49 protein-coding genes, 1 tRNA gene, 1 riboswitch and 1 other annotated feature (2 of these 52 cut by a window edge) are annotated in these 57,671 nt (G+C 41.8%); of the genes, 2 read left to right on the forward strand and 48 right to left on the reverse strand.

Translation table 11 applies throughout. The annotated features are described in order from the left end of the window. The 26 genes from lon to IQ19_RS16720 all read right to left on the reverse strand — a co-directional run. Positions 1-995: the start of an endopeptidase La gene (gene lon, locus IQ19_RS16595; RefSeq protein ID WP_144543494.1), read on the reverse strand. 1,333 nt of this gene lie to the left of the window's left edge; only the first 995 of its 2,328 coding nucleotides appear in the window; the start codon lies at positions 993-995; its stop codon lies beyond the left edge, outside the window. A gap of 276 nt (positions 996-1,271) precedes the next feature. Continuing rightward, a complete protein-coding gene (gene lonB / locus IQ19_RS16600) occupies positions 1,272-2,939 on the reverse strand; it encodes an ATP-dependent protease LonB (protein ID WP_144543495.1) in 1,668 nt (555 codons plus the stop codon). 183 nt (positions 2,940-3,122) lie between these two features. Next, positions 3,123-4,388, reverse strand: a complete 1,266-nt coding sequence (clpX, locus tag IQ19_RS16605; protein ID WP_144543496.1) for an ATP-dependent protease ATP-binding subunit ClpX — start codon at positions 4,386-4,388, stop codon at positions 3,123-3,125. Between the two features lie 591 nt (positions 4,389-4,979). Beyond that, complete coding sequence (gene tig / locus IQ19_RS16610) at positions 4,980-6,266, reverse strand: trigger factor (RefSeq protein WP_144543497.1); 1,287 nt, start codon at positions 6,264-6,266, stop codon at positions 4,980-4,982. A 159-nt stretch (positions 6,267-6,425) separates the two neighbouring features. Then, entirely contained in the window at positions 6,426-7,457 is a 1,032-nt protein-coding gene (locus IQ19_RS16615) for a tetratricopeptide repeat protein (RefSeq protein ID WP_144543498.1), read from the reverse strand. Positions 7,458-7,554: 97 nt separating this feature from the next. Next, a complete protein-coding gene (leuD, locus tag IQ19_RS16620) occupies positions 7,555-8,148 on the reverse strand; it encodes a 3-isopropylmalate dehydratase small subunit (protein WP_144543499.1) in 594 nt (197 codons plus the stop codon). A gap of 16 nt (positions 8,149-8,164) precedes the next feature. Next, complete coding sequence (gene leuC, locus IQ19_RS16625; RefSeq protein ID WP_144543500.1) at positions 8,165-9,580, reverse strand: 3-isopropylmalate dehydratase large subunit; 1,416 nt, start codon at positions 9,578-9,580, stop codon at positions 8,165-8,167. Between the two features lie 71 nt (positions 9,581-9,651). Then, a complete protein-coding gene (leuB, locus tag IQ19_RS16630; protein ID WP_144543501.1) occupies positions 9,652-10,764 on the reverse strand; it encodes a 3-isopropylmalate dehydrogenase in 1,113 nt (370 codons plus the stop codon). A 68-nt stretch (positions 10,765-10,832) separates the two neighbouring features. Then, positions 10,833-12,377: a 2-isopropylmalate synthase gene (locus IQ19_RS16635; RefSeq protein ID WP_144543502.1), complete on the reverse strand. Its 1,545-nt coding sequence runs from the start codon at positions 12,375-12,377 to the stop codon at positions 10,833-10,835. Next, complete coding sequence (gene ilvC / locus IQ19_RS16640; RefSeq protein WP_144543503.1) at positions 12,364-13,386, reverse strand: ketol-acid reductoisomerase; 1,023 nt, start codon at positions 13,384-13,386, stop codon at positions 12,364-12,366. The genes IQ19_RS16635 and ilvC overlap by 14 nt, the downstream gene beginning before the upstream one ends. Before the next feature lie 59 nt (positions 13,387-13,445). Next, positions 13,446-13,964, reverse strand: coding sequence for an acetolactate synthase small subunit (gene ilvN / locus IQ19_RS16645; RefSeq protein WP_110067439.1), 519 nt, complete (start codon positions 13,962-13,964; stop codon positions 13,446-13,448). Further along, positions 13,961-15,679 (reverse strand): acetolactate synthase large subunit, encoded by a 1,719-nt coding sequence (gene ilvB / locus IQ19_RS16650; protein ID WP_144543504.1) that lies wholly within the window; start codon positions 15,677-15,679, stop codon positions 13,961-13,963. Before ilvB ends, ilvN begins: the two co-directional genes overlap by 4 nt. 78 nt (positions 15,680-15,757) lie before the next feature. Then, positions 15,758-16,017, reverse strand: a binding site (T-box leader). Positions 16,018-16,036: 19 nt separating this feature from the next. Next, entirely contained in the window at positions 16,037-16,939 is a 903-nt protein-coding gene (gene ilvE / locus IQ19_RS16655) for a branched-chain-amino-acid transaminase (protein WP_144543505.1), read from the reverse strand. 410 nt (positions 16,940-17,349) lie between these two features. Beyond that, positions 17,350-17,426: transfer RNA gene (locus IQ19_RS16660), tRNA-Arg, on the reverse strand. Between the two features lie 144 nt (positions 17,427-17,570). Then, a complete protein-coding gene (locus IQ19_RS16665) occupies positions 17,571-18,089 on the reverse strand; it encodes a metallophosphoesterase (RefSeq protein WP_144543506.1) in 519 nt (172 codons plus the stop codon). After that, entirely contained in the window at positions 18,086-18,697 is a 612-nt protein-coding gene (locus IQ19_RS16670; protein ID WP_144543507.1) for an XTP/dITP diphosphatase, read from the reverse strand. The genes IQ19_RS16665 and IQ19_RS16670 overlap by 4 nt, the downstream gene beginning before the upstream one ends. 1 nt (position 18,698) lies before the next feature. Next, complete coding sequence (gene rph / locus IQ19_RS16675) at positions 18,699-19,469, reverse strand: ribonuclease PH (RefSeq protein WP_144543508.1); 771 nt, start codon at positions 19,467-19,469, stop codon at positions 18,699-18,701. A 207-nt stretch (positions 19,470-19,676) separates the two neighbouring features. Further along, entirely contained in the window at positions 19,677-20,750 is a 1,074-nt protein-coding gene (locus IQ19_RS16680) for a GerMN domain-containing protein (RefSeq protein ID WP_144543509.1), read from the reverse strand. A gap of 326 nt (positions 20,751-21,076) precedes the next feature. Beyond that, on the reverse strand, positions 21,077-23,221 hold the full coding sequence (gene recQ / locus IQ19_RS16685) for a DNA helicase RecQ (protein WP_144543510.1): 2,145 nt from the start codon (positions 23,219-23,221) through the stop codon (positions 21,077-21,079). A gap of 143 nt (positions 23,222-23,364) precedes the next feature. Next, entirely contained in the window at positions 23,365-24,159 is a 795-nt protein-coding gene (racE, locus tag IQ19_RS16690; RefSeq protein ID WP_144543511.1) for a glutamate racemase, read from the reverse strand. Between the two features lie 10 nt (positions 24,160-24,169). After that, positions 24,170-24,628, reverse strand: a complete 459-nt coding sequence (locus tag IQ19_RS16695) for a MarR family winged helix-turn-helix transcriptional regulator (protein WP_144543512.1) — start codon at positions 24,626-24,628, stop codon at positions 24,170-24,172. Positions 24,629-24,807: 179 nt separating this feature from the next. Then, on the reverse strand, positions 24,808-25,032 hold the full coding sequence (locus IQ19_RS16700) for a helix-turn-helix domain-containing protein (protein WP_009333184.1): 225 nt from the start codon (positions 25,030-25,032) through the stop codon (positions 24,808-24,810). Between the two features lie 146 nt (positions 25,033-25,178). Beyond that, positions 25,179-25,643, reverse strand: coding sequence for an acyl-CoA thioesterase (locus tag IQ19_RS16705; protein ID WP_144543513.1), 465 nt, complete (start codon positions 25,641-25,643; stop codon positions 25,179-25,181). Between the two features lie 422 nt (positions 25,644-26,065). Further along, positions 26,066-26,833, reverse strand: coding sequence for a succinate dehydrogenase iron-sulfur subunit (sdhB, locus tag IQ19_RS16710; protein WP_110067898.1), 768 nt, complete (start codon positions 26,831-26,833; stop codon positions 26,066-26,068). Between the two features lie 3 nt (positions 26,834-26,836). After that, positions 26,837-28,597, reverse strand: a complete 1,761-nt coding sequence (gene sdhA, locus IQ19_RS16715; RefSeq protein WP_110067897.1) for a succinate dehydrogenase flavoprotein subunit — start codon at positions 28,595-28,597, stop codon at positions 26,837-26,839. A gap of 227 nt (positions 28,598-28,824) precedes the next feature. Further along, the gene (locus IQ19_RS16720; RefSeq protein ID WP_144543514.1) at positions 28,825-29,433 is read right to left on the reverse strand and encodes a succinate dehydrogenase cytochrome b558 subunit; all 609 of its coding nucleotides are present in this window, start codon (positions 29,431-29,433) and stop codon (positions 28,825-28,827) included. A 348-nt stretch (positions 29,434-29,781) separates the two neighbouring features. On the opposite strand from IQ19_RS16720, the gene IQ19_RS16725 reads away from it, so the two are divergent. Beyond that, positions 29,782-30,234, forward strand: a complete 453-nt coding sequence (locus IQ19_RS16725) for a YslB family protein (protein ID WP_144543515.1) — start codon at positions 29,782-29,784, stop codon at positions 30,232-30,234. 96 nt (positions 30,235-30,330) lie between these two features. Here the strand turns inward: IQ19_RS16725 and IQ19_RS16730 are convergent, their stop codons facing one another. From IQ19_RS16730 to zapA, 21 genes are all read right to left on the reverse strand, one after another. After that, positions 30,331-31,560: an aspartate kinase gene (locus tag IQ19_RS16730; protein ID WP_144543516.1), complete on the reverse strand. Its 1,230-nt coding sequence runs from the start codon at positions 31,558-31,560 to the stop codon at positions 30,331-30,333. Between the two features lie 161 nt (positions 31,561-31,721). Further along, positions 31,722-31,901, reverse strand: a riboswitch (Lysine riboswitch). 140 nt (positions 31,902-32,041) lie between these two features. Next, positions 32,042-33,835, reverse strand: coding sequence for an excinuclease ABC subunit UvrC (gene uvrC / locus IQ19_RS16735; RefSeq protein WP_144543517.1), 1,794 nt, complete (start codon positions 33,833-33,835; stop codon positions 32,042-32,044). Continuing rightward, a complete protein-coding gene (locus IQ19_RS16740; RefSeq protein ID WP_158638844.1) occupies positions 33,828-35,300 on the reverse strand; it encodes a glycosyltransferase family 39 protein in 1,473 nt (490 codons plus the stop codon). The genes uvrC and IQ19_RS16740 overlap by 8 nt, the downstream gene beginning before the upstream one ends. Before the next feature lie 115 nt (positions 35,301-35,415). Continuing rightward, positions 35,416-36,360 (reverse strand): FTR1 family iron permease, encoded by a 945-nt coding sequence (locus IQ19_RS16745; protein ID WP_144543519.1) that lies wholly within the window; start codon positions 36,358-36,360, stop codon positions 35,416-35,418. A gap of 26 nt (positions 36,361-36,386) precedes the next feature. Then, positions 36,387-37,133, reverse strand: a complete 747-nt coding sequence (locus IQ19_RS16750) for a hypothetical protein (RefSeq protein ID WP_144543520.1) — start codon at positions 37,131-37,133, stop codon at positions 36,387-36,389. Between the two features lie 53 nt (positions 37,134-37,186). After that, positions 37,187-37,981, reverse strand: a complete 795-nt coding sequence (locus IQ19_RS16755) for a glycosyltransferase family 2 protein (protein ID WP_144543521.1) — start codon at positions 37,979-37,981, stop codon at positions 37,187-37,189. Then, positions 37,938-39,440, reverse strand: a complete 1,503-nt coding sequence (locus IQ19_RS16760; protein WP_144543522.1) for an alkaline phosphatase family protein — start codon at positions 39,438-39,440, stop codon at positions 37,938-37,940. Before IQ19_RS16760 ends, IQ19_RS16755 begins: the two co-directional genes overlap by 44 nt. Beyond that, positions 39,424-40,377 (reverse strand): lysylphosphatidylglycerol synthase transmembrane domain-containing protein, encoded by a 954-nt coding sequence (locus IQ19_RS16765; protein ID WP_144543523.1) that lies wholly within the window; start codon positions 40,375-40,377, stop codon positions 39,424-39,426. The genes IQ19_RS16760 and IQ19_RS16765 overlap by 17 nt, the downstream gene beginning before the upstream one ends. After that, entirely contained in the window at positions 40,361-41,308 is a 948-nt protein-coding gene (locus IQ19_RS16770) for an SDR family NAD(P)-dependent oxidoreductase (protein WP_144543524.1), read from the reverse strand. The genes IQ19_RS16765 and IQ19_RS16770 overlap by 17 nt, the downstream gene beginning before the upstream one ends. Before the next feature lie 147 nt (positions 41,309-41,455). After that, positions 41,456-42,664: a hypothetical protein gene (locus IQ19_RS16775; protein WP_144543525.1), complete on the reverse strand. Its 1,209-nt coding sequence runs from the start codon at positions 42,662-42,664 to the stop codon at positions 41,456-41,458. A 213-nt stretch (positions 42,665-42,877) separates the two neighbouring features. Then, the gene (trxA, locus tag IQ19_RS16780; RefSeq protein WP_110067892.1) at positions 42,878-43,192 is read right to left on the reverse strand and encodes a thioredoxin; all 315 of its coding nucleotides are present in this window, start codon (positions 43,190-43,192) and stop codon (positions 42,878-42,880) included. 206 nt (positions 43,193-43,398) lie between these two features. Next, positions 43,399-44,376 carry an electron transfer flavoprotein subunit alpha/FixB family protein gene (locus tag IQ19_RS16785; protein WP_144543526.1) on the reverse strand — a complete coding sequence of 326 codons (978 nt, stop codon included), beginning with the start codon at positions 44,374-44,376 and terminating at the stop codon, positions 43,399-43,401. 40 nt (positions 44,377-44,416) lie between these two features. Then, complete coding sequence (locus IQ19_RS16790; RefSeq protein WP_144543527.1) at positions 44,417-45,190, reverse strand: electron transfer flavoprotein subunit beta/FixA family protein; 774 nt, start codon at positions 45,188-45,190, stop codon at positions 44,417-44,419. 427 nt (positions 45,191-45,617) lie between these two features. Next, positions 45,618-46,391: an enoyl-CoA hydratase gene (locus tag IQ19_RS16795; RefSeq protein WP_144543528.1), complete on the reverse strand. Its 774-nt coding sequence runs from the start codon at positions 46,389-46,391 to the stop codon at positions 45,618-45,620. Between the two features lie 41 nt (positions 46,392-46,432). Then, complete coding sequence (locus IQ19_RS16800) at positions 46,433-47,017, reverse strand: TetR/AcrR family transcriptional regulator (protein ID WP_110067888.1); 585 nt, start codon at positions 47,015-47,017, stop codon at positions 46,433-46,435. A 360-nt stretch (positions 47,018-47,377) separates the two neighbouring features. Further along, on the reverse strand, positions 47,378-49,081 hold the full coding sequence (locus tag IQ19_RS16805; RefSeq protein WP_144543529.1) for an AMP-binding protein: 1,704 nt from the start codon (positions 49,079-49,081) through the stop codon (positions 47,378-47,380). Between the two features lie 364 nt (positions 49,082-49,445). Beyond that, entirely contained in the window at positions 49,446-49,853 is a 408-nt protein-coding gene (locus IQ19_RS16810; RefSeq protein WP_144543530.1) for a DUF350 domain-containing protein, read from the reverse strand. A gap of 140 nt (positions 49,854-49,993) precedes the next feature. Then, a complete protein-coding gene (locus IQ19_RS16815; protein ID WP_144543531.1) occupies positions 49,994-52,351 on the reverse strand; it encodes an endonuclease MutS2 in 2,358 nt (785 codons plus the stop codon). 29 nt (positions 52,352-52,380) lie between these two features. Continuing rightward, on the reverse strand, positions 52,381-54,099 hold the full coding sequence (gene polX / locus IQ19_RS16820) for a DNA polymerase/3'-5' exonuclease PolX (protein ID WP_144543532.1): 1,719 nt from the start codon (positions 54,097-54,099) through the stop codon (positions 52,381-52,383). A 402-nt stretch (positions 54,100-54,501) separates the two neighbouring features. Further along, complete coding sequence (locus IQ19_RS16825) at positions 54,502-55,044, reverse strand: CvpA family protein (RefSeq protein WP_144543533.1); 543 nt, start codon at positions 55,042-55,044, stop codon at positions 54,502-54,504. 2 nt (positions 55,045-55,046) lie between these two features. Beyond that, positions 55,047-55,313 carry a cell division protein ZapA gene (gene zapA / locus IQ19_RS16830; protein ID WP_144543534.1) on the reverse strand — a complete coding sequence of 89 codons (267 nt, stop codon included), beginning with the start codon at positions 55,311-55,313 and terminating at the stop codon, positions 55,047-55,049. Between the two features lie 183 nt (positions 55,314-55,496). On the opposite strand from zapA, the gene rnhC reads away from it, so the two are divergent. After that, positions 55,497-56,435, forward strand: coding sequence for a ribonuclease HIII (rnhC, locus tag IQ19_RS16835; protein WP_144543535.1), 939 nt, complete (start codon positions 55,497-55,499; stop codon positions 56,433-56,435). A gap of 261 nt (positions 56,436-56,696) precedes the next feature. On the opposite strand, the gene pheT is transcribed toward rnhC, so the two are convergent. Beyond that, a protein-coding gene (gene pheT, locus IQ19_RS16840) for a phenylalanine--tRNA ligase subunit beta (RefSeq protein WP_144543536.1) crosses the window boundary here: on the reverse strand, positions 56,697-57,671 show its 3' portion. It continues 1,440 nt past the right edge of the window; the window shows 975 of its 2,415 coding nt (coding positions 1,441-2,415); the start codon falls outside the window, past its right edge — the gene reads right to left on this strand; its stop codon occupies positions 56,697-56,699.

Below are 57,671 nucleotides of genomic sequence, written 5' to 3' on the forward strand. Positions count from 1 at the left end.
ACCCGTTCCTTAACCTTTTCAAGGCCGTAATGGTCTTCATTGAGAATACGTTCCGCTTTACGGATGTCCAGATCATCCTCCGTTGCATTTGACCATGGCAATGTAACAAGCCATTCAATATAGTTTCGGATGACGGCACTTTCAGCAGAACTGGATGGAACCTTTTCATAACGATCGAGTTCCTTTAATGCTGTTAGCTGGACATGCTCCGGCATGCCTGCTTTCTCGATTTTATCAGTAAGATCGGCAATTTCTCCTGTCTTGCCTTCCTTGTCCCCTAGCTCCTTTTGGATTGCTTTCATCTGTTCCCGCAAATAGTATTCCTTTTGCGTTCTTTCCATTGACTTTTTAACGCGCTGGCCAATCTTCTTTTCCAGGTTCAGAACTTCCTTTTCATTATGGATGATTTCAATAACCTGGTTCATGCGTTCCTTTACATCAATTGTTTCAAGAATTTCCTGCTTCTCCTTGAGCTTCAAAGGCAAATGCGAAGAGATGATATCTGCCATACGGCCCGGCTCTTCTATATCTGCAACCGAAGAATACGTTTCTGCAGAAATTTTCTTCGAGACCTTTATGTATTGCTCAAAATACTCCAGCATTGTTCTCATTAAAGCCTGGTCTTCCACATCCTTAGTATCAGGATCCTCAAAGACCTTAACACTAACGGAATAATGTTCAGCTTCTTCTTGAAATTGGATGATTTCAGCCCTTTTCAGCCCTTCAACCAGCACACGGATCGTTCCGTTTGGGAGCTTGAGCATCTGCTTTACACGGGTAAGCGTACCCATGTGATACAAATCGTCCTCAGACGGTTCATCTATAGATATATCTTTTTGCGTTGTTAAGAAAATTAAATGGTCACCTACCATTGCTTTTTCAAGGGCCTGCACCGATCTCTCACGGCCTACATCCAAGTGAAGAACCATGGTCGGATAAACAAGCAAACCCCGAAGCGGCAGGAGGGGGACGATGATTTCTTTCTTTTTCGCCATTCCTTTGCACCTCCAAATGCATATCTTTTTAACCCCAAAATTGCTAATAATTTCTTTGTACAATTCTATCGTATTTATTAAACAGTGTCTATCAAAGAGAAAAGCGGATGACTGTATCGGAAAAACTAACTGATAATTACACTTTATCCTTCTTTACGCAAATAAAACTTCGGTTTGTAGCCTAAACTGCAAACCGAAGTTTTTTACCGCTATTAGCGGAAGGCGCTTGACCGGGAATTTAATCCTTAGATTCCCCGGTATGCCTGAGCTAGACCACTAGATGCTCTCTTTTTTCGATAATTCGATTGAAGCGGTTATAGCTTGCTCTTTGTGAAAATCTTTTAGTAGGGCCAATTCAAATACTTCATTTAAATGGCTTACAGGTACAATTTTTATGCCTGTGATTTCTTTTAGTATGGATTGCATATTTTCTTTCGGGATAATCACGGTTTGGGCTCCTGCTTTTTTGGCAGCTTTCACTTTTGGATATACTCCCCCAATTGGCTTTACGTAGCCATGAATGCTGATTTCTCCAGTCATGGCCAGAGTATGGTCAACCGGGCGCTTATAAATCGCAGAATAAATTCCCGTCGCCATGGCAATACCAGCCGAAGGCCCGTCTATCGGAACACCGCCCGGGAAGTTAACATGAATATCATACTCATCTGCCGGGACCCCCATTGACCTGAGAACAGTTATTACATTTTCAATTGACCCTTTGGCCATACTTTTTCTGCGGATTGATTTTCCTTGCCCGCCAATGCTTTCTTCTTCCACAATCCCTGTAATATTAATACTGCCCTTCTCTTTAGCCGGTATCACTGTAACTTCTATATCAAGCAGGGCACCTGAATTTGGCCCATAAACTGCCAGGCCGTTTACAAGGCCGACCGCTGAATTGGAATTGATTTTCCGTTCCATTCTCGGGGTAAGCTGGCTCGACTGTATTACCCACTCAATATCCTCATCTTTTATGTAACCTCTATCTTCTGTAATGGCAAGCCCAGCCGAAATTTGAACCATATTTACAGCTTCACGGCCATTTCTTGCATAATTCGCCAGGATTCCCAGTGCATTTTCACTTATTTTAAGATTGACTTTATCAGCAGCTTTTTTCCCGATAACCGCAATTTCTTCTTCGGCCAATTCCCTGAAAAATACCTCCATGCACCTAGAACGAATAGCTGGCGGGATTTCATTTGGCGTTCTGGTCGTTGCCCCAATTAACCGGAAATCAGCCGGAAGCCCATTCTTAAAAATATCATGAATATGATTTGGAATTTGTGTATTTTCTTCATTATAATATGCACTCTCAAGAAATACTTTACGATCTTCAAGCACCTTCAAAAGTTTGTTCATTTGAATAGGGTGGAGTTCTCCAATTTCATCAATAAACAGCACCCCTCCATGAGCATTTGTAACTGCTCCTTGTTTAGGCTGTGGTATACCCGCCTGTCCCATTGCACCCGCTCCCTGATAGATAGGATCGTGGACAGAGCCTATGAGAGGATCAGCAATTCCCCGTTCATCGAACCTGGCTGTTGTGGCATCCAATTCAATAAATACGGAGGATGGCTGAAATGGAGACTTCTCATTTTTCTTCGCTTCCTCTAAAACCAATCTGGCTGCAGCCGTTTTCCCCACACCGGGAGGCCCATAAATAATGACATGCTGAGGATTGGGTCCGCACAATGCTGCTTTCAGAGATTTAATTCCGTCTTCCTGCCCGACAATATCCGCGAAGCTGGTTGGACGCACTTTTTCAGCCAATGGCTCTGTTAAAGATATTGAGCGCATCTTTTTTAATACATCCATTTCTTTTCTTGATTCCCGGTCAATTGAAACCTTTTGTGTCCGCTGGCTTCTTAGCAAATTCCAAAAATAAAGCCCGATGACAATTCCAAAAAACAATTGGATAAATAAAGCAATCCCCGTCCAACTCATTGTGTTCCCTCCTGCATTATTAGTTCTCGCTGATAATGCTAGTATCTCCCTCACTGAGTTGGAATAAACAAGGAATTCACTTAAAAGTATGGAAAGAAGACGGCAAAGGGAAGGAAGCTAAAACTCCCTTTAAAGGCATAATTCATATAAAAATGGCCAGGCCCATAAGGGCTGGCCACATAATCATGCAGAAGTTTTGCGTTCTTCTTCAACAACTGTTCCATCCTCTAAAACAAGCTTCGGAGTACCGTTGTCGATAACTGTTTCTTTTGTGATAATACATTTTTTAATATCTTCACGTGAAGGAAGATCAAACATGACATCCAGCATAATTCCTTCAATAATGGAACGGAGTCCGCGTGCCCCTGTCTTTCTTTCAATTGCTTTTTTAGCAATCTCTTCAAGAGCACCTTCTTCAAATTCAAGTTCTACATCATCTAGCTCAAGCATTTTTTGATATTGTTTAACAAGTGCGTTTTTAGGCTTCGTTAAAATCTCAATCAATGCTGCTTCATCAAGCTGTGAGAGGCTTGCAATAACCGGAAGGCGTCCGATAAATTCCGGAATTAAACCAAACTTCAGCAAGTCTTCTGGAAGTACCTTTGCTAGGAGATCCTTTGGTTCGATTTCTTTTTGTTTTTGATCAGAGCCGAAGCCAATTACCTTCTGGCCAAGACGGCGTTTAATGATTTGCTCGATGCCATCGAATGCACCGCCGCAAATAAATAGGATATTGGTTGTATCGATTTGAATGAATTCCTGATGCGGGTGCTTACGGCCGCCTTGAGGCGGTACGCTGGCAACTGTACCTTCCAGGATTTTCAATAAGGCCTGCTGTACACCTTCACCTGAAACATCGCGAGTAATGGAAGGGTTTTCCGACTTTCGTGCTACTTTATCAATTTCATCGATATAAATAATCCCTTTTTCAGCCTTTTCAACATCATAGTCTGCTGCCTGGATCAGCTTTAAGAGAATATTTTCAACATCCTCTCCAACATACCCAGCCTCAGTCAATGAAGTTGCATCAGCGATGGCAAACGGAACATTAAGAATACGTGCCAGTGTCTGGGCAAGCAATGTCTTACCGCTTCCTGTCGGCCCGATCATGGCGATATTACTTTTTGATAGTTCTACTTCATCAATCTTACTGTTGGAATTGATGCGCTTATAGTGGTTATACACCGCGACAGATAAAGATTTCTTTGCCTGATCCTGGCCTATAACATATTCATCAAGAATATCACGGATTTCGGCCGGCTTCGGCACATCCTTGAATTCAACTTCTTCTTCTGTACCAAGCTCTTCCTCAACAATTTCTGTGCAGAGCTCAATGCATTCATCACATATATAAACCCCTGGTCCGGCAACTAGTTTGCGAACCTGGTCCTGTGTCTTTCCGCAGAAAGAACATTTTAATTGCCCTTTTTCATCATTAAATTTAAACAAATCCTTCACCCCTTGAAAGAAACTTCAAAACGATATATTAAGCTTGCGAAATCACATGCAATCAATTCATATTCAGCCAACAAGAAAAGCAAAGAGCACCTGCCTACCGGCTTAAGAACTTTAGCCGATGGCGCTCTGAGCTATACAGCATACAAAAAAGCGGAAATATCTGTTAAAGGCACCTGAAATCCTGTCAGTAGCCCATCTTTAATAATTCACACTTTCTTAAAAATCAAAACCTTCAGCAGTTATGTATTGCATTGTAACACATTTTTACAGTGGACAGGAAATGATAACTCTTAGAAACCGAGTAGATTATGTATGCAGGCATGTGATGGTAATCCGCAAAGAAAAACAGGCTGAATTTATATGTACTTCCATAAGCTTAACCAAAAATGGCTAAATTAAGTCGGCCCCTCAGACCGATAATTAAATTAACTATATATATGTATTTGTATTCCTGTCCATGTCAAATATGTCGTAAAACTTTTCACTTGGCAAAAGATACAAGGGCACTTTGTGCTGTTAAGTATAGTCTAGATTGTATAAAACAAGGCACGATAAACTCGCGCCTTGTTTCTATTACTTCTATTATGCAACAGTTTTACTATTTTCCACAAGGAAATCAACTGCTTTTTTAATTTGAAGATCTGCTTTTAGGCCTTCAAGGCTTCCAAGCGCTTGTTTGATCTGGTCAACAGACATGTTGTACATTTCTGCCATTTTGTTAAGTTCTTCTGTCACTTCTTCGTCCGCTACTTCAATGTTTTCTGCTTTTGCGATTGCTTCAAGAGTAAGGTTTACGCGTACACGCTTTTCAGCTTCCTCTTTCATTTGTTCGCGCAATGCAGCTTCATCTTGACCAGAGAACTGGAAGTATAATTCAAGGTTCATGCCTTGCATTTGAAGGCGCTGTTCGAATTCCTGCATCATGCGGTCAACTTCAGTGTCCACCATTGCAGAAGGAATTTCAACTTCCGCATTTGCAGCAGCCGCTTCTACTACAGTGTCACGAACATGATGCTCAGCTTCATGCTTCTTGCTTTCTTCTAAACGGGTTTTGATTTTCTCTTTTAATGCATCCAACGTTTCAACTTCTTCGTCGGCATCCTTAGCAAATTCATCATCCAGCTCAGGGAGCTGTTTCGTTTTGATTTCATGTACTGTTACTTTGAAAGTTGCAGGCTTGCCAGCTAACTCAGCAGCATGGTATTCCTCTGGGAAAGTCACTTCAACATCTTTTGATTCACCAGCAGCAGTTCCAAGCAATTTTTCTTCAAAACCTGGGATGAATTGGCCTGAACCAAGTTCAAGTGAGTAGTTTTCAGCTTTTCCGCCTTCGAAAGCTTCTCCATCAACGAATCCTTCAAAGTCCATAACAACTGTATCGCCGTTTTCTGCTTTGCCTTCTTCTTTAACAGCTAGTTCAGCTTGTCTTTCCTGAAGGGAAGTTAACTCATTGTTAACATCTTCATCAGTAACGTTTGTATCAAGCGGCTGAACTTCAAGGTCTTTGTATTCGCCAAGCTTTACTTCTGGCTTAACAGTTACTGTAGCTTTGAAGATTAGGCTCTTGCCTTGTTCAATTTGCTCTACATCAATTTCAGGACGGTCTACAGGTTCAATTCCTGTTTCGTCGATTGCATTTGCATAAGCTTCAGGAAGAAGATAATCTACTGCATCCTGGTATAAAGATTCAACTCCGAAACGCTTTTCAAACATTCCGCGAGGCATTTTACCTTTACGGAATCCTGGTACGTTTACTTGCTTAACTACTTTTTTAAATGCAGCGTCTAAACCTTCGTTTACTTTCTCTGCATCTACTTCAATTGTAAGAACCCCGCGGTTCCCTTCTAACTTTTCAAATTTAGCAGACATACAATCATTTCCCTCCAAAAATCTATTATCATTTCATTCACAGCAGAATGTTATGAATATCCCTTGTTTTGCAAGCCATATCCATGGATTAAATGTATATATACACATAATACAACCATTATATTATAACATACGTACCCGGTCTTTCAACATTGAAGGCTAAATATTGGGATAAGAAATTTCTTCTATCTTTCTTATGAAGGCTAAAGCTTGTTCAACTTCTTCTTCAGATGCCCCGTATATTTGTCCGAGCTTGTCATTAGAATCACCCAGGCCATGGTACTCGTTTGCAAGACTATGGTATGCCGCGGCCCAGGATGCTGCATTAGCCGGTTGGACCTCAAGTGGATAGAGCATAAAGAAATGCCTTTGAATGAGGCTTTTTGTATTTTCATATAGTATGGGGTCTTCCTGCTCCAGCTGGGCACCCAACCGGCTTATAAGCGTTAAAAGCTGCGGCTGCTGGTGTACCGGCGGAAGCTCCGAAGGCTTAATCTGAATGCTTTTATCAAATTTCCGCAGCAATACTTCTTTATCATACTCATGCTCTGACAGCACATTTAAAAGCATTGTTTTAAAAAAAGGATGACCCTCGCTGGATTCAAGGTATGCTTTAATGTCTTCTACATAAGGCCTTATATTATGCTCTGCCAGCTGTGCAGCCAGCTGCATTTGCTCATTTTGATCCTTATAAGAAAATAGATTAAGCTTTTTATTTTTAAATTCTTCTATAGGTAGAGCTTCTTTCTCCCGTTCTTCCGGTTTTGAACTAGCCATTTTTCTGCTGAATTCAAGCATTCTGCTAAAATGCTCAAATTTCTCCTTCGGAATTTCCCTCTCTTCCAGCAGAACCTCAATGGTTGCAACGATCTCACTATATTGATGAAGCTGAACAAGGATCATTAAATATAAATCCATTACCTGTATGTAATCTCCAATACCTGATTGAAGCATTTTATTAGCTAGGTCTTTTGCTTTATGAAGTCCGCCGGCTTCAAAATAAGCCAGAACGAGCCCTATATGGATATCGGTATTATCAGGTTCGATCTCCATCGCTTCCTCAAAGAAACGGATAGATTCTTGATACCTTCTTTGCTGAAAGCTCTCAAGCCCTTTTTCCAACAATCTTTTCTCAATTCCGGGAAATAGAATAATTTTACTGTTTGGTTTTTTCCGTTCCCGTTTGTCCATGCTAGTACCGCCTCAACTTATATTTTTGAAGTTAGTTTAGCATGAAATAGTAAAAAAACAAAAAGATTCACGGCATCAGCCATGAATCTTCTAATATTTAATGTTGCACAAGCTCATTTTTCTCGAAATCTGCAATGTTATCTTCTAATTGCAGAGTTATCTCGATCTCATCCCAGCCATTAATCAGCATCTTCTTCCAATAATCATCGATAGAGAATTGGGCGGTGAAGCCTTGCCCATCTTCAATATTTTCATTTTGAAGGTCAATCTTCAATTCATAAGGCTGGTTCTTTGCACGCTCAAGCAAATAATTCACCGTTTCAGCAGGCAGGCTGATAGGCAATAGACCATTCTTTAAACAGTTTTGATGAAAAATATCAGCAAAAGAAGGTGCGATTATCACTTTAAAACCAAAATCTCCCAGTGCCCAGGGAGCATGCTCACGTGAAGATCCGCAGCCAAAATTTTCATTCGCAATAAGAATAGGAGCACCCTGGTTTTCTTCCTTATTCAGTTCAAACTCCTGGTTGGGTTCTCCCTCTTTAGTAAATCTCCAGTCATAGAAAAGATATTGGCCAAATCCTGTCTTTTCAATTCTTTTTAGGAATTGCTTAGGGATAATTTGATCTGTATCTACATTCGCCCTGTCTAGAGCAACTGCTTTTCCTTGTAAAGTTTTAAATCCGCTCATTCTGCTCTCCTCCTTCTTATTGAACTGTTTCCGCTGCCAGCAAAGCGCCCACGTCCACAAAGTGTCCGTACAATGCAGCTGCAGCTGCCATCATTGGGCTGACAAGATGTGTTCTTGCTCCAGATCCTTGGCGTCCCTCAAAATTGCGGTTTGAGGTTGAAGCACAATGCTCGCCGCTCGGCACAATATCATTGTTCATGCTCAGACACATACTGCATCCTGATTCTCTCCATTCGAAGCCAGCTTGCTTGAAAATAACATCAAGGCCTTCAGCCTCCGCCTGCTTTTTCACTTGTTGCGAACCGGGAACAACAAGCGCTCTAACTTGCGGATGAACATTTTTGCCTCTGATGATTTCTGCTGCCTGTCTCAAGTCCTCTAATCGGGAATTCGTGCACGACCCAATGAAAACGTGCTGAATTTGAATGTCTTCAATTTTTTGTCCTTCCTGCAAGCCCATATAAGCTAAAGCTCTGGATAGCGATTTTTTTTCGAGCTCGGTTTCACAATCCTCAAGCTTTGGAATTTGTTCAGTCACTTTTGAGGTCATCGATGGGTTCGTCCCCCAGCTGACCATTGGTGCAATATCAGCTGCATTAATTTCGATGGTTTTATCGTAGGCTGCATCCGGGTCTGAAGCAAGTTCTTTCCAGCTTTCAACTGCTTGCGCGAAGTCTCCCCCTTTTGGAGCATACTTTCGTCCTTCGAGATAGGCAAACGTCGTTTCATCGGGACTAACCAGCCCTGCTCTGGCTCCACCTTCGATTGACATATTGCAAATTGTCATTCTTTCTTCCATCGTCATATTGGCAATGGCATTCCCGCAATACTCAATAATATGGCCGGTCCCAAAACCAATCCCATTTTTGGCAATCACATAAAGAATGACATCCTTTGCTGTAACACCCTTATTCAATTCACCATTAATTTCCAGCTTTAATGTTTTAGGCTTTGTTTGCCATAAGGTCTGGGTTGCCATCACATGCTCCACTTCACTTGTGCCTATTCCAAAGGCAATGGATCCAAAAGCGCCATGTGTAGAGGTATGGCTGTCACCGCATACAATAGTCATCCCCGGCTGTGTAAGCCCCAACTCCGGCCCGATGACGTGCACAATCCCCTGTTCAGGACTGTCCAGCCCGGCAAGCGGGATCCCAAATTCCAAGCAGTTTTGTTCAAGGGTGGTCATTTGGTTCAACGCCACCGGATCATTAATTACTTTTCGATTATCAGTAGGAATGTTATGGTCAACAGTGGCAAACGTTTTGTCTGGCCTTCTTACTTTTCTATTTTTCATTCTTAATCCGGAAAAAGCCTGAGGTGAGGTAACTTCATGCACTAAATGAAGGTCAATGTATATTAAATCCGGCTTTCCTTCTTCCCTGTGGACAACATGTTTTTCCCAAACCTTATCTACAATTGATTTTCCCATTATTTGCTCCACGCCCTTTTTAAAAGAAACACGGCCGATTAAGGCCGTGTTTCAGTTTTTAGTGATTAAATCTATGCATAAGCCCCCATGATATTTAAGATTGCTTCGTTATCCAGAAGAGTAGCCTTCACTTCTTCGATCATTTCCGATGTAGAAACCTGTTTTTTTCCGAATGACGCGATGTCTCTCGTACGGTAGCCTGCATCGAGTACTTGATTTACAGCATTTTCGATTGCTTCTGCTTCCTCTTCCATTCCAAAAGATAAGCGAAGCATCATAGCAGCCGATAAAATCATGGCAATTGGGTTGGCTGCATTCTTGCCTTCAATATCCGGTGCTGAACCATGGATTGGCTCGTATAAATATGGTCCATTCTCTGAAATGCTTGCAGATGGCAGCATCCCCAAAGAACCTGTCAATACGGATGCTTCATCGCTCAAAATATCTCCAAACATATTTTCCGTTACCACAACATCGAACTGCTTCGGATTTTTAATCATTTGCATAGCAGCATTATCCACAAGCATATGCTCTAAAACAACGTCCGGATATTGGTTTGAAATGTCCTCCGCTACCTCTCTCCACATTCTGCTTGATTCAAGGACATTCGCTTTATCGACGGATGTGACTTTTCCGCGCCGTTTTCTGGCAAGTTCGAAAGCCAGTTTAATTACACGGTGCATTTCTTCCTTTTGATAAAATAATGTATCAACTACTGCGTCTTCCCCGTTCTGCTGTGTACGTTCGCTTGGCTTCCCGAAATACAGGCCGCCGGTTAATTCCCTTACCATCAGCATATCAACGCCTTCTATAACTTCCTTCCTTAATGGCGAAGTATCTGAAAGGCTTGAATAATACTGGGTTGGCCGCAGATTCGCATATAAATTCAATTCTTTGCGAATCTTCAAAAGGCCCCTTTCAGGTCGAAGGTGGAGAGGCTGCTGATCCCATTTTGGACCTCCAACCGCTCCAAGCAATACCGCATCGCTTTCTTTGCAAAGCTCCATTGTTTCATCAGGCAGCGGAGTTCCTGCTGCATCAATTGCCGTTCCGCCGATTTTTCCGTATGAAAAATAAAATTGGTGCCCGAAACGTTCCCCCACAGCCTGCAGGACTTCAATTGCTCCCTTCACCACTTCTTTGCCGATTCCATCTCCAGGAAGTACCGCGATACGTTTTTTCATTTTAATCCCTCCGCCTAGTTTTTTAGTTTGAAAGGTGCCATAGAAGCGGCGCCTCTATCGTAATTTTTTTATCTTGCCTCAACTGCAGGAGCTGCTGTTTTCTTATTCATGTAAATCACTCTATTAACAGCATTCAAATAGGCTCTTGATGAAGCTTCCAGTACGTCCTGAGCTAATCCCCGGCCGCTGGTCTCCACTCCATCATACTTCAGTTTCACAAATACTTGGGCTAGAGCATCTCTGCCTGCCCCGACAGATTGAATCCGGTAATCAAGAAGGTTAACCGTTTCATTTACGCACTTTTCCAATGTGTTATAAAGTGCTTCTATGCTTCCTGCCCCCGTACCCGCTTCCTGGATAACCTCATTATTTGAACCTGAAAGGGTAACAGTCGCCGTTGGGACGGAATTGGTGCCATATTGGATTTGGATACCGATCAGCTCGTAGAAACGCTGTTCTTTGGAGAGCTTTTCTTCCAATACGATTGCAGCAAGGTCATCATCTGTCATCTCTTTTTTGCGGTCAGCCAAATCTTTAAATACCGTAAATAATGGTTTAACATCTTCATCTGAAACTTCAAGCCCCAGTTCCATCAGGCGATTTTTAAATGCATGCCGTCCTGAATGCTTTCCAAGCACCATAGAATTGGATTGGAAACCTACCAAATCTGGAGAAATGATTTCATAAGTTGTTTTCTCTTTCAACACGCCATCCTGGTGTATGCCTGATTCGTGGGCAAAAGCATTTCGTCCGACAATTGCTTTGTTGGCTGGCACCACCATGCCTGTAAGTTTGCTGACAAGGCTGCTTGTTCGGCTGATTTCCTCCAGGTTCAAGCGGGTTGATGCCTGATAGTGATCATTACGGATATATAGGGCAACCGCAAGTTCCTCCAACGCAGCATTTCCAGCTCTTTCACCTATGCCATTAATGGTTCCCTCGATCTGTGTTGCCCCATTTTCAATCGCTGACAAAGAATTGGCTATGGCCATCCCCAGATCATCATGGCAATGAGCTGAAAGGGAAACCTTATCTATAGAAGGAACATGATTTTTTAGGTATTGAAAAATCTCGCCATATTCCTTTGGAGTTGTATATCCAACAGTATCTGGTATATTGATAATCCTTGCTCCTGCCTTGATTACCTTCTCAATAATTTCAGCAAGGAATGGCAATTCAGTCCGTGTTGCGTCCTCTGCTGACCATTGAACAATCGGAAACTTGGCCGCAGCATATTTCACTGTTTCTACTGCTGTTTCAACTACTTCTTCTTTTGTTTTTTTCAATTTATATTGCCTATGGATGGGGGAGGTTGCCAGGAATGTATGTATTCTTGGCTCAGCTCCATCTTTTAGCGACTCCCAGGCAGCATCAATATCTGAAATAACTGCTCTGGCAAGCCCTGTTACCGAGCAGTTCCTGATTGATTGGGCAATTTTTTGCACGGAAGCGAAATCACCCTTTGAGGCAGCAGGGAAACCAGCTTCGATAATATCAACATTCAGGCGCTCTAGCTGTCTGGCAATTTCCAGCTTTTCCGAAAAATTAAGATTTACACCAGCTGACTGTTCGCCATCTCTTAAAGTTGTATCAAAAATTTTAATTGTTGGCACTGACAGCCACTTCTTTCTTTTTGCTGCTATTTACAAACGGCATCATTTTACGCAGCTCTCTTCCCACCTGCTCGATTGGATGCTCATTCTCTCTTTGGTTCACTGCGTTGAAAACTGGACGGTTTGCCTGGTTTTCCAAAATCCAGCCTTTTGCAAACTTTCCTTCCTGAATGTCCTTTAGAACTGCCTTCATTTCTTCTTTTACTCTTGCATCTACTACACGCGGTCCGCTTACAAAGTCTCCCCATTGAGCTGTATCAGAGATTGAATACCGCATTCCTTCCAAGCCGCCTTCATACATAAGGTCAACAATGAGTTTAAGCTCATGTAAACATTCAAAGTATGCTAATTCAGGCTGATAACCTGCCTCAGTAAGAGTTTCAAAGCCAGCTTTTACAAGTGAAGTCAGCCCTCCGCAAAGTACTGCCTGCTCCCCGAATAAATCTGTTTCAGTTTCTTCCTTAAATGTTGTTTCCAAAGCACCTGCACGAAGGGCTCCAATTGCTTTAGCATAAGCTAGCGCCAGTTCCTGCGCTTCCCCCGTTACATCCTGGTAGACTGCGAACAGTGCCGGTACACCTGCATCCTGTTCATAGGTTCTTCTAACAAGATGTCCTGGACCTTTAGGAGCAACAAGCAATACATCACATTCTTTAGGAGGTACGATTTGATTAAAGTGAATATTAAAGCCGTGGGCAAACATTAATGCCTGGCTGGTTAAATTCGGTTCGATTTCTTCCTTATACACCTTTGGCTGAAGTTCATCCGGCAATAGGATCATTACCACATCCGCCTGGGCAGTTGCTTCTCCTACTGTATATACTTGAAAGCCGTCTTCTGCTGCCTTTTCCCATGATTTCCCTTTACGAAGGCCAATTACAACATCAACACCGCTGTCCCTCATGTTTAAAGCATGTGCATGGCCCTGGGATCCGTAACCGATTACCGCTACTTTCTTTCCGTTTAAATATTCTGCATTTGCATCTCCGTTATAATACATTTTTGCCATTTTAAATCTCCCTCTCTTTTTTAAAGTTTTTTAGATTATTTATTTTCAATAAATTAACGTTAAACAATGGAATATGACTTCTGCTGCTGGGAAGAACGCTGTGTCCCCCTTGGAAATGCAGTCGTTCCGGTTCGGGCAAGCTCTTTAATGCCGTATGGTTTAATCAAGTCAATGAAAGCTTCCACTTTATCAGATTCTCCGGTTATTTGGATGGTCATGCTGTCTTTGCTTACATCTATAACCGAAGCCCTGAATGGCTCAATCAAAGAGTATATTTCATTTCTGGTGTAAGGAACTGCCTGAACTTTGATAAGAGCAAGTTCTCTTGCAACAATTGACTGATCAGTAATATCCGTAACTTTAATAACATCAATTTGCTTATTTAATTGTTTGGTAATTTGTTCGCTTGCCCTGTCATCCTCCACATGGACGACACAAGTTATGCGGGACATCCCTTCATGTTCGGAAAGGCCGACAGAGATGCTTTCAATATTAAAATTTCTTTTTGAAAATAGATTTGTAATTCTGTTCAGGACACCCGGCCGGTTCATAACAGTCAGGCAAATTACTCTTTTCATGGTTTAACACCTACCATTTCGTGAAGTCCTTTTCCAGGGGCAATCATTGGATATACATTTTCATCCGGATCGACTCTGAAATCCAAAAGCACCGGTTCACGGCTATGAAGCACATCATCCAAAATAGCCTCTGCCTCTTCTTCTGATTGGATTACATAGCCTTCAATGCCGTATGCTTCTGCCAGCTTAACAAACGATGGCTGTACAGGTATCTTGCTGTGTGAAAAGCGCGATTCATAAAAGATTTCCTGCCATTGGCGAACCATGCCAAGGGCCATATTATTTAAAATGACTATTTTCACAGGCAAATTCAGTTCTTTTATGACTGCCAGCTCCTGGGTGGACATTTGAAAACCGCCATCCCCACAAACAGCGAGGACACATGCATCAGGATCTGCCAGCTGTGCACCTATGCTTGCCGGAAAACCAAATCCCATAGTACCAAGACCGCCTGAGGTTACCCATCTGTCTGCTTTATTAAAGCGATAATACTGGGCTGCCCACATTTGATGCTGTCCTACGTCGGTTACCACAATCGCCTCTCCCCCAGTTTTGGAGTGGAGCATTTCCATCACTTTTTGAGGCTTTAAACCAGTTGTTTCTTTATCGTAGAAGTAAGGAAATTCCTTCTGCCATTGCTGGATGGTTTCGATCCATTCTTTGTGTGCAGGCGGTTTGCCGTCCTGCTGGATCAGCTGCTCAAGGGCTTCTTTTGCATCTGCCACAATCGGAATGGTTGTTGGAACGTTTTTGCCGATTTCTGCAGGATCAATATCAATATGGGCTACTGTTGCATTTGGTGCAAAATGATTTAAATTGCCTGTTAGCCTGTCATCAAAACGGGCACCAATATTAATAAGCAAATCACATTCTGTCAATCCCATATTGGCGGCATAGCAGCCGTGCATCCCTGCCATTCCAATGAATAACGGATGATTGGCCGGGAATCCTCCAAGCCCCAACAATGTATGGATAACCGGAATCTGCTGCTGCTCTGCGTACTCTTTTAATTCCTCGGAAGCTCTTGCATGCAGAACTCCAGCTCCTGCCAAAATGACAGGCTTTTTCGCTCTGCTTACTGCTTCTGTTAATTTGCGGATCTGCAAATAATTCGGCTTTAATGTTGGCTGATACCCCGGCAAATTAACTTCCTGTTCCTCTGGGGGCTCTGCTGCTAATGATGCGATATCTTTAGGAACATCAATGAGTACCGGTCCAGGTCTTCCAGTTGAAGCTATATAAAAAGCTTCCTTCACAACTCTTGGTATATCTTCGATACTGCGGATCTGATAGTTATATTTTGTGATAGGGGTTGTTATCCCAAGGATGTCAGCCTCCTGAAAGGCATCCGATCCAATAACGCCTGTTGCCACCTGGCCTGTAAAAACAATAAGAGGAAGTGAATCCATCATTGCATCCGCAAGTCCGGTTACAATATTTGTTGCTCCCGGTCCTGACGTGGCAATCACAACACCCGGCTTTCCTGAGATTCGGGCATATCCTTCGGCTGCATGAATTCCTCCCTGCTCATGGCGGGGCAAAACATGTAGAATCTTTGAGTCATACAGCTTGTCGTAAATTGGAAGAACAGCTCCTCCCGGATAACCAAAAATCACTTCAACATTTTCTTTCTCCAAGGCTCTTAATAACAGATCTGCACCGGTAACCGATTCGGTCTCCGTTTTTGTTTCTGTTAAGGCAGCTTCCTGCAACATTTGTTGATAACCTCCTCTTGTTTTTTACTCCAAAATAAAAAGCCCTTCCATCCCCATACACACCTATTGATACTAGGCTTAAGGGATGAAAAGGCTTTGTTAACCTGTTCCACGGTACCACCCTGATTCACGCTTAAATGCGTGCACTCATGAATAGCAAATCTGCTATCCGTTTTGATAACGGGTGAAGCACACCCGGCAGTCCCTACTTGATAATCATCTTTCAGGCCTGCGCTCCGAGGTGAGTTCATTTTATGAGGGCATTGCCGGTTTTCAGCAGCTCCGGCTCTCTGTGAACGCCTTGTCATAAAACTACTTATCCTCTTCCACGCTTTTCCTATTTGTTTAAATCCTTTGTCAGCTTACATGCGGAGCTGCTTGAGAGATTACCTTAACCCCTTCTGCCACAACCCGCTCCCTGAATTTCTCCAGGAGATGTTTGGTATAGCTTCCAGGGACGCCGTTGCCGATTGGCCGGCCATCCACTTTTACAACTGCGATGACTTCCGCGGCCGTGCCGGTTAAGAAAACTTCGTCAGCTGTGTAAACATCATGCCTTGTAAAGGGTTCTTCCTTCACTTCATATCCTTGCTCTCTCGCTATATCGATAACAGCGTTTCTTGTGATTCCTTCCAGCGCTCCAATATATCCAGGAGGAGTGTAGAATACCCCGTCCTTTATAATAAATACATTATCTGCTGAGCCTTCCGCCACATAGCCTTGATCATTTAGCATTAATGCTTCATTTACATTGGCCAATCGGGCTTCAATTTTGACAAGAATATTATTCAGATAGTTCAAGGATTTTACTTTTGGACTTAAAACATCGGGTCTGTTTCGCCGGGTTGCAACTGTTACAATTTCCAATCCTGTTTCGTAAAGGTGTTTAGGGAATATGGCCAAAGGCTCTACAATGATTACAACATTGGCCCCCCTGCAGTTGTTAGGGTCCAGCCCAAGATCGCCGACTCCTCTAGACACCACTATTCGAATATAAGCACTTTCATGCCGGTTTCGTTCAACCGTTTTTACCACCAGGTCAGTGAACTCTTCTTGTATATAGGGAATATTGAGCATAATTGACTTTGCTGATCGATACAGGCGATCCATATGCTCCTTCATTCTAAAAATATTTCCGCTATATACCCTGATACCTTCAAAAACACCATCGCCATATAGAAAACCATGGTCATAAACAGAAATTTTCGCGTTATCTTTTGTGACGAATTCTCCGTTTAAAAAGATCCACTGTTCAGGCACGAAAAACACCTCTCACTTAATACAAATAATTTAACACTTTAAACCATTGAATTTTTAGGTTAAAAAAATCTGCAAATTTTATTGCCGAAAATTTTATTTTTGCTTTTGCGATTCTGTTCAATTCAGGTTTTAATTTCTTATATTGAGGACTATCTTACGCCCATTTTTAACAGCCGTCAACACCCTTTTATGAATTATTTGATAATTTAGATTTGTTAGTTTTTTTGTATCCGCTTACATTGTTGATATATTCACATTCTTTGGGACAAAATTTTTTTGAAAATTTTCTTAGCAGAGGGGATTGCAGATACCTTTTCGGGAGTAAAGTGAAGGCTTTTCGCGGAACAAAAAAACTCACCTAAAAGGTGAGTAAAATTCGGTAAGATATGTAGTGTTGCTAGGTGTGTAAATGGCGTCCCAGGAGAGATTCGAACTCCCGACCGACGGCTTAGAAGGCCGTTGCTCTATCCTGCTGAGCTACTGGGACATATAAAATAATAACTAAAGTTTCGAGAAAGATTATCTCAAAGACAAGTTTTATTATATTAGACAAACAAACCAAAGTCAACACTTTATTAAAAAATATTTTTATTCGAGGGAAGCATAGCTCCCCTCAGTTATTATATTCAAGTTATTGCTTTTTTGCCAGTGAAAATTTTTGAGACAGTTCGGGAATTTTCCCTGTGGCTGTATCATAAACATCCAGGATGATATCTCTTTCCTTAGCCTCCAGAATTATATATGTTTTTTCTCTTATCCCCCTTGGCAGCCTGATGCTTCCGGGATTAATAAATAAGGTGTTATCAACCATTTCAGCTCCCAGATAATGAGAATGCCCAAAACATACAATATCCGCTTCCATTTCGCGTGCGCGGTATGAGAGGTTCACCAGGGTAGACTTTACCGAGTAGCTATGGCCATGTGTAACAAATAGGCGCAGCCCTCCAACTTCTTCAACACGATCTTCCGGGAACGCTGCCTCAAAGTCACAATTTCCCCTTACAACAGTATACCCTTTAATAGATTCGTCCTCAGCCTGCAGTTCAGAATCTCCGCAATGAATCAAAAGATCCATGCCAGTATGTTGGTCACGGATTTGCTTGAGTTCGGAAGTTAGTCCGTGGCTGTCGCTTAGGATAAGGATTTTCATGCTTTTTCATCTCCTGAAAGATAAGAAGGGAGCAGCTCTTCCAGCTTATTAAGTGCCTTTGCACGATGGCTGATTTGGCTTTTTTCTTCAGGCTTTAGCTCCGCCATCGCTTTTCTTTTCTCCTCCACTAAGAAAATAGGATCATAGCCAAACCCATGAGCACCTCTTTTTTCTCTTAAAATGAAGCCCTCGCAAGTCCCTGCAACTGTTAATGCTTCTTTCCCAGGTGCAGCAATTGCCAGAGCGCAGTAAAATCTCGCCTGGCGGCTGTTATCGGGTGTGTTTTCCATCTCCTTCAAAACTTTGTCCATGTTTTTCTGGTCGTCTTTTTCTTCACCCGCATACCGCGCAGAATAAATGCCAGGTCTGCCCTCAAGCGCGTCTATCATCAGTCCGGAATCATCGGCAATGACCATTCTTTTGAACGCTTTGGAAACAGTTTCAGCTTTTAAAATGGCATTCTCTTCAAAGGTGGTGCCGGTTTCTTCAACTTCAGGAAAGTCTGGATAGTCCAATAAAGTTTTGACCTCATAGCCAAGAGGTTTGAACATCCGTTCAAACTCCTTGGCTTTGCCTGCATTTTTAGTTGCGATTATAACTTCTTGCATTCTACGCCTTCCCCTCCAGCTTTTCTCTTTTGTTATTAATGCTTGTTGTGATTTTCTCTCCAAGGGCAGCCTTCTGGTGTTCAAACAGCTTTGAGATACCTCCTTGTGCAGCACTTAATAATTCCTGAAGCTGTGTATAAGAAAATGTCGCCTCTTCCCCTGTACCTTGAAGTTCTACAAATTCTCCGTTGCCCGTCATAACCACATTCATGTCCACTTGTGCTGAAGAGTCCTCAATATAATTCAAGTCTACTGCCGCATGCTTATTATCAAGTATTCCTACACTGGTAGCAGCAAGAAAATCATTTACAGGATATTGTGGAAGCTTTTTATTGCTGTAAAGCTTGTCCATTGCCTGTGCCATTGCAATGAATGCACCTGTAATAGATGCTGTCCGTGTGCCTCCGTCCGCCTGTATTACGTCGCAATCCAGCCAGACAGTCCTTTCTCCAAGTGCCTCCAAATCGACAACTGCACGGAGGGCACGCCCGATCAGACGCTGGATTTCCATTGTTCTTCCGGTAATTTTTCCTTTTGCTGCTTCTCTGATGTTTCTCTGTTCTGTAGCTCTTGGCAGCATCGAATACTCAGCTGTTATCCATCCTTTTCCCTGTCCCCTCATAAATGGCGGTACCCTCTCATCGATACTAGCCGTACAAATCACCTTTGTATCTCCTACTGTAATAAGGACAGAGCCTTCAGGATGCTTTAAGTAATCTGTTTCAATATGTATAGGCCTTAGCTGCTCTGGTTCACGTCCATCTGCACGCATGAGCTGATTCCCCCTTTAATTTCCGTATGGATATCCATTGATTTGTCTTTAGCAGGACAACTGCCCTGCTATGCATAAAAGATATGTAATCTTTAAATGGAGTTGCCATTCTAACTTGGCAATCCGCTTTTCTCCAACAAAGAAGAGGCGGCAATAAACGCCTACCTCTTTTTCCTGTTACTATATAGTATAACAAAATCCGCTTTTTTAAAAACTTCCTGTATTCACATTTTCAGGCCGTGTGACTGGCTCTGTTAACTTTTCCCCGTTCTCATTTACAATTTCTGCTTTGCCATCAACTGTGACAGCAACGCTCTCGATTCCTTTTTGTTCAGTTAAAGAGAGGACAAGGGCATTCAACAGATGCTGGGAGATAATTTTCTCTTCAAAGCTGCTGAACACATTTTCATTAAAGTTAAGAGTTACTTTTCCGTCCTCCACCTTAGGATCTTCAAGCAGCTGAACATCCGGCAGGAAGTCTGTTACCAGTTTGGAAGCATAGTTTGGCCCTTTAACCAATTCGTTTACAACAGCTTCCACATTGTTGTCCATTTTATTGCTGACACGTTTCGTGACAGGAACATAATAATAGTTTTCTTCATCTCCGCCAAGGTAATAAACTGTAACCGGTTTTGTATTCGTTATGTCTACTACTTCTGCAGTATCCATGTTAATTCCATTGGTTCTGCTTAATGATGCAGCAATCGGTGTTCCATTTACAGGCATTTCTTTTAATTCATGCCCGTTCAAAGACAGCTTCACTTTATCAATGGAATCAAATTGCGTCAGCGTCCATGTAACAGATTCTAGAATTTTCATTTCATCTTCAGGAGCGTATTCCTGAAATTCTTTGGAAAAGTCCACAGTAGCAACTTTATCCTTAATATTGACTGAAACCTTTGTATCTGCTGGAAGGACAGCTCTGAAGTCGTTAGGAAGCAGGTCGGTTACTGGCCCGTTTTCTACCAAGTATTCCAATGCCTGTGTAGCAACAGAATTTGTTTTCGGAAGCTCCAGCGTCTGGGGCACAACATAGCCATTTTTATCAATTAAATAAAGCTCTGTTTGAATATTTGCTACAACACCCTCTTCGTTCTCTGCTGTTTCCGTTTCTGTGCCATTTGTTTCTTCAGCTACATTTTCTCCTTCATCCGAATACGTTACGGCTTTTGGCGGATCTACCTTTTCCTTTCCCTGGCTTCCAAATAATCCGCACCCTGATAATAAAACTGATGAAACGAGAACGGCTGAAACTATAGTCGTTTTTTTATTTATAGACATATTTAATCCCCCCTGAGACAGTTTGTACTACATGTATACGAGCCTATCTGTAATTTAGACCGCCTTTCTGAAGAAAAGTGTTAATAGATTTTTGACAAATTTGGACAAACCGAATGGTTCGGGCAAAGACAACCGCCGTCAATTTCAATCTTAAGAATCCCCACTTACAACCTACGTGAGCTTCGGCTCTTCCAATCTCAATGCCTCGCCCCAGCTTGATTCTCCTCCCCGTTAGGTTTAGCAAAAAAGTAAATTTAAAAAACCAAAACTGCAAAAATAGCAGTCACACAAAAAGAAGCCCCAAACTGGAGCTTCTCTCTCTTTTACTATTTTTGTTCCTGCAGCTCGTTCTTAACGAGCACAGCTTTTATTGTAAAATAATCGAATTCTTCAGGAAGTTCTTCCTTAATCGGTTTAAGCTTGTCCTTTCCGACTTTGTCCACTGCTTTCAAGACAAGCTGTTCTTCTCCATCATCAAAAATTTCAGACCAATCAATCGTTTGGCCTTCTTTTACAGAACGAAGTATATGTTCCTGGATCGTTATTGTTGAGAAATTTCGCTTTTTGGCAATCTCACTGATTGGAACCCCCTCCATATAATATTCAAATGAAATCAGATAGCTAGGGCGATCGTCCAAAGGTTCCTCAGCCTTTCCCGTTCTTTCGGGCTTAACAGGCACAGGCGAAATATTATGTTCCTCAACAAAGCTTTTAATTTCGTCGATAAAACACTCACCATATTTATCAAACTTCATTTGCCCTACACCTTTAATATTAAGCATCATTTCCTTGTTAACAGGAAAGCAGCGGCTCATTTCTTTTAATGCGGTATCGGCAAATACAACATATGGAGGAACTTTTTCCTTGTCTGCGAGCTTCTTTCTTAAATTGCGTAAAACTGAGAATAGTTCATCATTTTCTTCTGTTTCCTGAATAAGCTCAGGCTCTTTTATTTTCATTGCGATTTTTTCCTGTCCCTTTAAAACCGGAATGGCATTTGCTGAGAGCTTAACAGTTGGATACTTTCCGTCCGTTAAAGCTAAAAAGCCTTCAGCAAGCAGGTAATTCATAATGTCTGCAATCTCTTTTTCCTTACGGTTTTTTAATAGCCCGAAAGTTGATAGCTGATTAAAGTTCATTTCGCGGATTCTTTTATTATTGGAACCTTTTAAAACCTGGGCAGTTAATGTAATTCCGAACCTCTCTCCCATTCGTTTAATGCACGAAAAAATCATTAAAGCTTCCTGTGTAATATCTATGCTTTTACGGTCATCCAAGCAGCTGCTGCATTTTCCGCAGCTGAACGATTCGGCATTCTCATCAAAGTATTCAATGATATAAGATTGAAGGCATTTTTCTGTATGGCAATAATTCACCATATCCTTTAATTTGCTGTATTCCTGCTCCATTTTCTGGCGGTCCAAATTGCTTTCTTCTATTAGGAACTTTTGGAGTTGAATATCCTGCGGAGCAAACAGCAAATAGCACAGGCTCTCCTCTCCGTCTCTTCCCGCTCTTCCTGCTTCCTGATAATAGGCTTCAATATTGCGGGGCAGATTATAGTGGATAACATATCTGACATTGGATTTATCAATCCCCATCCCAAACGCATTTGTAGCTATCATGATTTCCGCTTCATCATAAACAAACGCATCTTGGGCTTTTTTCCGTTCTTCCTCCTTTAAACCGGCATGGTATTTCGCAACAGAATAGCTCTTTCCTTTTAAAAATTGATAAAGCTGGTCTGTTTCCTTGCGGCTGGAAGTATAAATGATGCCCGCTTCATTTTTGTGCTTTTCAATGCTTTGAATAATAAAATCTCTTTTATTTACACCCTTCATTACTTGAAAAGCAAGGTTTTCCCGTGCAAAACCGGTAATAAAAGTATTTTCCTCGCCGATGTTTAATAGCCTTCGAATATCATCCGCCACATCCCGTGTCGCTGTTGCTGTCAAAGCAGCGACAACAGGGTTCTGTTTCAAGCTCCCAAGCTGGCTGACAACAGAACGATAGCTTGGCCTGAAATCATGGCCCCATTGCGAAATGCAATGTGCCTCATCAAAAACAATCTCACTGATAGGCACTTCATTTAACAGCTCTAAGAACGCATGTGAATCAAACCGTTCCGGCGCAACATAAACGAGCTTATATTCACCATGTCGGATTCCCGCCATTATGTTTTGGTACTCATCAGCGGACAATGAACTGTTAATATAAGCAGCAGGGATTCCGGCAGTCAATAGGGCATCTACCTGATCTTTCATTAAGGAGATTAACGGAGAAATGACGATGGCCGTTCCGGGGAGTACAAGAGCGGGAATTTGGAAGCAGACTGACTTTCCGCCTCCTGTCGGAAGAATTCCAAGGGTATTGATTTGTCCAATAATATTTTGGATAATTTCCTTTTGCCCTGGGCGGAAAGAGGTGTATCCAAAATACTCATTCAAATTTTTTTCAGCTTGTGCCAGCAAATCGATCACCAACTCAATTTATTTTTTTGTATCTCTTTTTTCATGATACCAAAGCTTTCTTTAGATTGTAACCTTAAAGAAAAATTAAAAAACACCTTCTGAATTAAATCAACCAGAAGGTGTTAGCCGGCTTTCCTGAAAACTTAAAGCGTAATTTTCACTGCCTTACATACAGGTATTTTTAGCCATTTGGATGCAATTTTTGAAAAAATCGCAGTAGATCCAGTCGTAAAAAATTTATATTCGGGTTCCTCAGCACTCTCCTTCAGTAATCCGTGATGATGAAGAATGGTACTGGCTTCCCTTGCTGTCTCTTCACCCGAACTGATTACCTTTACGTCTTTTCCCATAACGTTTTTAATAATCGGTTCTAAAAGAGGATAATGTGTACACCCGAGAATAAGTGTATCCATTCCTCTTCCTTTTAAGAGCTGCAGTGTTTCCGCCACAATTTTTTTAGCAACAGGCCCTTCATATTCCCCGCTTTCAACGAGTGGAACAAACTTTGGGCATGCGAGACTGTGGACGATGGATTTGCTGTTAATCTGAATTAATGCTTTTTCATAGGCTCTGCTTTTGACCGTACCTTCCGTTCCAATTACACCGATCGTATGGTTTTGGGTTACTTTAATCGCCGTTCTTGCACCGGGAAAAATAACACCAATAACAGGTATGGACAGTTCCTGGCGAATTTCTTCGAGGGCTACTGCTGTAGCTGTATTGCATGCAATTACAAGCATCTTAATATTTTTCCCTAATAAAAATTGAGTCATTTGCCATGTAAAAGCTTTTACCTCTTCACCACTGCGGGGGCCGTAGGGACAGCGGGCCGTGTCACCGAGGTAAACAATATCTTCATTTGGCAGCTGCCGCATAATTTCTTTCGCGACAGTTAAGCCTCCAACTCCGGAGTCAATAATTCCTATAGGTTGTTTCAAACATACCGCCTCATTCTATGCGCATATCTTGGTGTAACTTCATTAAGTTATCTTTGAGGTACAATACCTCTTCGTTTGAGAAGTCCTTTAGAACCTCTTTCAAGTATTCCTGCCTCTTTTTAATAACCTCTTCAATAATCCGTTCGCCTTCTTCCAACAGTTGGATGCGGACTACTCTTCGGTCGTTTGGGTCTTTGACTCTTTTAACCAGATTATTCTTTTCCATGCGGTCAACCAGGTCCGTTGTCGTGCTGCAGGCAAGATACATTTTGTTTGATAGCTCTCCTATTGTCATGTCGCCTTCTTCAAAAAGCCATTGCAAAGCTACAAATTGCGGCGGTGTGATAGTAAAATCACTCAAAATTTCCCGCCCCTTTTGCTTGATTATGCCGGATATGTATCTTAGGTCTTTTTCTATGTCAGCCACAACATCATGTATTTCATTTGTTTTAAGATCTTCAAGCTTCATTTTTAAACACTCCCATTTCAGCTTTTACGATTTATATATACAAAAAACGATATTTTTTGCCCTTGTGCATTTATTTTCACCTTTTTCAGCACAAATTTCAAGACAGAAATAAATACCTGCTCGAAAATTCGCCTGTATAAATGTGTTAACCGGCATCCCATAAGGATAGCCGGTCTAGATTAAAGTTCTAGCTCTCCCATTCGAAGGAGCTCTACAACAGCTTGTGAACGCCCCTTTACACCAAGCTTTTGCATGGCATTGGAAATGTGGTTCCGAACCGTTTTTTCGCTTATAAACAATTCACCAGCGATTTCCCTTGTTGTTTTGTCTTGTACTAACAATTCGAATACTTCTCTTTCTCGTTTGGTGAGTAACGGCTTGTGAGTATATTCATTCTCCTTCAAGTATTGTAACCCTCCTTGCCTTTCGCCAGCTATGAACCGCGGGATGGGTATATATTTAGTCAACATATCATATGTCAGCAAAAGTGCTGAAGTGACTATATTTACATAAAGGAGAAAGTTATTTTCAAAAATGTGCCTTTGTGCCGCTAGGCTCGTACTTTAACTCCGCTTTTAAGCAATTCTTTCATATCCTCAGTCCATTGGACACCCTTGCCTGTCACTTTTGATATCTGCACCATCGTACCCCTGCCGGTGAAGCAAACTGAACCGTCTAATTTCTTTCCCATATAATGAAGATCAACCGAAGAATTTCCTATTGAAGCAGCTTTTACATATATTTGTATCTCTTCATCAAAAAAAACCTGGCAGATAAAATCGCATTGAAGGTCTGCTACAACTGGTATGGTTTTATTATCGCGCTTTACCCAGTCCTGCATAAATCCTTTGCTTTTAAAGAATTCTATCCGTGCTTCTTCATAATATGTGAATGGAACGGTATTGTTCAAATGTCCAAACATATCTGTTTCAGAAAATCGGACTTTTATAGGATGGAAAAAAATAAATTCTTCTTCCCATTTTTTAAAATCGTCAATATAGCTCAATTTTTTCATGCTGGTTCCTCCCGGCTATTTATGAATGAGCATTCACTCTGTTTTATTTTATTATATTATTTTTCGAATTATTTGAAAACCTTTCAGCACCGAGTTAAAAGATAATGCACCTGATCTAATTTTGGAAAATTAATTCTGCCTGTTGATTTCCGTTGCAGGCATTCCCTTTCCACGGGCTGCCGGGAGCCTCCTCGTCGCTCCGCGTCTGCGGGGTTTCCCTTGGTACGCTACTCCCGTAGGACATTGAATAAGCATCCTCGAATGAACACCGCACGAAGAAAATGCGACAGCATTTACGCGGGATTAGCACCTTCCACTCCAATCAACTCAGTGGGTAAACTTAATTAGCGGCTCAAAGAAACAAATTATACGAATATAGCCTAAAAAACCCCTCTCCAAAAAGGAAAGGGGCTCAACAATGTTTAGATCTGGTCGCTTCCAAAGAAGTTTTTGAAAGACTGGAATGTTGTATCACGGTTAAGTGCCGCAATGGATGTTGTTAAAGGAATGCCTTTCGGGCAGGACTGTACACAGTTTTGGGAGTTACCGCAATTGGCAAGTCCGCCATCACCCATGATCTGCTCCAAGCGTTCAGCTTTATTCATTTCTCCTGTTGGATGAGCATTAAATAAACGAACTTGTGATAAAGGTGCTGGTCCAATGAAATCGGATTTGCTGTTTACATTCGGACAAGCTTCAAGGCAAACTCCGCAAGTCATGCATTTTGACAGCTCATATGCCCACTGGCGTTTTCTCTCAGGCATACGGGGCCCTGGTCCCAAATCATAAGTTCCGTCGATCGGAATCCATGCTTTAACTTTTTTCAAAGAATCGAACATACGGCTTCTGTCAACCTGCAAGTCACGGACTACTGGGAAAGTACGCATTGGTTCAAGGCGGATTGGCTGCTCCAGCTGGTCGACGAGTGCAGTACATGACTGGCGCGGCTTACCATTAATCACCATAGAGCACGCTCCGCAAACTTCTTCAAGGCAGTTCATATCCCAGGAAATTGGTGTAGTTTTTTCGCCTTTCACATTAACCGGATTTCGGCGGATTTCCATAAGAGCCGAAATAACGTTCATATTTGGACGGTATTCAAGCTCAAACTCATCCTGATAAGGGGCTGAATCAGGTGTATCCTGTCGGCTGATAATAAATCGGACTGTTTTGGTTTTGGTTTCTTGCATAGCTTAATTCTCCCCTTTCTTTTTGGAATAATCACGCTTACGCGGTTTAATTAAACTTACATCAATATCTTCGTAATGGAATTGAGGAGCAGAATTTGCATCAACAAACTTCGCCATTGTTGTTTTCATGAATTCCTCATCGTTACGTTCAGGGAAATCAGGCTTATAGTGGGCACCACGGCTTTCATTACGGTTATAAGCACCGATTGTAATAACGCGTGCCAATTGAAGCATATTCTGCAATTGACGGGTAAAGCTCGCACCCTGGTTGCTCCACTTCGCTGTATCGTTAATATTGATGTTCTTATATCGCTCCATAAGCTCGACAATTTTTTCATCCGTTTTTAAAAGCCTGTCATTATGACGTACAACTGTTACATTATCAGTCATCCATTCGCCAAGCTCCTTATGAAGGACATAAGCATTCTCTGTGCCATCAAGAGACATAATATTGTTCCACTTTTCTTCTTCCTGTTTAACATAACGATCAAATAATGATGAAGGAAGATCCTCGGCACTCTTATCCAAGCCGCTGATGTATTTAACTGCATTAGGGCCTGCAACCATACCGCCATAAATGGCTGAAAGAAGTGAGTTGGCACCTAAACGGTTTGCACCGTGCTGAGAATAATCACATTCACCTGCAGCAAACAATCCAGGAATATTTGTCATTTGATCATAATCAACCCACAGTCCACCCATAGAATAGTGGACAGCCGGGAAGATTTTCATTGGAACTTTACGAGGATCTTCTCCCTGGAATTTCTCATAAATTTCAATGATTCCACCAAGTTTGATATCAAGTTCTTTAGGGTCTTTATGGGATAGATCCAGGTAAACCATGTTCTCCCCATTAATCCCAAGTTTTTGGTTAACGCACACGTCAAAGATTTCACGTGTTGCAATATCACGAGGTACCAGGTTTCCATAAGCAGGATATTTCTCCTCAAGGAAGTACCAAGGCTTACCGTCTTTATATGTCCAAACTCGTCCACCTTCACCGCGGGCTGATTCACTCATAAGGCGGAGCTTATCATCTCCCGGAATGGCTGTTGGATGAATTTGAATAAATTCTCCATTTGCATAATAAACACCTTGCTGATAAACAATCGAAGCAGCTGAGCCAGTGTTAATGACAGAGTTAGTTGATTTACCAAAAATGATTCCAGGTCCGCCAGACGCCATAATAACAGCATCTGCAGCAAATGACTTGATTTCCATTGAAGTCAGGTTCTGGGCAACGACACCTTTACAAGCTCCATCGTCATCGATAACTACCCCTAAGAATTCCCATCCTTCATACTTTGTTACCAAACCGGCAACTTCATGGCGGCGGACCTGCTCGTCCATCGCATAAAGCAGCTGCTGGCCAGTCGTGGCACCAGCGAATGCTGTACGGTGATGCTGTGTTCCACCAAAGCGGCGGAAATCAAGCAATCCTTCAGGTGTACGGTTAAACATAACACCCATACGGTCAAATAAATGAATAATGCCTGGTGCAGCTTCTGCCATTGCTTTAACAGGCGGCTGGTTTGCCAAGAAGTCACCGCCATAGATTGTATCGTCAAAATGAATCCAAGGAGAATCTCCTTCTCCTTTTGTATTTACCGCTCCGTTAATACCGCCCTGGGCACAAACAGAGTGAGAACGTTTAACCGGCACTAAAGAAAATAATTCAACCGGAGTCCCTGATTCTGCAACTTTAATTGTCGCCATCAAACCGGCTAATCCACCGCCGACAACTATAACCTTTCCTTTACCCATCGTGACTCACTCCCTTAATCCTAGTACTAAGAAAAGCGCAAGGCGCCCGCTTTTTTTTGCGACAATTCCCTCGAGCCGATGTCGCCTCCGCCTAAAAGCTATCGCTTTTAGATGTTTGCTGACTATGCTGCCGCAGCTTTTCCTTGTGGAGCTAGACAGCTGCCTAACTTCTTATATTTTCTTATCTTTTATTTTCCGACCCTAGTCTGATAGTCTTTTAATGTCTATTAAATGAATGCTGTAAGCGCACGTACGCCAACAATAGAAAGTGCAATAAAAATACCGATCGTTACATAAGTTGAAATGACCTGAGAACGAGGCGATACTGTAATTCCCCAGCTTACAAGGAATGACCAAAGGCCATTGGCGAAGTGGAAAATCGCAGAAATAACACCAATAATATAGAACCAGAACATAAATGGATTTGATAAGATGTTCTCCATCATCTGGAAGTTAACTTCTGCTCCAAATGCAGCCGCTACACGTGTTTCCCATACATGCCAAGCGACAAACACCAAGGTGATTACACCAGTTACACGCTGGAGCATGAACATCCAGTTGCGGAAGAATCCAAATCTGCTCGTATTATTTTTCGCAGTAAAAGCAATATAAAGGCCATAAATTGCATGGAACAACAAAGGTAAATAAATAACGAACGTTTCAAGGAAAATCCTGAATGGAAGACTCTCCATAAAATGCGCAGCATTATTAAATGATTCCTCTCCCCCTGTTGCAAAATGGTTCACTACAAGGTGCTGAACCAAAAACAGTCCAACCGGTATAACCCCAAGTAATGAATGCAATCTGCGATTAAAAAACTCTCGATTACCTGCCATAAACTTTCCCCCCCTGATTTGTAAAAAATGATGCTGAGCCCCCGCTCAGGACATCATCTCGAAAATGTTATTCATTTTCTTACAATTATGTGACATGTCCATTTTACTCCCAAGATAATAGAGCGTCAAGAAAACGTATACATAAAATGTTCCATATTAATAAAATTTTTAAAAAATATTAAATGCTTTAAAACAGTCAATATCCTGCTTTCTACATCTCTTAATTAAATAGCCCCAATATATTAAAATAGTAATTTTTTTTGTGCAAATGGTTCTATTTTTTCTGGAATGGATATTAAAACCCTCTGCATATTGTATATAATAGAATAATAGAAAGAGGGGAGACTATTGAGCGAATTAGCATCTGCGAAATCCACTAATGAAGGTAACATACAGTCAGTCCCGGTATTTGGATACGAACTCATCCGGGAGGTACTGCTGCATGACCTATTAGGCACTGAAGCACCGGAAATTTTATATTGGGCCGGCAAAAGGCTTGCTCGCAAATATCCTCTTGGATCAGCCGAACATATTGCCGAGTTTTTTCAAAACGCCGGCTGGGGAAACCTCTCCATTAAAAATGAAACGAAAAACGAAATTGAAATGGAATTATCCAGCCACCTGATCGCCGACCGATGCAAAAACAATGATGGCTGCACCTTTCAACTTGAAGCCGGATTTATAGCCCAGCAAATAGAATTTCAGAAGGATGTCATTTGTGAAGCCTTTGAACATCCCCGCAAAAAAACCGGCAAAATCCAAATCACTGTAAAATGGGATAAAAAAGATGCTTCCGTGTGATTTCATATGTAGGACAAAAAGCTTTCAAAAACTTCCTTTTGAAAGCTTTTTGTTTTTTCCAGACCCTGAAAAGCAAATTTTTCAGACTTATTTGTTTTAAGCTTTTACTGCGGAATCGGACAGCTGGAAGGCATTATGCAATGCATCCACTGCTTCAAGCATTTTGCCGTTTTCTACAACAGCAGAAACCTTTATTTCTGATGTGCTTACCATTTTCACCTGAATTTCATTAGCTGAAAGCACTTCAAACATTTCTGCTGCCACACCCGGATTGGAAATCATGCCTGATCCGACAATCGAAACTTTTGCGAGGCCCGACTCCCATTCAATGCGATCGTAATTTAAACTGTCCCTGTTCTTTTCCAATACCTTCACAGTATCAGTCAGATCTTCATTTTTGATCGAGAATGACAGGTTGGTCGTTTGTGCTTCTGTCATACTTTGAATAATGATGTCAACATTGATGTGATTTTTAGCAAGTGCTGAGAAGATGGTAGATAAGCCAGTAAGTGAATTAGGAAGGCCGAGAATTGTCACCCTTGTAATATCATCTTCAAATGCTACACCGCGCACGACTAAGTTTTGTTCCATCTTTACTTCCTCCTCAATAATTGTTCCGGATTCCTTTTCAAGGCTTGAACGCACTTCAAGCGGAAGTCCATAGTTTTTCGCAAATTCTACGGCTCTTGGATGAAGGACGCCCGCCCCTAAATTTGCCAGTTCAAGCATTTCATCATAGGACACGGAATAAAGCTTTCTTGCATTTTTTATATACCGCGGATCGGTTGTAAATACCCCAGTTACATCGGTATATATATCACACTTATCCGCTTTAAGTGCAGCCGCCAATGCAACTGCGGTTGTATCCGATCCTCCGCGGCCCAATGTAGTAATCGCACCATCTTCTGTCATCCCCTGGAATCCGGCAACAATGACAATGTTTCCTTGTTGCAGTTCTGTCTGGATTTTACCTGTATCAATGTCCAATATCCTTGCATTCCCGTGGACAGGCTCAGTCTTAATCCCTGCCTGCCAGCCTGTAAATGAAACAGCAGGGTGCCCTTTCGCACCTAAAGCCATGGCCAGCAAAGAAATGGTCACTTGTTCACCGGTTGTAAGCAGCATGTCCATTTCCCGTTTATTTGGAGCAGGAGAAATCTCCCTTGCCATACCGACTAGCTGATCTGTCGTTTTCCCCATGGCTGAAACCACCACAACGACATCATTTCCTCTTTTCTTTTCTTCAATCACCCGATTGGCTACATTTTGAATTCGATCAACAGTGCCAACGGAGGTGCCCCCGAATTTTTGCACAATGATTCCCACAATTTCCCCTTCTTTCTAAACAATCTTGTTGTATTGTATTGTTTGCCGTCCCTATGTAAATTACCCTTTACCAGTTTACTTCCGTTTTTTTGGCAATAAAAAAAGCAATGAGATATACTATCCCATTGCTGTGCAGCCAAATGTATAAAAGTGAGCAAACACAGTGAGATAGCTCTCCAGGACGGCATAGCCCTGACAATCCTGCATTTATTCAATGCAGAACCAGCAAAGAAAATGATGAGATTTTCTCCACTTCGGCAAACATTCCCTTTCAAAGCTTTTCACGGAAGCTCATTCTTCTCCAAGCTCTTACTGATGAAGTTCGCACCTCTACCTTCACTTAACGATGTTGTTCAAAAAGTCCGGAAAATAGCAGCAGACTCTTTTTGAACACACACTTTATCGCTATAAAGTGATATTGATATAAAGTTTCAACCATTATATCATATCAAAAAATAGCTGTCTATATCCAATTAATCGATTACGTAGACGCTTTTCCATCCTGCTCTTCAAGACGCTGCTTCAGTTCCTCCGCTACGTTTGCAGGGATGCCTATCTCTCTGAATTCTTCAAGAGAAGCCTCTTTCATTTTCTTAACGGAGCCAAAAGCCTTCAGCAGCTGCTTTTTCCGCTTCTCTCCAATGCCCGGAATCTCGTCAAGAATTGACTGAAATGCGCTTTTTCCACGGAGCTGGCGGTGAAAAGTGATCGCAAAGCGGTGAACCTCATCCTGGATTCTCTGCAGCAAATAAAACTCCTGGCTGTTCCTGGCGAGCGGAATAATTTCAAGCGGACTGCCATAAAGAAGCTGGGATGTCCTGTGCTTTTCATCCTTAACCAGGCCGGAAATAGGGATATCAAGGCCCAACTCATTTTCAAGCACATCCCTTACAGCCTCCACATGCCCTTTGCCCCCATCAATCATAATCAAATCAGGAAGAGGAAGCTCTTCTTTCAGAACCCTCGTATATCGGCGGCGGACCACTTCCCTCATGGATTCATAGTCATCAGGGCCTTTGACGGATTTAATTTTATATTTCCGGTATTCCCTTTTCTCAGGCTTTCCGTCAATAAAAACGATCATTGCAGATACAGGGTCCGTTCCCTGTATATTTGAATTATCAAATGCTTCAATTCGGTGGGGAGTGTAAATGCCAAGCTGCTGCCCGAGATTTTCTACAGCCTTTATCGTACGTTCCTCATCCCGTTCAATTAAAGAGAACTTCTCCTGCAGGGCGATCTTAGCATTTTTATAGGCAAGCTTTACGAGATCCTTCTTTTGGCCGCGCTGCGGCTTTAAAACTTTAACATCCAAAAGCTTTTCTGCCATTTCTATATCGACAGAGTCGGGAGCCAATATTTCACGCGGTTTAAAATGGTTGGCCTTAGAATAAAATTGGCCCAGGAATGTTAAAATTTCTTCCTCCGGTTCATTATAAATCGGGAACATGGACACATCCCGCTCAATGAGTTTGCCTTGTCTAATAAAGAAAACCTGAACGCACATCCAGCCTTTATCAACTGCATAGCCGAACACATCGCGGTCTGTAAAGTCTGTCATGGTCATTTTTTGCTTTTCCATTGTTGCATCGATATGGGCAATTTTATCCCTGAGCTCTTTAGCTCTCTCAAAATCCAGTTCCTCAGCCGCCGCTGCCATCTTCTCCGTTAAATCCTTCTTAATATCTTTGTATCCGCCATTTAAGAATCTGGCGATTTCATCTGTCATACGTTTGTATTCTTCTTCGCTGACATCTTTCACACAAGGAGCAAGGCATTGGCCCAAATGATAATAAAGGCATACTCGATCAGGAAGGGTCGAGCATTTGCGCAGCGGATAAATCCTGTCGAGAAGCTTTTTCGTTTCATTGGCAGCCTGCACATTTGGATAAGGCCCAAAATACTTACCCTTATCCTTTTTAACCTTTCGGGTTGTAATCAGGCGCGGATGCCGTTCGGCTGTCAACTTAATAAAGGGATAGCTTTTATCATCCTTTAGCATCACATTGTATTTTGGGTCATATTTCTTGATCAGGTTCATCTCAAGAATCAATGCTTCCATATCTGAGGAAGTGACAATGTATTCAAAGTCCTCGATTTCATTGACAAGCCTTAATGTTTTCCCATCATGCGAGCCGGTAAAATAGGACCTGACGCGGTTTTTTAAAATTTTCGCCTTTCCTACATAAATAATGGTACCCTGCCTGTCCTTCATCAAATAACAGCCTGGCTGTGCTGGAAGCAGCATCAATTTATTTCTAATATTATCATTCACCCGATTCACCTCCCGAGTTCTTATTCCATTTATATAAAACGATCTGATTATAAACTGGATCAAATAAAGGATCTGAATGAAACTCACTAACTTTTACAAATTCCTTTTCAACTTCTGCTCCCTGCTGTTTGAACCCTTCAACTGCTTTGCCGGTCACATATATGCTGGTTTCTTCTCTATCTTTAATATCCCGTAAAAATAAGGGATACGTATAAATTCTTTTATGTGAAAATGGCATCTCCAGGTATTGAAATGCTCTTGTTTCCTCCCACGTATAGACGATAAACTTTTCTTCCTTCTTTTCCAGGTAACTTGCAAGCTGATACATCGCTGGCATCTCTTCAGCCTGCTTCTTTACATAATAGAGCCCTGTGAGTGTTTGGGCAAGTATAAACAATCCAACCACAATGTTTATAAATTTACCGGAATTTCTAAGTGAAATGACGGCAACCCCAAAAACAATCAGCAGCAAAAGCGGAAGGATATGTCTTGGTTTATCAATATTCTGGGCAAATAATGCCCAGAGAAAATAGACAGCCCCCAATAAAACCATGAGGATTGATAGAGGGTCTCCTTTTAAATCAAGTGCATTTTTAAACTTGATAACAGCTATAACTGCAAGGACCATGCTGATTATAAAGACCATTACATTTCCGGAACCTAAACCGATCCAAAGCATATTCCAGCCTATTAAAAAGAATAGCGTTTCCCAAAAGGGCTGGCCTTGTACAGCAGCGGTTCCTCCCCAGTCTGAAAAATGTCCTTCTGTAAAACCGAAAGCGAGCTGAAAAAGATAAACAAATCCGCCTGTATTAAATGCCAGTGCTGAAACCCACACAAGCTGGGCCATAACAGCTATAAAGCAGTACAATAATATCTTAGGTACCGCTTTTTTTCCATGTCTTTGAAAAAGGTTAAGCCACTGAAAGATGAGGCCTGCAGCAAACACTGCATAGGATAGCCTTACTCCAAGGATCAGCCCCAGTAATATTGCAGGTATAATGCCTATTCCCACTTGATTCTTTTTCATAGCTGCACTCAGGCTCCACAAATACCATGGAATAATCGCCAAGGCCGCCCCTTCCGACATAGGCTGGCCTGTCATAACAGCAATATAGCTGACAGATTGCAGAACCATAACCGTAAGGGCAGCTTTATTCACGCTTAAATAATGTCTTGCAAGAAAAAACAGCGGTATTGAGGTTAGCAGCATCAATGTCATATTCAACATGGAAAGAGCCTCTGACGGATTTTTTATAAAGATAAAAAACAGCATTCCACCAAGAATAAAGAAAGGATATCCCGGAAAATGGGGCTGCATTTTTACAAGGTCAAATTCTGTTATTGCCAGGGAAAAGTCAACCTGATCCCAACCAGCAGCATAAGGAACAGCATTCCAGAACCGATAGGTGTATATAGCGGCAAGATAAAAAATCATTACCCACACAAGATAAAATCTCTTCATTTCAAACATCCTTATCTGCTAAATAAAAAAATAAGCTGAAAAAAGACCCGCCTGCTGCGAGCCTTTTTGGGGGATTCTATATAATATTTTGAACTTAATATCTTACTTTTTCAACTTAAGCTGTTTTGCCTGAAATACTGAAGCTATTCTTAATTCTGGCCAGGACTCTTTCCCAAATTCCTTTATGGATGAGCCACATCCACAAAGCTACAAATCCAAAGTACATCCAGTAGCCTGCCACCTGCTCAAGAGAAGGATTATGGCTGTAGCCGAACATCGCTGCCATAAAAAGTCCAACCTGACCGCTGATTAACGTTTCGTTTCCGGTATCCCGTTTGTAATGTAATTCATCCTGGTAATGTTCAGGCATGACTTGAACAATGTTGTACAGTTCCTGTGGCTTACCCTCAGCATTGGTATACAGGGAACCCATTTTTCCTAAGTCCTGCAAGACTCCGATACCCTGAACAAGAAGGCCTGCGGCAATGAACATAATGAGTACGCCGGTTACACGGAAGAAAGCTTTTAATGATATTTTCATTGTACCCGAGAAGAACAAATAGCCGATCATTAATGCAAGAAGCAAACCGCTCAATGCCCCAAAGCTTTGAAATACTTTTGTCACATCTCCGCCGCTGATCGCAGCAAAGAAGAAAACCGTCTCCACACCTTCACGTACGACGATCAGATAGGAGTGAAGAATCATAGCGCCTATGCTTCCTGCTGTTAACGCAGCATTTATTTTTTTTTGCATGTCCCCATTAATATCTTTGGATTGTTTGGCCATCCAGACAACCATGTGGGTCAGCAGGAATACGGATGCAAACATGATTCCAACCTTTAGGTAAACCTCTGATCCAAAGCTGGCAAACCCGGTGAAAATAACCTGGAAAAGCAATGCAACGAGAAAGCTCGTTACTAATGCTAGCAGAACGCCGACATATACCCATTTTTTATATTTATCAGCATTCAGCCTTGTCAAATAAGAAAGTATCAAACCTACAATCAACGTTGCTTCAAGTGCTTCCCGAAGTGTGATGAGAAAAGCTTGAAAGTCCATTTTGAGAATCCCCCTCAAACGATGCTTTATTTTTTCTTGCGAAGCTTTTGAGTAACAATGATGAGAATAAAGGCAACAATCAAAACAGCTGAAAAGATGAGCCATAATGTTGAATTTCCTTCATCATCCCCTGAAAAAATCCCCAGATTCTCTTCCGTTAGGTGGCTTTTGTCCTTTTCTTCTTCAGAAACGATCGGGAATAAAGGATGAAGGACCTCTTTTATGTAATCCACTTTATAGTCAAATAGTTCTTTATCGCTGTTTTTGCTTCCGATTCCGAATAACCCCGGATTTCCAAGTGCGGTTAGGGCATCATCAAAAGCTTTATATATATTATCAACAGTTTCCTGATCTGCTTTCTTAACTACTTCAGGCTCCAAAACTGAAAAAGTGCCTCTAGCCTTTGCGAGCAATAACTTTGCCTGCCCATAATCATCAAATTGTTCCTGAGCAAAGTGAAGGCGGCGTTCCACATTCAGTTCCATAGCAGCCTGATAGCTTCTTAGGAGCAAGTCTTTGTCTTCGGTGTCCAATGCCTTTTCCATGTCGGGTTTTACCTTTGTAAAATAAAGGTCAAAATCCTTCTGGTAGGTCTCATAGATTTTGCGTGCATTTTCCCAATCGCCATTTTCAACAGAAGCTTCCAGTTCTTTATACGCTTCAGCAAATTGTTCTTCACCAGGATCTCCATATGAATATGCGTGGGCTGTTAGTGCAAAACTATTATTGAGAACGAATATCAATATCAAACAAAAAGAAAAGAGTTTGTTCATCTAACTTCCTCCTACATTGATAATGATAATAATTATCATTCTAATTGTCAATGTCAATTTGCAATTGTCACACTTTTGCCATTACTTTTTGCTATTTCCATTTTACTGTTTGACTCAAGCATATGGACCTTAAAATCAATATCCACTTTTCGTACAGGCCTTCTGATTTCTTTCCAAATGGCCGGGATAACAGAGCTTAAATACCCTTTGAATGTGATGAATGATTCTCCGGTAGAACGGACCCGATATTGAATGGGAACTTCCTTTACTCTGAAGCCTTTCCGGATCAAATTGAGAGACAATACCTGCGCATAATTGTAATCATGGATAATTTCCGCGTGCTGCAAAGCCTGTCTTGAAAAAGCCCTCATGCCAGATTGCCCGTCAACAATCCATTTTCTAAGGAGTATCGATTGAACCAATGTAAAACAATAATTCCCGAGGCGTCGATGTAGCTTCATGCCTTTAATCGTTCCCATAAAACGTGAACCCATTGTGTACTCAGCTTCGCCTCTAAAAATGGGTGCCAATAAATCCGGAATCTGTCTGGCCGGATATTCGCCGTCAGCATCGATCATGACACCAATGTCGGCTCCCCTTGAATAACATTCCTGCAAACCTGCCCTTACTGCTGCTCCTAGTCCTTTATTGGATTTAAAGCTGACTATATAATCAGCTCCTGCTTTTCGTGAGATCTCAACCGTTCGATCCTTTGAACCATCATCGATTACAAGTACTTTTACTTCTGCCAGCGGATGAAAATCACGGGGGATGCCGCGTATAACATCCCCGATTGATTCTTCTTCATTGAATGCCGGCAGAAAAACGATCACTGTCTGTTTTTTCATGCCTGTCGCTCCCCTTCCGGATTGCCTCTTCCAAAACTTTTCCCCTGCTTTGCTCAGGGAATGGTGCTCCCAATAGATAAGCAATAGTAGGAGCCATAGATACAAGGCTGTGTTTTTCTTCTACTTTTTTTCCTTTATGAATATTTGGGCCGTGTATGATAAACGGGACAAAACGCTCTCCTTCATCCAAGTGGCCATGCCCTCCGATGCCATCAGCCTGTCCATGGTCCGCGCATATCATTAAGGTTGTGTTTTCCATTTTCCCATTACGCTCAAGCTCTTCAACAAAATCTTTGACTAAAGTGTCCGCTTCTTTTATTTTCTGCAGGTATTCATCGTATAATACCCCTCTGCTGTGCCCAGTCTGGTCTGTAGCAATCATTTGTACGATGAATAAATCCGGGTCCTGCTCTTTCATAATTTTCTTGGCCCTTGCCATTATATTGGGGTCCGCTTTGTCATTATGCATAACAGCTGTAACAGTCTCTACATCGCTTCCCATTGAGTCTACAAGATGCGCAATACCCAGAAGCCTGCCTTTTTTCCCCACTTTCCGCAAAGAATCAAAAATACTTTCGGTGTTAATGCCCAGCTTCCATACCATATTGGATTTAATGCCGTGCTCAAACGGATATGTACCGGTAAACATGCTGGAGAAACAAACCACCGTTCTTGCAGGGTAGACTGTTTCCATATTCATATATTCAGTTCCATTTTCCTTCAAATAATCAAGGAAAGGTGTTTCCGCTTCATAGAACCTCTCTTTTCTCATGCCATCAATCACAATGACAATCACTTTATCTGACACAGCACTGCTAGGCTGATTATAAAGCTCCTTTGTATACTTTCCATAAGTTTTCGGCTGCCAATCAAATAGATTTCTGTGCAGGATAAAGGCAAAAATCATTATGAATAGATAGAATAAAGCCAGTTCCATATAAGGAATTTCTATTGCGCTTTTTAAATTCTGGTAGGACATCTCCCATATTGAAACAACCAGCAGGAATTTCGGCAGCTGTTCCTGGGCATTTCCGCTCGTCGAGTCACTGTTTTTAAGAACCAGTTTCCAAAAACGGGTAAAGTTCAGCCAGGAAGTCCCGATTCTTAAATGGTAGTATAATGTTCCCCAAAAAAAGACTGTAAAGAAAAAGTATAAACCCATTGCAAAAAACAATAACGGGATTGACGCTGCATTCCAAACAATCAAAAAAACAACAAAAGGAATCCATAAATAATTTCGTAAAAACAGTGGAAAATCATAAATAAAATAGATAACGAGCAAAGGAGCAGCAATCAAGAAAGCTGTTAACCAATATAAGATGTTTTCCCCATTGGCAAATTCAAAGAAGTGAAACAGCAGCATAGTCCCAAACACAAAAATAGGCGTAAAGGGTTTCCCTTCATTCAATAAGTTCCAGCACCTGGCTGCAAATTTCTCAAATTTAGATGCGCTCTTCATTCTTATTCACCTCTCCTTTCTTCACCCATTGGATGATTGTATTAAATTTAATAGGATACATGATTAAGACAATGGCTCCAGACATATAAGAGAATAAAAACTTTATTCCGTGTGTAAGAAGGGCAATGGTGTACCCAGTCTGCAGGTCCGTGCCAATGGCATTAAGTGCAAACGCCATAACTGCTTCATAATTCGCCAGCCCCCCAGGTGTTATTTGAAAAATCTGACCTGCCACGGTCATGCTGTTTACCCAAACAGCTTCCAAAGGGGTAATAGGATTGGCTATGAGGATGATAGTCACGAATACAACCGCGGCTTCCAGAATCCAGCTGGTGAATGTAAATAGAAAGATCAAAATCCCGTTCTTGCCAAGCATGGTCTCTTTCAATAAGTGATATTGTTCTCCCAGCTTCTTCGGGAGAGTTTTTTTAAGAAGAACGAGCAAAATAATGCCTGCTGCAAGGGCAGCCAGCAGGAGAACCAAAGAGAAGCGAATCTTTATTTCAAAGGCAAAAATACCTGCAAAAGCCATGACAATAAGGCTCGCCAAATCAATCGCCCGGAGCACAATAACGGAATTCACAGCCTCTGATGCATGAATCTTCTTTTCTCTGGTTTTCATAACGCCGATTCTGACCAAGTCTCCTGCTTTTACAGGCAGGACATGATTGATAAACAGGCTGTAAAGTACGCCCATAAGACAGGTTGATAATCGTGGAATTCCTCTAAGGTACAATTTCCAGGCGAAGGCCTTCAAGATAAAAGAAAGCAAGTAAATTCCCATAATGATTAATAAAGCGAAAGGATGGGAGAAGACAGCCCTTAGACTGACCAAAATTTTATCCCCGTCAAAATAGAAGTAACTTAAAATTAAGAAAGAGATGACAATAAATACGGAGATCATATATTTTTTTTTAGATTTAAAGAATGCTCTCATTTTTCTTTGCCCATTTTACTGTCTCGCTTATTCCTTCGCTAAAAGACACTGCTGGTTTATAGCCGAGCAGCCGTCCTGCTTTACCGATATCTGCCCAGGTTTTTTCCACATCCCCTTTTCTGCTTCCTTCTCTTTTCACCTTCATGTCAGGAAAATACGCTTTTAATTCATCAAGCAATGCTTCCATCGTGATTGGATTTCCAGAACCTAAATTGATAATTTCGCTGCTATGAAGCTTTTCAATTGATAGATTGATTCCATTAACAATATCATCGATATAGGTATAATCCCTTGCTGAACCCTCACCAAAAACCGTAACCTCTTCAGAATTTAATAATTTTTTTATAAACCCTGCTATCGCCATATCCGGACGTCCCCAGGGTCCATATACCGTGAAGAATCTTAAAATAATCATTTTAAATCCGTAGAGATGCTCATACACGTGGCAAAAAGATTCTGCTGCATACTTGGATGCTGAATAAGGTGAAATTACCTTCCCTGTTGCCATTACTTCTTTGCAGGGTCCTTCGGAATTCCCGTAGACTGAAGAGGAGGAAGCAAATATTACCTTCTGCACACCTGCTTGTCCTGCAGCTTCCAGAACATTGATTGTTGCTTTTATGTCGTAATCAACATATTTTTGCGGCTGTGAGATAGAGTACGATACACCTGGCAATGCAGCAAGGTGTATGATTGTATCAGGTTCAACCTCTTTTATAGTGCTAATTGTTTTCTCTCTATCAAGCAAATCCATCTCAAAAAAATAAAAAAAGCCTGCATTCTTTATCTCTTTAATATGCTCTCTTTTTCTTTCCTTGGAATAGTAGGAATGAAGTGAGTCTATTATGTATACCTCATCATTTTTTTCTATTAAAAATCGGGCTAGATGGCTTCCGATAAAGCCTGCGCCCCCTGTGATCAAGACTTTCATACTGACATCTCCTTACACTAGATAGACAAATGCTATTCTACCATAGCCGCAGATGGATTTCCTGCTAGTCTATTCAGGCAATTGCCGGAAATCAGATATCCTATTATGTTCTCCAATAAGAAAGGCCGCAAATCTGCGGCCTTTTCATTATTGAAGCAATTGATCAACAGTCTGGATGATCGCATCGCTATGGGTTTTAGCTTCTTCCTGGCTGCCTTCTGATACGGCATTAAACCATTCTTCCGCATGTGTAAATGCTTCCTGTGCCTTATCTTCACCAAGTTTTTCATTCAATTGGATTTGAAGTGCCTTCAAGAACATGTTTCCTTCAAGAGCCTGGGTTTTTGCATCAACTAATTTATCTTCACCAAGAGATGTTGGCACTTTCTCGTGATAGCTCTTTATTTTTCCGACAATTGCTTTATTGAACAGGCTATTTACTTCGTCAGCTTTGATGGAAGCTGGTTCTGTAGCATCTAATGAAAATAGCTCATTCAACTTGTTTGCAGCTTCCTCATCTCCGCCTGATAATGAACCTTTAATCGCTTGATAAAAGCCCCATGCTTCTGCCTGCATATTTTTTAATTCTGCTTCATCTTTGCCTTCTTCTACAGCCGCTTCAATTTTTTCTGCATAAGAAGCTGACGCAAGATAATAGCTCTTGTACACTGATTTGTCTGTTAATTGGATAAATACATTGAAATCATCTGCATTTCCGGATGTTAGAGCTTCTTCCTGCGCTTCAAGACCAGCATTAATATTTTCAGCGATACTGGCTTCGCCGCTTAATTCATAGTAGTTATCTCTTTTTTCAGCCGTTGGTACAAAAATCTCTGATGCAAGATGCTTGATTTGCTCAAATGACTTATCTGCTTCTTCCTGATTTCCTGCGGCAAGCTGTTCTGCTGCTTCTTTATGAAGCGACTTCTGTTTTTGATAGAAGTAGGATTGCGTTGTCTTGTCTACAAGCTGGCGTGCGATATTCGCATCCATATCACCTGATTTTCCAGCTTCCAGCGCTGCCATAATTGTCGCATCAAACTCTCCATTTACTTCGTTAACTCCATTTTGGAGACCTGATTGATATTTCTCAATAACCAAATCCCAATCGACTTCTTGATTCTCTTTCATTTTTTCAAGCTCGGCTTTCATTTCAGCAAAAACATTTATCTGCTGAACAGCAACGCTTTCTTCTGCTAATTCTTCTTTAACTTCTTCTTGATCTTCTGCAGCCTGTTCTTCCTGCTTGTTTTCTTCTGGCTGTTCAGCCTGGTCACCGCCGCTATTGCACGCTGTAAGCGCTACACTCGCTACCAGGAAACTTGCAAAAATCTTTCTTAGTTCTCTCTTTTTCATGTTATGTATTCCCCCTGTTTATCTAAATGAATGAAAATATGATGAATAATTTAAATGATAAAAAATAAATGATAATGATTTTCATTAACAATCACTATTATATAGAGAATGATTCTCACTGTCAACGAGAGAATGAAAAGATATTTGTCTATTTTTTGAATAAAATAAAAAATCCCGATTGTCCTTTTAAGGACATCGGGATTTTCTCAGGTATTAAGCATGTTTTGAAAGAAGTTCAGCAAGAGCTTCTTTAGGCTGGAAACCAACTACTTTGTCTACTACTTCGCCGTCTTTTAGAACGATTAATGTTGGAATACTCATTACGCCAAACTTACCAGCAGTTTCCTGGTTTTCGTCAACATCGATTTTTACGATTTTAACTTTATCGCCCATTTCAGAATCAAGCTCTTCCAATACTGGAGCGATCATTTTGCAAGGCCCGCACCAAGGAGCCCAGAAATCAGCCAATACTAAACCAGAACCTGTTTCAGTAGTGAAGTTTTGATCAGTTGCATGTGTAATAGCCATTTGATATGCCTCCTAAAATTCAACTCAAATACTAACGACAGTATATCATCGTTTATAATATGTTGCTAACAATTTGCTCGATCGTAATTTACCCTATTATGAGCGGAATATTCTTGTTCACCCTTATTTTGCTTATGTATAATGGGCGGCCAAAAGCCGCCCATTTGTATTGTATATCGCAGCATAATTAGCTTAGCAGCTGCATTTTACGCGTTTACTTTAAGTTTCTTGAACTCTTCAGTTAACATTGGGACAACTTCAAAAAGGTCCCCAACAATACCGTAATCAGCCACTTTAAAGATATTTGCTTCAGGATCTTTATTGATGGCTACGATTACTTTTGAGTTTGACATGCCCGCTAAATGCTGGATTGCTCCTGAGATGCCGCATGCAATATAAAGGTCTGGAGTAACAACTTTACCTGTTTGGCCAATTTGAAGTGAATAGTCACAGTAATCTGCATCACAAGCTCCGCGCGATGCGCCAACAGCTCCATTTAGAACAGAGGCAAGCTCTTTTAATGGTTCAAATCCTTCTTCGCTCTTAACACCGCGTCCGCCAGCAATAATTACCTTTGCTTCCGATAAGTCAACGCCTTCGCTTGCTTTGCGAACAACTTCCTTAATGATTGTACGAAGATCCTTGATTTCTGCAGAAACAGAGGAAACATCGCCAGATCGTGATTCATCTTTTTCCAATGGAGCAATGTTATTCGGACGGATTGTCGCAAACAGCAAGCCATCTGTTACGATTTTCTTTTCAAATGCTTTTCCTGAATAGATTGGACGTGTAAACACAAGGTTTCCGCCCGCTTCTTCAAGGCTTGTAACATCAGAAATTAACCCTGATCCCAATTTGGCAGCAATTTTAGGAGCAAGGTCCTTTCCTAATGCTGTATGTCCAAAAATAAGGCCTTCAGGACTTTCTGATTCAATAACGGCCATTAAAGCCTGGGAAAAGCCGTCAGGAGTGTATTGTTTTAGCTTTTCGTCTTCAACCGCCACAACACGGTCAGCTCCAAAATGAATCATTTCCTGCGCTAAAGCGCTTACAGATTCACCAATTAAAACACCTACAACTTCTCCGCCTTCTGCTGCAGTCTTGCCTGCTGCTACCGCTTCGAAGGATACATTACGCAATGAACCGTCACGGACTTCACCTAACACTAATACTTTTCTAGCCATATGTTTTACCCCCTGCGTTTTTATTTTCAGTTAATGACGATCAGACAACTTTGGCTTCGGTATGAAGAAGGTTAACCAGTTCCTTAACCTGATCTTCCAATTCGCCTTCAAGAACCTTTCCTGCTTCTTTCTTAGGCGGCAAGTAAATTTCAATTGTCTTTGTTTTTGCTTCAACATCGTCTTCGTCAAGATCCAGGTCGTCAAGCTCAAGTTCATCAAGCGGCTTTTTCTTTGCCTTCATAATTCCAGGCAAGGATGGATAACGCGGCTCGTTTAAGCCTTGCTGTGCAGTTACCAATAGGGGAAGGGATGTTTCAATCACTTCGGAATCACCTTCAACATCGCGCACTACAGTGGCAGAGCTGCCATTGATTTCAAGCTTGGTAATCGTTGTTACATAGGAAATGCCCAGAAGTTCAGCTACTCGAGGCCCTACTTGGCCTGAACCGCCATCAATGGCTACATTCCCGGCAATAATTAAGTCAGCTTCTTTATCTTTTAGATATTCTGATAAAATTTTAGCAGTTGTAAATTGGTCTCCGTCTTCGAGGTCATCTTCTGTATTGATTAAAACAGCCTTATCGGCACCCATGGCAAGGGCTGTGCGAAGCTGCTTTTCAGCTTCCTCTGTTCCCACGGAAACAACAGTAACTTCTCCGCCTTGTGCATCGCGGACTTGGATCGCTTCTTCAATCGCATATTCATCATAAGGGTTAATGATGAATTCAGCCCCATCTTCGTTGATTTTTCCGCCGGAGATCGTAATTTTTTCTTCAGTATCAAATGTTCTCTTCATTAATACGTAGATGTTCATGATTTCCCTCCTAGTAATTTAGCTCTGTTAAATTTGCCTGTTGATTTCCGCTTCAGGCGCTCAGCAAACCGCGGGCGGTCCGACGCTCCTCGGCGCATGACGCGCGCCTGCTGGTCTCCCTTTGACTCGCTTCTCCCGCTGGAGTCTCGCGCCTTCCGCTCCAATCAGCATAGTGCCAAAATCAACAATTCACTTTAACATAGCCATTAATAAAAACATTTCTGCACTTCGAAAGATTGAAAATATTCAAGGCATACAGAAAGGCCAATCTGCTGGGACCGCCCATAATCTTATGATTGAGCGGCCGCTCGCTCGCAGACCAGAATTTAACCAATGAATCTTCTGAAGATTAAATCATCCGCATACAAGTCCATTATAATAGATTATGAGAATGAATGTAATCTTTCAGGGCAAATCTTTAAAAATACTATTGCCCGGTGAATTTTGGCTCTCGTTTTTCAATAAAAGCAGATATGCCTTCTTGGCCGTCTTTTGAAACAAAAACCTCTCCAAACAATTCTGCTTCTTTCTTAACGCCTTCATAGAACTGTCCAGTCTTTCCATAATTCAATAGCTCAATGGCTGCCCTAATAGAACCAGGGCTCTTCTTGGCAATTTTTTTGGCCATTTTATAGGCATTTTCCAATAGCTCCTCTTCGGGGTATGCATGATTTGCCAAGCCATATTGGACAGCTTCCAGGCCAGTGATTGGGTCACTTGTGAATAGCATTTCAGCCGCACGTGCTGCTCCAACAAAGCGTGGAAGCCGCTGCGTTCCGGCAAACCCTGGAATCAAGCCGAGCTGAAGCTCAGGAAGCCCAAGCTTTGCATTTTCAGCAACAAGGCGGAAATGACAGCCCATTGCCAGTTCCAATCCCCCGCCGAGAGCAGCACCATGAATGGCTGCCATAATTGGCTTAGGGAATTTTTCCATTCTTTCGAACAGATCCTGGCCATTGGTTGACAGGCTGGAAAAATCATCTCCGCTTTCTATTGTCGTAAATTCTTTAATATCAGCGCCAGCCGAGAAAAATCTGCCTTCCCCGTGGATGAGAATGACCCTGATTTCTTCATTCGGTTCAATTTCATCCAGAACAGCTGACAGCTCTTTTAACAGGCCGGATGAAAGAGCATTCGCCGGCGGGCGTTCAATTGTGATTGTCGCCACCATATCCTGATGGGACCATTTTAAATATTCCATCAAATCCCTCCTCACTATATTTTAAGAGCACCTTATCGGGATCAAACATTTCCGCAACCGTTGATCAGCAGTTTATGAACGGGTTCTGCCAATGCAGTCAGGTCATATTTTTGTTCATTCATCACCCATGTCGTTACCGTTTCATCCATCGTGCCAAAGATCATTTGGCGGGCAAGCCTTATGTCCAGGCCACTTGAAAACTCCCCGCTCTCCTTGCCGTCTGCCAGTATTTTTTCAACTAAGGCAAGGTAGCCCTTTAGGACTTCATTGATTTTATGGCGGAGATCTTTATTGGATTGCCTCAGCTCGAGCTGGGTGACAATTGCCAGGTGGCGGTCTTGAGAGAGCATTTTAAAGTGCGTTTCTACCATCATTAATAGTTTCTCTGCAGCTTTCTCTTTTCCTGCAATTTTTTCTTCAATTTTCTCTACGAAGTAACCCATTTTATCCTGAAAGAGGGATATTAAGATATCTTCTTTGTTTTTAAAGTATAAGTATATGGTACCGTCAGCGACACCTGCCTGCTTTGCAATTTTTGATACCTGTGCCTGGTGATAGCCATTTTCAGCAATCACGACTACCGCCGCATCAATAATTTGCCGGTATTTGGGTTTCGTTTTCTTCAAGCTTTCCCCTCCTCTCAAGAATTAAAAACCAGCTAAACGGCAGTGCACTTTTTCCTTTGTTTAGAGCAGCCGGATGGGGTCGCCTTCCATAAACGTGAAATCCCCATCCCTGCTGCTGTTTTAACCCGTAAAATAAGAACCAGCAAGCCAATATGTTTAACTATGATTTTAAATATTCCTAAAATTCATTCCGAAGCGCAAAATGAGTGAATCATCATTCATGTTTTTATAATAGTGGCACAATTCATTTCTGTCAAGAAATTACCTCCAGAAATATATAGTTCATTATGACATTCCTTTAAACCGCGGACAAGCATAATTCATCAAAAATAAAGAGCCGATGGGAATCGGTCTCTGCAATTAAGCCCGCTTTTCCTCTTCTTCTTTTAATCTCTTTTTTTCCTCATCTACAAGTGCCCTTCTCAATATCTTTCCGACAGCTGTCTTTGGAAGCTCTTGACGGAATTCATATAGCCTGGGTACCTTATAGGCTGCAAGATGCTTTCTCGCAAATTGATTCAACTCATCTTCCGTTGCTTCTGAACCCTCTTTCAGCACAATATAAGCTTTTACAGTTTCTCCCCGATAAGGGTCCGGAATTCCGGCAGCTACCACTTCCTGAACTGCAGGATGCTCGTAAAGCACTTCTTCTATTTCTCTCGGATAAATATTGAACCCGCCAGCAATGATCATATCTTTTTTCCTGTCCACGACATAGAAATATCCATTCTCGTCCATGTAGCCCAGGTCACCTGTCAGCAGCCAGCCATCCTTTAAAGTCTGAGCAGTATCTTCAGGTCGGTTCCAATAGCCTTTCATTACCTGAGGGCCTTTTACCGTAATCTCACCTACTTCACCTACCGGTAGCGGTTCACCTGTCTCAAGTGAAAAAATGGCAGCATCAGTATCCGGCCAAGGTACGCCTATGCTTCCTTTTACACGCGGACGGTCCCATAGGAAATTCGCGTGAGTAACGGGGGATGACTCTGTTAAGCCATAGCCTTCAACAAGTTTTCCGCCTGTTATTTCTTCAAATTTCTGTTGGACTTCAACAGGAAGGGCGGCAGATCCGCTGATGCAAGAATCAATGGAAGACAAATCATATTTTTTCAGATCCGGATGATTCAATAAGCCAATATAAATTGTTGGTGCGCCTGGAAATAATGTTGGACGCTGCTTTTGAATAGTCTTCAATGTCATTTCGGCATCAAACTTTGGCAGAAGTACCATTTTGTGTGCATCCATTATGGATAAAATCATAACCGTTGTCATTCCATATACATGGAAAAATGGCAAAATGCCCAAAACAACCTCCTGGCCGCGCCTGCATTTATAGAGCCATGCTTTGCACATCGCAGCATTGGAGACCAGGTTACGGTGCGATAGCATAACACCCTTTGGAAAACCGGTTGTGCCACCCGTATATTGCAATAAAGCCAAGTCTTCCTCAAAATCAAACTCATAAATCCTGAGAGGTTCGGCTGGCCTTTTTAAAATTTCTGTAAGCAAATGGTTATGCCCTTCATGCTTCACATTTACCACAATGCCATACTGCTTTTTCTGCATAAACGGATAAACCAGATTTTTAGGGAATGGAAGAAAATCTTTGATAGCGGTTACAATAATGTGTTTTAAATCTGTTTGAGGCATCACCTTAGTGACTCTTGGAAATAAAATATCCATGGTGATGATTGCCTTTGCCCCCGAATCCTTCATTTGATATTCAAGCTCGCGCTCCACATATAATGGATTCGTTTGAACAACAACTCCTCCAGCCATCAAAATTCCGTAATAGCTGATGACAGACTGAGGAGTATTTGGAAGCATAATCGCTACTTTATCTCCCTTTTCTATCCCGATGCTCTGCAGATAAGCAGCAAGCTTAAGAGAGGAATCATACACATATTTATAGGTAAATTCCTTCCCCATAAAGTGGATAGCCATTTTTTCCGGGAATTCAACTGCTGCATTCTTTAAATAATCTTGCACCGGCTGGCTGGGATATGACAAGGTTGAGGGGATCTCTTCCGGATACTGTTCTAGCCATGGTTTTGTTTCTGCCATTGTGTCCCTCCTTTATTGAATGCCCAAAAGGAAGAGTTTCCTCCAATTAGAGCATAACCATAAATTAATTTTTAGAACATTCTAACTGTTCATTCTTATTATAATATAATGCCCTCTTTATGACAATTAGAATAAGACCATTCGCATAGGCAGAAAATTTTTATAGAAGGTTGTCCATTGTACTGGGAATTCCCTTTAAAATTATAAACAAAAAAAAACGCCATACAGCAATGGCGCTTTTTATATTATCTATATCACTAAAACATTACACGATGAAAAATATATAAATGGCTCCTATGAGAAGAAAAACTCCGCTAAGAACCAGCAGAACTTTCGCTAATTTTTCCAATGAATAGATCTCTCCTTAAGATAAACCTGCCCCTATAACATACGATAGACCAATAGATAACACCATTGAAATAAAGCCGACCGCTTTGTTATTATTCTCGATTTCTTCATCAATTTTAAACTTCGGAGTTAAAAATTCAAAGATAAAATAACCGATCAATAATAGGATGAAACCAAAAACTCCCCAGACAATCATTGTTAATAATGTATCATTATGCAAAATAGAATGCCTGAAAATATTGGCTATCCCGAATATTTTCCCCCCTGTTGCCATTGCAACAGCAATATTGCCATTTTTGATTTCTTCCCAATTACGGTACTTGGTTACCAGTTCAAAAATGGCTAAAAAAACAATCATACACAAAATGACAACACTGTAATATGCGGCTGTCTGAATATATTCATTTTCCCAAAATTGGTTCATTTCCATTCTCCCCGTTGGAATTTAAGGTCTTTTCTTAGATGTTCGGTTCAAAGCAGATCTCGCTGCCATGATCAAACGATTTTAAGAAAAGCCCCTGGCCCCGCTGCTAAACTAGAAGAGAGGCCTGAAAGCCAAACATCTTATTTAAACTCAACAACTGTAACACCTGTCCCGCCTTCTCCAGCTTCGCCAAATCGGATTTTTTTCACAGATCTGTGGTTTCTCAAATATTCCTGGACACCCTGCCTCAAGGCCCCGGTACCTTTTCCATGGATAATCGACACACGCGGATATCCTGCCAATAGAGCATCATCAATATATTTTTCTACCCTAAGCAGGGCATTCTCATAGCGTTCGCCGCGCAAATCCAGCTCAAGACTGACATGAAAATCTTTACCCTTTACTGTAGCCATTGGTTTTGTTTCCACTGGTTTAGGGCTCTTAATGTATTCCAAATCTTTCTCGGCAACCTTCATTTTCAAGATCCCTATTTGGACTTGCCATTCCTTATCCGACACCTTTTCCAGCAAATGGCCTTTCTGTCCAAAGCTTAAAACCTTTACCTCATCGCCGGGTGCGAAGGCGTGTTTATCATTTTTCGGTTTGACTTTGTTTTGTGTTTTGCTAATCTGCGGAGCAGCTTCAGCCAATCGTTTTTTCGCTTCAATCAGCTCATGTTCTTTAACCTCTGCATGCTTTTCCATGCGCATCTTTCTTAAATCACGAATAATCTGCTCTGCCTCATCTTTAGCTTTTTCAATGATATCTGCAGCTTTTTCCGCTGCTTTCTCATGCATTGAATCTTTTTGCTCATAAAATTCAATCATTTGCTTTTGCAGATCTTTATGGAGTTTTTCTGCATTTTTTAATAAATCATTTGCTTCTTCCCTGTCAGCTTCTGCCTGCTTGCGGCTTTCTTCAAGGGAGGCTATCATCTTTTCAACCTGATTTGTATCTGCCCCAATATAGGATCTGGCGGTATCGATCACTTTGTCATTAAGCCCCAGCCGTTTTGATATTTCGAAAGCATTGCTTCGTCCCGGCACACCGATCAGCAGCTTATAGGTTGGGCTAAGCGTTTCAATATCAAATTCTACACTTGCGTTAATAACTCCTTCTCTATTATAGCCATAGGCTTTGAGTTCAGGATAATGGGTAGTGGCTATGACTCTGGCTCCGCGCTTGTATACTTCATCAAGGATGGAAATCGCAAGGGCAGCCCCTTCCTGAGGATCTGTTCCAGCTCCAAGCTCGTCAAATAGAACAAGACTGTTAAAATCGACATGATTCAGGATATCGACAATATTGACCATATGCGAAGAGAAGGTACTTAAGCTTTGTTCAATTGACTGTTCATCCCCAATATCAGCATAAACAGCCCCAAAAACCGAAGTCTCCGAACCATCCAAAGCAGGGATCTGCAGGCCTGCCTGGACCATTAATGTACAAAGGCCAACCGTTTTTAACGTAACGGTCTTACCGCCCGTGTTTGGACCAGTAATAACAATGGTGGAGTATTCATCTCCCAAGGTGATATCATTGGCGACCACTTCGTCAGCAGGAATAAGCGGGTGGCGCGCTTTAAATAAAGATATCCTGCCTTCATTGTTGACTTTGGGTTTGGTGGCCTTAATCCGTTTGCTGTACCTTGCTTTAGCAAACATAAAATCAATTTTCCCAAGCACTTCCACAATCGTCTCCAGTTCACCGCTCTGTTCCGCTACCTGTCCAGACATTGCAATCAAAATTCGTTCAATTTCCTGCTGCTCTTTTACCCTGATGCCTTGAAGTTCATTATTTAGCTGGACAATCGATTGAGGCTCTATAAATAAAGTTTGCCCGGATGAACTTTGGTCATGGATAATGCCGCCATAATGGCCGCGGTACTCCTGCTTCACAGGGATTACAAAACGGTCATTGCGGATGGTGATGATCGCATCGGAAAGCATCTTTTGTGCGCTGGAAGAACGAATCATGCTCTCCAGGCGTTCCCTTACACGGGATTCCTTTGTGCGCAGCTGATTGCGGAGTGAACGGAGCGCCTCGCTTGCACTATCAAGCACTTCACCGTTATCATCGACAGCATTGCGGATTGATGTTTCAAGATCCGCCAAAACAATAATTTTATCCGTATATCCCTGCAAAATAGGAAGGCTGCTTTCTTCTTCTACAAAATCCTCAATAAACCTTTTCATCTGCCTGCTTGCATGAATCGTGCTGGAAACCTGAGTGAGCTCCTGTGGACTCAGCATTCCCCCAATAACCGCCCTTTTCACATGCGGTCGAATATCAAAAATGCCTCCCAATGGGATATTACCTTTAATACGGAGCACAGTAGCTGCCTCATCCGTTTCCTCTTGCCTGCGGATAACTTCTTCATAATCTGTTGAAGGAAGAATATTTTCTGCTTTTTTCCTTCCCAAGGAAGATGAAACGTGCTCAAGCAGCTGTTCTTTTACTTTATTAAATTCAAGTATCTTCAAAACGCGTTCTTGCATGAGGACTTTCCCCTTTCAAGCCCAATTTCCTATTTGCGTTCCTTCAGGAATTTGAGCAGATCTTCTGTCTCCATAGCGTTAAGGACAGATTCCTTCTTAATCCATCCTTTTTTAGCCGCGGAAACGCCAATTTCCATATGGTTTAGTGTGTCTATTTTATGTGCATCGGTATTAATAACGATCTTGACGCCCGCTTCTTGCGCTTGCCTGATGTGCTCTGCGGCAAGATCAAGTCTGTTTGGATTTGCATTCAGCTCCAATGCTGTATTCGTTTCTTTTGCTAATTCAATGAGCATCCCCATATCCACTTCATAGCCTTCCCTCCGGCCAATCAATCTACCGGTAGGATGTGCAATAATATCAACATGGGCATTCTGCAAGGCTGCTTTTAAGCGGGCCATAATTTTTTCTTTCGGCTGCGAAAAAGAGGAATGTATGGAAGCTATGACAATATCCATCTCGGCAAGAAGATCATCATCATAATCAAGCGAACCGTCAGGCAGAATATCCATTTCTACGCCTGATAAAATCGTAAAATCATCAAATTGATCATTAAGAAGCTTAATTTCTTCTTTTTGCTGGCGAAGCCTTTCAGCAGTTAGCCCATTGGCCACTTTTAAGTACTGTGAATGGTCTGTAATTGCTATGTACTTATATCCCCGGGCCCGGCAGGCTTCGATCATTTCTTCAATTGAATAGGCACCATCACTCCATGTAGAGTGCATATGAAGGTCGCCCTTGATATCTTCAAGGGATATTAGTGCCATATCTTTCGTAAATTCATCTACTTCTTTCCCATCTTCCCTAATTTCAGGCGGGAAGAAAGGAAGTCCAAAATGGGCATAAAAATCTTCTTCAGTTGAAAAAGTAAGAATTTCACCAGTTTCTATATTTTCAACGCCGTATTCACTGATTTTTTCCCCGCGCTCTTTGGCCAGCTGACGCATTCTGACATTATGGTCCTTCGATCCGGTAAAATGATGCAAAGTTGTCGCAAACTCATGCGGCTCCACCAAACGGAAATCAGCCGATATATCATAAGAATGATCAAACACGACGGAAACCTTTGTATCTCCTGCAGCGATAACCTCTTTAATTCCTGGAAGATTTAATAATTGCTCTTTAACAGATGCAGGGTTTTCGGTAGCTATGATAAAGTCGAGATCCTTAATCGTTTCTCTCATTCTCCTTAAGCTTCCTGCCCTGGAGTATTTTTTGATGTCTTTCATATCAGCTAACGCTGCCTCAATGCCTTCCGCTATCGGAAGCATAAATGCAAGAGGAAGGCGTTCCGGCCTTGAGCCTGCGTTTTCAAGGGCAGCCAATATCTTTTCTTCGGTCTTTTTACCAAAGCCTGCAAGCTCCTGTACTTTTTTATTACGGCATGCTTCTTCTAGGTCTGCGGCATTTCCTACGCCTAATTCTTTGTAAAGCTTGGCAATCTTCTTGCCTCCCAAGCCTGGAAGCTGGAGCAGCGGAATTAAGCCTGAAGGAACCTCTTCTTTAAGTTCATCCAGCACGGAAGACTGTCCTTCTTTAATGTACTCTTCAATTACGGCCGCAGTCCCTTTTCCGATGCCGGACAACTTTGTAAAGTCTTCAATTTCAGATAAACTTTCATCATTTGATTCTAGTGCAAGTGCGGCCTTGCGGAAAGCAGCTGTTTTAAAAGGGTTTTCTCCCTTTAATTCCATATAAACGGCGATTGTTTCCAAAAGCCTGATCACATCTTTTTTATTTATACTCATTCAAACCACCTGCCCATAACGGTTTAGTATCAATATTATCTCTTATTTAGCGGGGCAACTTCAAATAATGGCCATTTTCAAAAGGCTTTTTTCGTAAAGTATGTTGCTTTTTAACTGTAAACTAAGTTTAACCAACTGAGTTGATTGGAGCGGAGGGCACTTGACTCCTCGAAAATGCATTCGCATTTTCTTCGTGCGGTGTTTACTCAAGGATTCTTTTCCAATGTCCTGCGGGAGGAGAGGGAGTAAGAGACCCCACAGCGAAGCCGAGGAGACTATCATTCCTCCCCGCGGGTTCGCTGAGTGCCCCGTGCTGAAATCAATGGGTATCATTCATAAGCTAAACCAACAATCTATGAGAAACAGCCTTTCAAAAAGAAAACTTCTCTAGAAATAGAGAAGTTACGCGGCCATATATTCAACCCACATTTCTTTTAACTGCTTGGAGAGAACAGGCGTATTCTTAACCATTTGTTCCGCGAGAAAGGAATTATTAATAGGTCCCTGCAACACTTCAATTGGAACCAGTGCGGCTATGTATAATAGAATAAACATGATAAGATAGACTTCAATAAATCCGAGAATGCCGCCTGCCCAAACATTAAGCTGCTTTAATATCGGCAGATGGGCGACAAAGTCGAGCATACTTCCAATAATTTGCAGCAGGATTTTTACCGCAAAAAAAATCACGACAAATGCAATGGCGCGATAGTAAGCATCTTCAAGATTTGCATTCTCAAAAAGCGTTTGAATCGCCGAGTCGCTGCTAAAGCTGGGATATGGAACCCATAAGGTCAACTTGGGAGCAAGTTCTTGGTAATACATACGGGCTACTATAAAAGCGATAATAAATCCTGTTAAATGGATTAACTGCAGGATAAACCCTCTTTTTAGCCCAATGAAAAAGCCAAAAATTAATATAATGATAATTGCGAGATCCAGCATGACTATTTTCCGTCCTTTACTCTATTTAATTCGTTTTCCAGCCGTTCCAGACGGTCTTTCAGCTTTATATAATCATTAACAGCATTGACTGCCGTTAGCACGGCTAACTTACTAATGTCGAGTGAAGGATTCTTCGAACTGATTTCACGCATTTTATCGTCAACCAGCGAAGCAACAAGGCGAACATGGCTGGAGCTCTCGGAGCCTACTATTACATACTGCTGTCCATATATATCAACGCTTGTTCGATTTTTTTGTATATTTGACAACGTCCATGCCCTCCTTCTTTAAAGAATCCTAATCAATATCATAACATGAACGAATATTGGTGGGAAGTCAAAGCATGTCAAAAGAGCTTCGTTCATGTAAAACTTTTTCCAAAAGAGGGCTGGGAAGCGGATCTGAAATAGCGCAAAAACACTAAACGAATATAACAATAGAGGAGATATAAAATGAGCCAAGTTGTACTTTTAAAAAAAGCTAATGAAATTTCAGAAATGAAGACCTATTATTCACGGCATTTGAACGATAAGCAGCCCCCAGGAAGCATATTTGCGGCAAAAGTTCCGGGCTGTTCAATCACAGCCTATAAATCAGGCAAAGTCTTATTCCAGGGGGGCGGAAGTGAAGCAGAAGCCAAGAAATGGGGAAATACGGCAGGGAGCGCCCAGCCAAGCAAAAAGAAGAGCCCGGCAGCAGCAAACCTGCCGGAAAATATCAGCTCCCTTTCAGTGATAGGTTCGGACGAAGTTGGCACCGGCGATTACTTTGGCCCGATCACCGTTGTCGCAGCTTATGTAAAGAAAGAACAAATCCCTTTGCTGAAGGAACTTGGCGTAAAGGATTCAAAAAATCTTGGGGACGAAAAAATCATTGAAATTGCAAAGCAAATTAAGGATATCGTGCCGCATAGCCTTTTAACACTGCATAATGAAAAATACAACAAGCTGCAGCAATCAGGCATGTCACAAGGAAAAATAAAGGCTTTGCTGCACAATCAGGCGATTGGGCATGTTCTTGGTAAAATAGCTCCTGAAAAGCCTGAAGCTATACTGATCGACCAATTTGCCAAAGAAGAGATTTACTATAACTATTTAAAAAATCAGCAAACCATCCAGAGGGAGCGTGTATTTTTTAGCACGAAAGCCGAAGGAATCCACCTGGCAGTAGCGTCTGCATCCATACTGGCCCGCTATGCTTTTGTACGCCATTTCGAAAATTTAAGCAAACAGGCTGGATTTACGCTTACTAAAGGCGCCGGCTCCAAGGTAGATGAAGCGGCTGCACGATTGATCAAGGAAAAAGGCCGAGAAGCACTGCCCGCTTTTGTGAAGCTGCACTTTGCCAATACTGAAAAAGCAATGAAGCTGTATAGCCGGAAATATAAGTAATGAAAGACAGTAACTCTAAAAGAAAAATGGCTGTTTTATAGATAAGCCTTTTATATAATACGGATAGGCTGAAAAACAGCCGGTTCTCAAGGTATTTCCGCTTTCAGTTTTGTATTTATCGGCCAAAATCGGACATTTATCGGCCAATTTTGCATTTTTATCGGCCAAAATTACGGTTTTAACGGCCAAAAAGGTCCTTTTATCGGCCAAACCCAAAATCCCCATAAAGAAAAGGCAGCCCCCAGGCTGCCCTTTTCTTTATTATCCTCTTAATACCGCTCCGGCTTTTTCCTTCACAGCATCCAATACTTTGTCGTGCGCCTTTGTGACATCTTCATCTGTTAATGTACGTTCAGGATCGAAGTACTTTAAGGAGAAGGCAATCGACTTCTTGCCCGGCTCCATATGCTCGCCTTCGTACAGGTCAAATACATGAACGTCTTTTAATAGCTTGCCGCCAGCTTCTTTAATAATGGCTTCAAGCTCGCCAGCTGCAGCTCCATTATCAACCACAAGAGCAATATCCCTAGTGATGGAGGGGAAGCGAGGGATCGCTTCATACTGCAATGGAGCAACTTCTGCTTCCAAAATAGCCTTCAAAGATAATTCAAATACGTATGTCTCTTTCAAATCAAGCTCTTTTTCAACCGTCGGATGGACCTGGCCAACAAAGCCAACAGAATTACCGGACAGCAATACTTCAGCTGTTCTGCCAGGATGCATGCCAGCTTTTTCAATTTGGCGGAATGCAACTTTCCCGGAAAGGCCCAGCTTGTCGAATAAGCCTTCCAGAATTCCTTTTACGACATAAAAATCAACCGGCTTCTTTTCTCCCTGCCAAGGGTGGCTTTGCCATAGACCAGTAACCGCGCCAGCCAAATGCTCACGCTCTTCAGGCAGTTCTTCATCTCCATTGGAAAGGAACACGGCTCCTGTTTCATAAACAGCGAGGCTGTCGTTCTGGCGTGCAGAGTTATATTTTAATACTTCAAGAAGCTGCGGTACGATGCTTAAGCGAAGAAGGCTGCGGTCTTCACTCATTGGCATTGCCAGTTGTACTGGTTTGCGCTCTTCAAGGGCATATTGTGTTGCCTTCGCTTCATTTGTTAATGAATAAGTCACTGCCTGATAAAGCCCTGCACCTTCGAGGTAACGGCGGACTAATCTGCGTTTATTCTGATATTCCGTAAGATGGCCTGGTGTAGAAGCCCCAACCGGAAGAGTGGACTTCAAATT

Origin of the sequence: Cytobacillus oceanisediminis (assembly GCF_007830235.1) — a bacterium.
Classification (GTDB): domain Bacteria; phylum Bacillota; class Bacilli; order Bacillales; family Cytobacillaceae; genus Cytobacillus; species Cytobacillus oceanisediminis.

Bases quoted from the DNA above. Each gene is read 5' to 3' on its own strand.
- lonB (WP_144543495.1), bottom strand. From the start codon at position 2,939: ATGAGTTGGACGGGGATTGCTTTATTTATCCAATTGTTTTTTGGAATT.
- tig (WP_144543497.1), bottom strand. From the start codon at position 6,266: ATGTCTGCTAAATTTGAAAAGTTAGAAGGGAACCGCGGGGTTCTTACA.
- IQ19_RS16615 (WP_144543498.1), bottom strand. From the start codon at position 7,457: ATGGACAAACGGGAACGGAAAAAACCAAACAGTAAAATTATTCTATTT.
- leuD (WP_144543499.1), bottom strand. From the start codon at position 8,148: ATGAGCGGATTTAAAACTTTACAAGGAAAAGCAGTTGCTCTAGACAGG.
- leuC (WP_144543500.1), bottom strand. From the start codon at position 9,580: ATGGGAAAATCAATTGTAGATAAGGTTTGGGAAAAACATGTTGTCCAC.
- leuB (WP_144543501.1), bottom strand. From the start codon at position 10,764: ATGAAAAAACGTATCGCGGTACTTCCTGGAGATGGAATCGGCAAAGAA.
- ilvC (WP_144543503.1), bottom strand. From the start codon at position 13,386: ATGGCAAAAATGTATTATAACGGAGATGCAAATGCAGAATATTTAAAC.
- ilvN (WP_110067439.1), bottom strand. From the start codon at position 13,964: ATGAAAAGAGTAATTTGCCTGACTGTTATGAACCGGCCGGGTGTCCTG.
- ilvB (WP_144543504.1), bottom strand. From the start codon at position 15,679: ATGTTGCAGGAAGCTGCCTTAACAGAAACAAAAACGGAGACCGAATCG.
- IQ19_RS16665 (WP_144543506.1), bottom strand. From the start codon at position 18,089: ATGAAAATCCTTATCCTAAGCGACAGCCACGGACTAACTTCCGAACTC.
- IQ19_RS16670 (WP_144543507.1), bottom strand. From the start codon at position 18,697: ATGCAAGAAGTTATAATCGCAACTAAAAATGCAGGCAAAGCCAAGGAG.
- rph (WP_144543508.1), bottom strand. From the start codon at position 19,469: ATGCGTGCAGATGGACGTGAACCAGAGCAGCTAAGGCCTATACATATT.
- IQ19_RS16680 (WP_144543509.1), bottom strand. From the start codon at position 20,750: ATGTCTATAAATAAAAAAACGACTATAGTTTCAGCCGTTCTCGTTTCA.
- IQ19_RS16695 (WP_144543512.1), bottom strand. From the start codon at position 24,628: ATGAAGCTTGAAGATCTTAAAACAAATGAAATACATGATGTTGTGGCT.
- IQ19_RS16705 (WP_144543513.1), bottom strand. From the start codon at position 25,643: ATGAAAAAATTGAGCTATATTGACGATTTTAAAAAATGGGAAGAAGAA.
- sdhB (WP_110067898.1), bottom strand. From the start codon at position 26,833: ATGCAAGAAACCAAAACCAAAACAGTCCGATTTATTATCAGCCGACAG.
- sdhA (WP_110067897.1), bottom strand. From the start codon at position 28,597: ATGGGTAAAGGAAAGGTTATAGTTGTCGGCGGTGGATTAGCCGGTTTG.
- IQ19_RS16720 (WP_144543514.1), bottom strand. From the start codon at position 29,433: ATGGCAGGTAATCGAGAGTTTTTTAATCGCAGATTGCATTCATTACTT.
- IQ19_RS16740 (WP_158638844.1), bottom strand. From the start codon at position 35,300: ATGAAGAGATTTTATCTTGTGTGGGTAATGATTTTTTATCTTGCCGCT.
- IQ19_RS16745 (WP_144543519.1), bottom strand. From the start codon at position 36,360: ATGGACTTTCAAGCTTTTCTCATCACACTTCGGGAAGCACTTGAAGCA.
- IQ19_RS16750 (WP_144543520.1), bottom strand. From the start codon at position 37,133: ATGAACAAACTCTTTTCTTTTTGTTTGATATTGATATTCGTTCTCAAT.
- IQ19_RS16755 (WP_144543521.1), bottom strand. From the start codon at position 37,981: ATGAAAAAACAGACAGTGATCGTTTTTCTGCCGGCATTCAATGAAGAA.
- IQ19_RS16760 (WP_144543522.1), bottom strand. From the start codon at position 39,440: ATGAAGAGCGCATCTAAATTTGAGAAATTTGCAGCCAGGTGCTGGAAC.
- IQ19_RS16765 (WP_144543523.1), bottom strand. From the start codon at position 40,377: ATGAGAGCATTCTTTAAATCTAAAAAAAAATATATGATCTCCGTATTT.
- IQ19_RS16770 (WP_144543524.1), bottom strand. From the start codon at position 41,308: ATGAAAGTCTTGATCACAGGGGGCGCAGGCTTTATCGGAAGCCATCTA.
- IQ19_RS16775 (WP_144543525.1), bottom strand. From the start codon at position 42,664: ATGAAAAAGAGAGAACTAAGAAAGATTTTTGCAAGTTTCCTGGTAGCG.
- trxA (WP_110067892.1), bottom strand. From the start codon at position 43,192: ATGGCTATTACACATGCAACTGATCAAAACTTCACTACTGAAACAGGT.
- IQ19_RS16785 (WP_144543526.1), bottom strand. From the start codon at position 44,376: ATGGCTAGAAAAGTATTAGTGTTAGGTGAAGTCCGTGACGGTTCATTG.
- IQ19_RS16790 (WP_144543527.1), bottom strand. From the start codon at position 45,190: ATGAACATCTACGTATTAATGAAGAGAACATTTGATACTGAAGAAAAA.
- IQ19_RS16795 (WP_144543528.1), bottom strand. From the start codon at position 46,391: ATGGAATATTTAAAATGGTCCCATCAGGATATGGTGGCGACAATCACA.
- IQ19_RS16805 (WP_144543529.1), bottom strand. From the start codon at position 49,081: ATGGCAGAAACAAAACCATGGCTAGAACAGTATCCGGAAGAGATCCCC.
- IQ19_RS16810 (WP_144543530.1), bottom strand. From the start codon at position 49,853: ATGAACCAATTTTGGGAAAATGAATATATTCAGACAGCCGCATATTAC.
- IQ19_RS16815 (WP_144543531.1), bottom strand. From the start codon at position 52,351: ATGCAAGAACGCGTTTTGAAGATACTTGAATTTAATAAAGTAAAAGAA.
- polX (WP_144543532.1), bottom strand. From the start codon at position 54,099: ATGAGTATAAATAAAAAAGATGTGATCAGGCTTTTGGAAACAATCGCC.
- IQ19_RS16825 (WP_144543533.1), bottom strand. From the start codon at position 55,044: ATGCTGGATCTCGCAATTATCATTATATTAATTTTTGGCTTTTTCATT.
- rnhC (WP_144543535.1), top strand. From the start codon at position 55,497: ATGAGCCAAGTTGTACTTTTAAAAAAAGCTAATGAAATTTCAGAAATG.